This window comes from Streptomyces sp. NPDC059785, assembly GCF_042732375.1.
Classification (GTDB): domain Bacteria; phylum Actinomycetota; class Actinomycetes; order Streptomycetales; family Streptomycetaceae; genus Streptomyces.
This window is the reverse complement of the sequence record NZ_JBHWHV010000048.1, coordinates 1-57,372: the sequence shown is the minus strand read 5'-3', so window position 1 is coordinate 57,372 and position 57,372 is coordinate 1. Positions and strand designations below refer to the sequence as shown.

General features: G+C 74.2%; 48 protein-coding genes and 1 pseudogene (1 of these 49 only partly in view). 28 read left to right on the top strand and 21 right to left on the bottom strand.

The window, feature by feature from the left end; all coding sequences use genetic code 11:
- On the bottom strand, positions 1-168 hold the 5' portion of the coding sequence (locus tag ACFV6E_RS30535; RefSeq protein WP_385466008.1) for an NAD-dependent succinate-semialdehyde dehydrogenase. It extends 1,272 nt beyond the left edge of the window; 168 of the gene's 1,440 nt are visible here — the first part of the coding sequence; the start codon lies at positions 166-168; its stop codon lies off the left edge, out of view.
- A gap of 55 nt (positions 169-223) precedes the next feature.
- Entirely contained in the window at positions 224-1,483 is a 1,260-nt protein-coding gene (locus ACFV6E_RS30530) for an aspartate aminotransferase family protein (protein WP_385170525.1), read from the bottom strand.
- 236 nt (positions 1,484-1,719) lie between these two features.
- On the opposite strand from ACFV6E_RS30530, the gene ACFV6E_RS30525 reads away from it, so the two are divergent.
- The 4 genes from ACFV6E_RS30525 (at position 1,720) to ACFV6E_RS30510 (ending at position 6,277) form a co-directional block, all read left to right on the top strand.
- Positions 1,720-3,399 carry a PucR family transcriptional regulator gene (locus ACFV6E_RS30525; RefSeq protein ID WP_385466005.1) on the top strand — a complete coding sequence of 560 codons (1,680 nt, stop codon included), beginning with the start codon at positions 1,720-1,722 and terminating at the stop codon, positions 3,397-3,399.
- Positions 3,400-3,553: 154 nt separating this feature from the next.
- Positions 3,554-4,468 carry an SDR family oxidoreductase gene (locus ACFV6E_RS30520; protein ID WP_385170528.1) on the top strand — a complete coding sequence of 305 codons (915 nt, stop codon included), beginning with the start codon at positions 3,554-3,556 and terminating at the stop codon, positions 4,466-4,468.
- 64 nt (positions 4,469-4,532) lie between these two features.
- Entirely contained in the window at positions 4,533-5,357 is an 825-nt protein-coding gene (locus ACFV6E_RS30515) for an SDR family NAD(P)-dependent oxidoreductase (protein ID WP_385170530.1), read from the top strand.
- Between the two features lie 215 nt (positions 5,358-5,572).
- Entirely contained in the window at positions 5,573-6,277 is a 705-nt protein-coding gene (locus ACFV6E_RS30510) for a L,D-transpeptidase family protein (RefSeq protein WP_385170563.1), read from the top strand.
- A gap of 132 nt (positions 6,278-6,409) precedes the next feature.
- Here ACFV6E_RS30510 and ACFV6E_RS30505 read toward each other — a convergent pair whose 3' ends face one another.
- Together ACFV6E_RS30505 and ACFV6E_RS30500 are read right to left on the bottom strand one after the other, a co-directional pair.
- On the bottom strand, positions 6,410-7,273 hold the full coding sequence (locus ACFV6E_RS30505) for a sensor histidine kinase (RefSeq protein ID WP_385465973.1): 864 nt from the start codon (positions 7,271-7,273) through the stop codon (positions 6,410-6,412).
- Complete coding sequence (locus tag ACFV6E_RS30500; RefSeq protein ID WP_385170536.1) at positions 7,270-7,617, bottom strand: hypothetical protein; 348 nt, start codon at positions 7,615-7,617, stop codon at positions 7,270-7,272. Before ACFV6E_RS30500 ends, ACFV6E_RS30505 begins: the two co-directional genes overlap by 4 nt.
- 194 nt (positions 7,618-7,811) lie before the next feature.
- Between ACFV6E_RS30500 and ACFV6E_RS30495 the strand changes: the two genes are divergently transcribed.
- The 7 genes from ACFV6E_RS30495 (at position 7,812) to ACFV6E_RS30465 (ending at position 16,131) form a co-directional block, all read left to right on the top strand.
- Positions 7,812-10,811 carry a BTAD domain-containing putative transcriptional regulator gene (locus tag ACFV6E_RS30495; RefSeq protein ID WP_385465970.1) on the top strand — a complete coding sequence of 1,000 codons (3,000 nt, stop codon included), beginning with the start codon at positions 7,812-7,814 and terminating at the stop codon, positions 10,809-10,811.
- Between the two features lie 65 nt (positions 10,812-10,876).
- A complete protein-coding gene (locus ACFV6E_RS30490) occupies positions 10,877-11,137 on the top strand; it encodes a hypothetical protein (protein WP_385170541.1) in 261 nt (86 codons plus the stop codon).
- Positions 11,138-11,140: 3 nt separating this feature from the next.
- A complete protein-coding gene (locus tag ACFV6E_RS30485; protein ID WP_385465967.1) occupies positions 11,141-13,120 on the top strand; it encodes a RiPP maturation radical SAM C-methyltransferase in 1,980 nt (659 codons plus the stop codon).
- Between the two features lie 122 nt (positions 13,121-13,242).
- A complete protein-coding gene (locus tag ACFV6E_RS30480; RefSeq protein ID WP_385170546.1) occupies positions 13,243-14,700 on the top strand; it encodes a S8 family serine peptidase in 1,458 nt (485 codons plus the stop codon).
- A 13-nt stretch (positions 14,701-14,713) separates the two neighbouring features.
- Positions 14,714-15,058: a hypothetical protein gene (locus tag ACFV6E_RS30475; protein ID WP_385170549.1), complete on the top strand. Its 345-nt coding sequence runs from the start codon at positions 14,714-14,716 to the stop codon at positions 15,056-15,058.
- Between the two features lie 125 nt (positions 15,059-15,183).
- Entirely contained in the window at positions 15,184-15,846 is a 663-nt protein-coding gene (locus ACFV6E_RS30470) for a response regulator (protein WP_385465964.1), read from the top strand.
- Between the two features lie 102 nt (positions 15,847-15,948).
- Complete coding sequence (locus ACFV6E_RS30465; protein ID WP_385465961.1) at positions 15,949-16,131, top strand: hypothetical protein; 183 nt, start codon at positions 15,949-15,951, stop codon at positions 16,129-16,131.
- Between the two features lie 97 nt (positions 16,132-16,228).
- Here the strand turns inward: ACFV6E_RS30465 and ACFV6E_RS30460 are convergent, their stop codons facing one another.
- Entirely contained in the window at positions 16,229-17,599 is a 1,371-nt protein-coding gene (locus ACFV6E_RS30460; RefSeq protein WP_385465958.1) for a S1 family peptidase, read from the bottom strand.
- A 166-nt stretch (positions 17,600-17,765) separates the two neighbouring features.
- Between ACFV6E_RS30460 and ACFV6E_RS30455 the strand changes: the two genes are divergently transcribed.
- Positions 17,766-18,152, top strand: a complete 387-nt coding sequence (locus ACFV6E_RS30455) for a PPOX class F420-dependent oxidoreductase (RefSeq protein ID WP_385170556.1) — start codon at positions 17,766-17,768, stop codon at positions 18,150-18,152.
- Positions 18,153-18,180: 28 nt separating this feature from the next.
- Here the strand turns inward: ACFV6E_RS30455 and ACFV6E_RS30450 are convergent, their stop codons facing one another.
- From ACFV6E_RS30450 to ACFV6E_RS30435, 4 genes are all read right to left on the bottom strand, one after another.
- On the bottom strand, positions 18,181-20,229 hold the full coding sequence (locus tag ACFV6E_RS30450; protein WP_385465955.1) for a SpoIIE family protein phosphatase: 2,049 nt from the start codon (positions 20,227-20,229) through the stop codon (positions 18,181-18,183).
- Positions 20,230-20,484: 255 nt separating this feature from the next.
- Positions 20,485-22,050 (bottom strand): FAD-dependent oxidoreductase, encoded by a 1,566-nt coding sequence (locus tag ACFV6E_RS30445; RefSeq protein WP_385465952.1) that lies wholly within the window; start codon positions 22,048-22,050, stop codon positions 20,485-20,487.
- Positions 22,051-22,174: 124 nt separating this feature from the next.
- Complete coding sequence (locus tag ACFV6E_RS30440) at positions 22,175-22,906, bottom strand: methyltransferase domain-containing protein (protein WP_385465949.1); 732 nt, start codon at positions 22,904-22,906, stop codon at positions 22,175-22,177.
- Positions 22,907-22,995: 89 nt separating this feature from the next.
- The gene (locus tag ACFV6E_RS30435; protein WP_385465946.1) at positions 22,996-24,186 is read right to left on the bottom strand and encodes a lycopene cyclase family protein; all 1,191 of its coding nucleotides are present in this window, start codon (positions 24,184-24,186) and stop codon (positions 22,996-22,998) included.
- A gap of 551 nt (positions 24,187-24,737) precedes the next feature.
- Here ACFV6E_RS30435 and ACFV6E_RS30430 point away from each other — a divergent pair.
- The 5 genes from ACFV6E_RS30430 to ACFV6E_RS30410 all read left to right on the top strand — a co-directional run bounded on the left by ACFV6E_RS30430 (position 24,738) and on the right by ACFV6E_RS30410 (position 30,928).
- Positions 24,738-26,069, top strand: coding sequence for a polyprenyl synthetase family protein (locus tag ACFV6E_RS30430; protein ID WP_385465943.1), 1,332 nt, complete (start codon positions 24,738-24,740; stop codon positions 26,067-26,069).
- A 160-nt stretch (positions 26,070-26,229) separates the two neighbouring features.
- Complete coding sequence (gene crtI / locus ACFV6E_RS30425; RefSeq protein ID WP_385465940.1) at positions 26,230-27,780, top strand: phytoene desaturase family protein; 1,551 nt, start codon at positions 26,230-26,232, stop codon at positions 27,778-27,780.
- On the top strand, positions 27,777-28,859 hold the full coding sequence (locus ACFV6E_RS30420) for a phytoene/squalene synthase family protein (protein WP_385168035.1): 1,083 nt from the start codon (positions 27,777-27,779) through the stop codon (positions 28,857-28,859). The genes crtI and ACFV6E_RS30420 overlap by 4 nt, the downstream gene beginning before the upstream one ends.
- Positions 28,856-29,893 carry a DUF5914 domain-containing protein gene (locus tag ACFV6E_RS30415; protein WP_385168032.1) on the top strand — a complete coding sequence of 346 codons (1,038 nt, stop codon included), beginning with the start codon at positions 28,856-28,858 and terminating at the stop codon, positions 29,891-29,893. Before ACFV6E_RS30420 ends, ACFV6E_RS30415 begins: the two co-directional genes overlap by 4 nt.
- A gap of 546 nt (positions 29,894-30,439) precedes the next feature.
- Positions 30,440-30,928, top strand: a complete 489-nt coding sequence (locus ACFV6E_RS30410) for a peptidoglycan-binding protein (protein ID WP_385168029.1) — start codon at positions 30,440-30,442, stop codon at positions 30,926-30,928.
- A 16-nt stretch (positions 30,929-30,944) separates the two neighbouring features.
- On the opposite strand, the gene ACFV6E_RS30405 is transcribed toward ACFV6E_RS30410, so the two are convergent.
- Both ACFV6E_RS30405 and ACFV6E_RS30400 read right to left on the bottom strand, forming a co-directional pair.
- Entirely contained in the window at positions 30,945-32,351 is a 1,407-nt protein-coding gene (locus ACFV6E_RS30405) for a glycoside hydrolase family 43 protein (protein ID WP_385465937.1), read from the bottom strand.
- Positions 32,352-32,397: 46 nt separating this feature from the next.
- A complete protein-coding gene (locus tag ACFV6E_RS30400; protein WP_385465934.1) occupies positions 32,398-34,944 on the bottom strand; it encodes a beta-L-arabinofuranosidase domain-containing protein in 2,547 nt (848 codons plus the stop codon).
- 266 nt (positions 34,945-35,210) lie between these two features.
- On the opposite strand from ACFV6E_RS30400, the gene ACFV6E_RS30395 reads away from it, so the two are divergent.
- Positions 35,211-36,179: an aldo/keto reductase gene (locus tag ACFV6E_RS30395; protein ID WP_385465931.1), complete on the top strand. Its 969-nt coding sequence runs from the start codon at positions 35,211-35,213 to the stop codon at positions 36,177-36,179.
- An 89-nt stretch (positions 36,180-36,268) separates the two neighbouring features.
- On the opposite strand, the gene ACFV6E_RS30390 is transcribed toward ACFV6E_RS30395, so the two are convergent.
- Positions 36,269-36,949 carry a nucleoside/nucleotide kinase family protein gene (locus ACFV6E_RS30390; RefSeq protein ID WP_385465928.1) on the bottom strand — a complete coding sequence of 227 codons (681 nt, stop codon included), beginning with the start codon at positions 36,947-36,949 and terminating at the stop codon, positions 36,269-36,271.
- 137 nt (positions 36,950-37,086) lie between these two features.
- Between ACFV6E_RS30390 and ACFV6E_RS30385 the strand changes: the two genes are divergently transcribed.
- Genes ACFV6E_RS30385 through ACFV6E_RS30375 form a run of 3 tightly spaced genes read left to right on the top strand, consistent with a single transcriptional unit; the run spans position 37,087 to position 40,742 of the window.
- On the top strand, positions 37,087-37,836 hold the full coding sequence (locus ACFV6E_RS30385) for a beta-phosphoglucomutase family hydrolase (protein ID WP_385168018.1): 750 nt from the start codon (positions 37,087-37,089) through the stop codon (positions 37,834-37,836).
- Positions 37,833-40,199 carry a glycoside hydrolase family 65 protein gene (locus ACFV6E_RS30380; protein ID WP_385465925.1) on the top strand — a complete coding sequence of 789 codons (2,367 nt, stop codon included), beginning with the start codon at positions 37,833-37,835 and terminating at the stop codon, positions 40,197-40,199. Before ACFV6E_RS30385 ends, ACFV6E_RS30380 begins: the two co-directional genes overlap by 4 nt.
- Before the next feature lie 24 nt (positions 40,200-40,223).
- Entirely contained in the window at positions 40,224-40,742 is a 519-nt protein-coding gene (locus tag ACFV6E_RS30375) for an adenylate kinase (RefSeq protein WP_385168015.1), read from the top strand.
- Positions 40,743-40,757: 15 nt separating this feature from the next.
- Here the strand turns inward: ACFV6E_RS30375 and ACFV6E_RS30370 are convergent, their stop codons facing one another.
- The 5 genes from ACFV6E_RS30370 to ACFV6E_RS30350 all read right to left on the bottom strand — a co-directional run bounded on the left by ACFV6E_RS30370 (position 40,758) and on the right by ACFV6E_RS30350 (position 45,001).
- On the bottom strand, positions 40,758-42,449 hold the full coding sequence (locus ACFV6E_RS30370) for a CAP domain-containing protein (RefSeq protein WP_385465922.1): 1,692 nt from the start codon (positions 42,447-42,449) through the stop codon (positions 40,758-40,760).
- Positions 42,450-42,529: 80 nt separating this feature from the next.
- Positions 42,530-42,835, bottom strand: a complete 306-nt coding sequence (locus ACFV6E_RS30365; RefSeq protein WP_385168012.1) for a YkvA family protein — start codon at positions 42,833-42,835, stop codon at positions 42,530-42,532.
- Positions 42,836-42,850: 15 nt separating this feature from the next.
- On the bottom strand, positions 42,851-43,495 hold the full coding sequence (locus ACFV6E_RS30360; RefSeq protein WP_385465919.1) for an antibiotic biosynthesis monooxygenase: 645 nt from the start codon (positions 43,493-43,495) through the stop codon (positions 42,851-42,853).
- A 76-nt stretch (positions 43,496-43,571) separates the two neighbouring features.
- Entirely contained in the window at positions 43,572-43,952 is a 381-nt protein-coding gene (locus ACFV6E_RS30355; protein ID WP_385466002.1) for a hypothetical protein, read from the bottom strand.
- Positions 43,953-44,077: 125 nt separating this feature from the next.
- On the bottom strand, positions 44,078-45,001 hold the full coding sequence (locus ACFV6E_RS30350) for a MurR/RpiR family transcriptional regulator (RefSeq protein WP_385168009.1): 924 nt from the start codon (positions 44,999-45,001) through the stop codon (positions 44,078-44,080).
- Between the two features lie 166 nt (positions 45,002-45,167).
- On the opposite strand from ACFV6E_RS30350, the gene ACFV6E_RS30345 reads away from it, so the two are divergent.
- The 5 genes from ACFV6E_RS30345 to tgmB all read left to right on the top strand — a co-directional run bounded on the left by ACFV6E_RS30345 (position 45,168) and on the right by tgmB (position 49,270).
- Complete coding sequence (locus ACFV6E_RS30345; protein WP_385168007.1) at positions 45,168-45,566, top strand: hypothetical protein; 399 nt, start codon at positions 45,168-45,170, stop codon at positions 45,564-45,566.
- 16 nt (positions 45,567-45,582) lie between these two features.
- Positions 45,583-46,416, top strand: a complete 834-nt coding sequence (locus ACFV6E_RS30340; protein WP_385465916.1) for a DUF1206 domain-containing protein — start codon at positions 45,583-45,585, stop codon at positions 46,414-46,416.
- Between the two features lie 35 nt (positions 46,417-46,451).
- On the top strand, positions 46,452-47,435 hold the full coding sequence (locus tag ACFV6E_RS30335; protein WP_385168003.1) for an aldo/keto reductase: 984 nt from the start codon (positions 46,452-46,454) through the stop codon (positions 47,433-47,435).
- 665 nt (positions 47,436-48,100) lie between these two features.
- The gene (gene tgmA / locus ACFV6E_RS30330; RefSeq protein WP_385168001.1) at positions 48,101-48,292 is read left to right on the top strand and encodes a putative ATP-grasp-modified RiPP; all 192 of its coding nucleotides are present in this window, start codon (positions 48,101-48,103) and stop codon (positions 48,290-48,292) included.
- Between the two features lie 15 nt (positions 48,293-48,307).
- On the top strand, positions 48,308-49,270 hold the full coding sequence (gene tgmB / locus ACFV6E_RS30325) for an ATP-grasp ribosomal peptide maturase (RefSeq protein ID WP_385167999.1): 963 nt from the start codon (positions 48,308-48,310) through the stop codon (positions 49,268-49,270).
- Here tgmB and ACFV6E_RS30320 read toward each other — a convergent pair.
- From ACFV6E_RS30320 to ACFV6E_RS30305, 4 genes are all read right to left on the bottom strand, one after another.
- On the bottom strand, positions 49,237-50,871 hold the full coding sequence (locus ACFV6E_RS30320) for a serine/threonine-protein kinase (protein ID WP_385465913.1): 1,635 nt from the start codon (positions 50,869-50,871) through the stop codon (positions 49,237-49,239). The two genes, tgmB and ACFV6E_RS30320, sit on opposite strands and share 34 nt — an antisense overlap.
- Before the next feature lie 146 nt (positions 50,872-51,017).
- On the bottom strand, positions 51,018-52,265 hold the full coding sequence (locus ACFV6E_RS30315; protein ID WP_385167996.1) for an amidohydrolase: 1,248 nt from the start codon (positions 52,263-52,265) through the stop codon (positions 51,018-51,020).
- A 145-nt stretch (positions 52,266-52,410) separates the two neighbouring features.
- Positions 52,411-53,622: a 4-hydroxybenzoate 3-monooxygenase gene (locus tag ACFV6E_RS30310; RefSeq protein WP_385167994.1), complete on the bottom strand. Its 1,212-nt coding sequence runs from the start codon at positions 53,620-53,622 to the stop codon at positions 52,411-52,413.
- Positions 53,623-53,725: 103 nt separating this feature from the next.
- A complete protein-coding gene (locus tag ACFV6E_RS30305) occupies positions 53,726-54,697 on the bottom strand; it encodes an LLM class F420-dependent oxidoreductase (RefSeq protein ID WP_385167992.1) in 972 nt (323 codons plus the stop codon).
- A 227-nt stretch (positions 54,698-54,924) separates the two neighbouring features.
- On the opposite strand from ACFV6E_RS30305, the gene ACFV6E_RS30300 reads away from it, so the two are divergent.
- Both ACFV6E_RS30300 and ACFV6E_RS30295 read left to right on the top strand, forming a co-directional pair.
- Positions 54,925-56,382: a serine hydrolase domain-containing protein gene (locus ACFV6E_RS30300; RefSeq protein ID WP_385465910.1), complete on the top strand. Its 1,458-nt coding sequence runs from the start codon at positions 54,925-54,927 to the stop codon at positions 56,380-56,382.
- A gap of 117 nt (positions 56,383-56,499) precedes the next feature.
- A pseudogene (locus tag ACFV6E_RS30295) lies at positions 56,500-57,258 on the top strand (SDR family NAD(P)-dependent oxidoreductase); the annotation flags it as partial.
- Positions 57,259-57,372: the final 114 nt, after the last annotated feature.

The following is a 57,372-nucleotide window of genomic DNA, read 5'->3' as shown; positions in this document are numbered from 1 at the left end:
CTGGGCCGCGACGGCCGCCTCCTCGGCGAGCCGCGCGTCCTTCGGACCCGCGTCGGCGACCCGGGCGATGACCAGGCCGGTGGCCGGGTCGTCGACGGGGAACGTGGCGGCGTCGGCGGCGTCCCGCCAACTGCCGCCGATGAACAGCTGCTTGGGCACGTCGTTCAGAATGCTCACGGTGTGTCTCCCGGGTCGGCCGACTGGACGGGTGGGCGGAGGCCGGTCATCCGGTCGCGGTCCCCTTGGCGACGGCCGCGCTCCAGGCCCGCAGTCCCTCGTCCACCGCCTCCTCGTCGATCACCAGGGCCGGGATCATCCGCACCACCTGGTTCCAGGCCCCGCACAGCAGCAGGAGCAGGCCCTCGTCCACGGCGGCCCGCTGCACCCGGGCGGCGGTCTCCGGATCGGGCTCCCCGTCCTCGGTGACGAACTCGCTGCCGAGCATCAGCCCGAGGCCCCGTACGTCCCCGACGGCAGGCGTCCGCGCGGCGACCGCCTCCAGCCCGGCCCGCAGCCGCGCGCCCATCGCGTCGGCGTTCTCGACCAGCTTCTCGTCGCGTACGACGTCCAGCGTGGCGCAGGCCGCGGCGCAGGCCACCGCGTTGGCGCCGTACGTGCCGCCCTGCGAGCCCGGCCAGACCTTGCGCATCAGCTCCTCCGGGGCCGCGATGCCCGACAGCGGGAAGCCGCTGGCCAGCCCCTTGGCGGTGATCAGCACGTCCGGGGTGACGCCGAAGTGGTCGTGGCCCCAGAACCGGCCGGTGCGGCCCACGCCCGTCTGCACCTCGTCCAGGACCAGCAGGAAGCCGTGCCGGTCGGCGCGTTCGCGCAGGCCCTGGAGGAAGCCGGAGGTGGCGGGCACGTAGCCGCCCTCGCCGAGCACCGGCTCGACCACGACGGCGGCGGTGTCGGCGGGCGAGGAGATCGTCCGGAGCGTGTAGTCCAGCTCCTTGAGGGCGAAGCGGGTGGCGGTCTCCTCGTCCCAGCCGTACCGGAAGGCCGTCGGGAACGGGGTGACGACGACACCGCTCATCAGCGGCGAGAACCCGGAGCGGAACCGGGTGCCCGAGGTGGTCATGGCGGCGGCGGCCACCGTCCTGCCGTGGAAACCGCCGTGGCAGACCAGGACGTTGGGCCGGCCCGTGGCCTGCCGGGCGAGACGCAGCGCCGACTCCACCGCCTCGCTGCCGGAGTTGCTGAAGAACAGACTGTCCAGACCGGGCGGCAGCACCTCGCCGAGCCGTTCGACCAGGCGCCGCAGCGGCCGGTGCATGACGGTCGTGTACTGGCCGTGCACGAGCGTGGCCACCTGCTCCTGCGCGGCGGCCACCACCCGGGGGTGGCAGTGACCGGTGCTGGTGACTCCGATACCGGCGGTGAAGTCGAGGTACTCGCGGCCGTCCTCCCCGTAGAGATGGACGCCCTCGCCCCGGACCGCCACCACGGGGGTGGCCTGGCGGAGGTGCGGCGACAGTGCGGTCATGATCGTCTCCCGGCGCTGTGGGGTCGGTTCGCCCGCTGGCTCGCGTACGTGTTCCGAGCATCTCCGGGTGCGGGGGCCGGGATCCCGTACGGAGTGTCCGGCGGGGCACCGGGGGTTGGACGGTGTGTCAGGCCGGGCAGGGGAGCCCCGTGACCGAGGACGAGCCCGTACCGGAGGACCACCGCTCCCTGCCGCAGGATCACCTCGTACCGGAGGACAACCTCGTACCGGAGGACATCCTCGTACCGGAGGACCGTCCGGTGGCCGACGGCCGGCCGCTCACCGTCGCCGACGCGCTGCGGCTGCCCGTGCTGGCCGCCGGAGAACCGCGGGTCGTGGCCGGTCAGGCCCGGCTCGGCCGGCCGGTCCGCTGGGTGCACATCACGGAGCTGACCGACCCGGCCTCCTTCCTCAAGGGCGGCGAACTCGTCCTCACCACCGGCATGCCGCTGCCCGAGGAACCCGCCCGGATACGCCGCTACGTCGGCGAACTCGCCGATGTCGGCGCCGCGGCCCTGGTGATCGAGCTCGTCCGGCGCTACCACCGTCCGCCCGAAGCCCTCGTCCGCGCCTGCCGCGCCCGCGGGCTGCCGCTCGTCACCCTGTCCCGGGACGTCAACTTCCTGGAGGTCACCCAGGTCGTCCACACCCTGCTCCTCGGCCACCGGACCGAGGCGCTGCGCAGGAGCCGGCGGATCCACGAGGCGTTCACCGCGCTGACCCTGCGCGGCGCGGGCCCGGAGGACGTGGTGCGGGCCGCCGCCGAGCTGAGCGGCCGCACCGTCGTCCTGGAGGACCCGGCGCACCGGGCGCTGATCTGCGTACCGTCCGGCGGCACGGTCGAGGAGGCGCTCACCGGCTGGGAGCGCGACTCGCGGGCGACCCCGCCCGGCGACCGCACGGCCGTGCGCGGTCCCGGGAACTGGCTGGTGGCGCCCGTGGAGTTCCGGGGCGAACGGTGGGGGCGGGTCGTGCTGCTCCCGGCGCCCGGCGCGGCGGCCTTCACCGCCGAGCACGTGACGGTCCTGGAGCGCACGGCGATGACGCTCGCCGTCACCCGCCTCGCGCACCCCGTCCCCTGGGAACGCGACGCGCACCGCGGCGTGCTGCGGGACATCACCGGACGGCGGCACCGCTCTCCCGGAGAGATACGGGTGCGCGCCGCGGCCCTCGGCCTGCCGGTCGAGGGCTGCCGCTTCGTCGCCGTCCAGGTCGATCCCGGCGGGGGCGCGGCCGCGCGTGAGACGGCCGGGCCGACGGCCGTCGCGCGTGAGGACGCCGGGCGGGCCGCCGAGGCGCGGCTCGTCGAGGAGCTGGCGACCGCCGGTGCCCCCGCGCTCGTCGGCGAGCCGGCCCCGGGCCGCGTCGGGGTGCTGCTCGCGCTGCGGCCCGGCCAGCCGCCCTGGCGGGCCACCGTCGAACGGCTGGCCCGCGCCGCCCTGCGGCTCGACCCGTACACGGTGGTCGCCGTCGGCTCCCCGGTCGACGACCTCGCCGAGGCCGCCCGGTCCTTCCGGGAGGCGGCCCGTGCCGCGGAGGCGGTGCCGCCCGGTTCCGGCCCGCCCACGGCCGACCCGGACAGGTCGTTCCACGAGCTCGCCGACATCGGGCTGCGCCGGCTGCTGTACGCGATGCGCGAGGACACCCGCGTTCGGGACTACGCCGAACGCACGCTGGGCCGGCTCGCCGACCACGACCTCCGCCACCGCACCGAACTGCTCCCGGCCCTGCGCCACTACCTCGACGCAGGCGGCAACAAGACGGTCGCCGCACGCCGCGGCGGCCTGTCCCGCCAGACGCTGTACCAGCGGCTGCACGCCGTCGAGCGGCTGCTCGGCTGCGACCTGGACTCCGGCGAGCAGCGCACCGGCCTGCACGTGGCCCTGATGGCGTACGACGTCCTGCGGCCCGGCTGAGCGGCCCGCGTCCGGCACGGGCCGCGAAAGGCGACAGGAGATGTCCGGTTTCCGCGCCACTCTGTTCCTGCCCGTTCCCGCGCGCCGACGGTACGGCGGCGGGCGAACGGCGACGGGAAACAAGCGCAGGCACAGGCACACAGGGAGGCAGGGCATGACCGGAGCGCTGGACGGCAAGGTGGCGCTGGTGGCGGGGGCGACCAGGGGAGCGGGGCGCGGTATCGCCGTCGAGCTCGGCGCGGCGGGCGCCACCGTCTACGTGACCGGACGCAGCACGCGCGAGCGGCGTTCGGAGTACGGCCGCCCGGAGACCATCGAGGACACTGCGGACCTGGTGACCGCGGCGGGCGGCCGCGGCATCGCCGTACCCACCGACCACCTGGTCCCCGGACAGGTGCGCGCCCTGGTGGACCGGATCGCGGACGAACAGGGCCGGCTCGACGTCCTGGTCAACGACATCTGGGGCGGTGAGCTGCTCTTCGAGTGGGACACCCCGGTCTGGGAGCACGACCTCGACAACGGGCTGCGGCTGCTGCGGCTCGCCGTCGAGACGCACGCCGTCACCCACCACCACGCCCTGCCCCTGCTGCTGCGCCGGCCCGGCGGCCTCGTCGTGGAGATGACGGACGGGACCGACGAGTACAACCGGGAGAACTACCGCGTCTCCTTCTTCTACGACCTCGCCAAGTCCTCCGTCCTGCGCATGGCCTTCTCCCTCGGCCACGAACTCGGCCCGCGCGGGGCCACCGCCGTGGCCCTCACCCCCGGATGGATGCGCTCCGAGATCATGCTGGAGCAGTTCGGCGTGAGCGAGGACAACTGGCGCGACGCCCTGGAACGCGTCCCCCACTTCTGTATCTCGGAGAGCCCGTACTACGTCGGCCGCGCCGTCGTCGCCCTGGCCGCCGACCCCGCGCGGTCCCGCTGGAACGGCCGCTCGCTGTCCGGCGGCGGACTCGCCCGGGAGTACGGCTTCACCGACCGCGACGGCAGCCGCCCCGACGCCTGGCGCTACATGGTCGAGGTGCAGGACCCGGGCAGGCCGGCCGACGCCACCGGCTACCGCTGAGGGTCCGGCGCGTCCTGGGTGATCGCCGGGACGGTGCGGCGGTCCGTGTGACACGGTCGTCCGCATGACAGACACGACGAGGACCACGACGGCGGTACCGGCGGCGCGTTTCGAGGGGTACGGGGTTCTGGTCACCGGCGCGGCCCGCGGGATCGGCGCGGCGACCGCACGGCGGCTGGCGGCGGAGGGCGCCGGGGTCCTCGTCACGGACGTGGACCTGGCCGAGGCCGAGAGGACCGCCGGGGCCGTCCGGCGGGACGGGGCGCGGGCGGAGGCGTTCCACTGCGACGTCGCCGACTCCGCGTCCGTACGGGCGGCCGTCGCGCACGCCGTGGACGTGTTCGGCTCCCTGGACGTGCTGGTCAACAACGCGTACTCGTGCGCGCCCGACGCCCCGCTCTTCGAGGACGAACCGGACGACGTCTGGGCCCGCGACCTCGACCTCACCCTGAGCGGCGCCTACCGCTGCTGCCGCGCCGCACTGCCCCACCTGGTGGCCTCGGGGCGCGGCGCCGTCGTCAACATCGGCTCCGTCAACGGCCTCCAGGACTTCGGCAACCACGCCTACAGCGCCGCCAAGGCGGGACTCGTCTCGCTCACCCGCACCCTGGCGGGACACGCGGGCCCGCGCGGCGTGCGGGTCAACCTCGTGGCACCGGGCACCGTGCGCACCACCGCCTGGGAGGGCCGGGAGGACGACCTCGCGGCCCTGTCGGGGATCTATCCGCTCGGCCGGGTGGGCGAGCCCGAGGACATCGCCGCCGCCGTGGCGTTCCTGGCCTCGCGCGACGCCGCCTGGATCACCGGGACGACGCTGAGCGTGGACGGCGGGGTGCTCGCGGTCAACACCGGGTTCCGGCAGACGGTCCGGCGGCGGAAGGACGGTTGACGGTACGGCGGGTACCGCCGCCCGGTGCCGTTCCGGCGGGCGTCCAGGTCGCCCGCCCCCGCCAGTCAGCGCGTCGCACCCGCCCGGGCCGCCCCTGATGGCACCGTTTCACCGTTTCACCGCGTACGACGGGTGCCGAGGGAAAGGCCGCCATGAGAGCCGCAGGAAGACGGGAAGCCGCACGAAGACGGAGAGCCGCGCGAAGACAGGAAGCCCTGCGCAGACGGCGGGCCGCACGAAGACGGGGAGCCGTCGCTTTCGGGATCACGGGGCTCGTGGTGCCGCTGGCGCTCGCCCTGGGCGCGGTGCCTGCGCGGGCCGCACACTGCACGACGCACACCGGCCCGTACCAGAAGCGGGTGGAGAAGTTCCTCGGCCGCCCGGTCGACGGCAGGCAGTCACCCGCCGACTGCCAGGCGACCAGGGCCTTCCAGACCCGGCACGGCATCACGCCGGACATCGGCTACGCCGGACCCGTCACCTGGGGCGTCATGGACCTGATGACCAGACAGAAGGCCGTCGGCAAGCACCCGAACGACAAGCGCGAGTGCCCGGCCGACAGGGGGCGCGTCGCCTGCGTCGACCTGACCCGCCAGCTCTCCTGGATCCAGGACGGCGCCACCCTGGTCCACGGCCCCGTGCCGGTCCGCACCGGCCGCGACGGGTACGAGACCCGCACCGGCGCCAGGAAGATCTCCTGGCGCCACATCGACCACGTGTCGAGCATCTACCACACGGCCATGCCGTACAGCCAGTTCTTCGACGGCGGCGAGGCCTTCCACGCGGTGGACGTCAGCATGTGGAGTCCGCCCGGCTCGCACGGCTGCGTCAACCTGACCAGGACCGAGGCCCGGAGCTACTGGTCCCTTCTGAAGAACGGCGACGACGTCTTCGTCTTCGGCCGCAAGCCGGGCACCTGACCGGCCGTCCCCTGTGCGGTCGGCCAGGTGCCCGACGTACGCCACCGTGCCGCGCCCGGCCCCCGGGACGCCCGGGGCCCGGGCCCCGCACCGGCCGGGCGGAGGTCCCGGCGGGACCGGGACCGTCCGCGGTCAAGACGCTCCGTCAGGTCCGTCGAGTCCGTCAGGCCCGTCCGGTGCGAGGGGCAGCGTCGCGAGGACGGCGGTGCCGTGGCCGGGCGCCGAGCGGAGGGTGAGGCTGCCGCCCAGCGCCTCGGCACGGCGCCGCATGGAGGCGATCCCGATCCCGGCGGCCGGGCCCGGCGGCATCCCGCAGCCGTCGTCCGCGACGCTGATCAGCAGGGAGCCGCCCCGGCCGGCCAGCGCGACGCGGGCGTGCCGGGCCCCGGCGTGGCGGACGACGTTGGTCAGGGCCTCGGCCACGATGCGGTGGGCGGCGGCCTCCAGCTCCGGGGTGAGCACCGGCAGTCCGGAGACCGCGATCTCGACGTCCGTCCGCGGCGAGACGAGCAGGGCCTGCCGGTGCAGCGCCTCGACGAGTCCGCTGGGTTCCACGGCGGCCGGGGGCAGCCCTTCGATGAGCCGGCGGACCTCGGCGACGGCGCCGTGCACCTCGGTGCGCATCCGGTCCAGCAGCGCGCGCTCCGCGTCGAGGCCGCGCTCGCCGAGCAGCTCCGACAGGGCGCGTACGCACAGTCCGATCCCGGCCAGCGCGGGGCCGAGCCCGTCGTGCAGCTCGTCACGCAGCCGGACCCGCTCGGCCAGCACGGCCGGGGAGCACACCGTCGTACGGACCTTCACCGAGGTGCCCTCGCGTCCCCGTCCCTGGTACCGGCGCTCCGCGCCGAGCAGCATCGCGCACGCCGCGCCGGCGCCGTACGCCATCAGGGCGGTCCCGGCCTGTACCAGCAGGAGGCCGCAGACGGCCAGACAGACGGCCAGGGCGCCACGGGCCAGCAGCACTGTCCGGGCGCGCGCCCGGACAGCACCGGTCAACGGGCGGTCCCTTGCGAGGCACGCGGATAGGTGGCGCGGACCAGGCCCAGGGCCCACCGCATACGGGGAACGGCCGTCTCGGGGCGCTCGCCGTAGGCGCAGGCGAGCGTGCTCGCGCAGCCCCGGCTGCCGCCGTGCACGCGGATGGACCACCGGATCGCCGCCGCGATCTCGCCCGCCGTCGGCACGGAGCCGGTCGCCAGGCCGCTGCCGAACAGCGCCTCGGCACGGGTCGCGGTCAGCAGGTCGGGTACGCCGCTGGGCGCGGTGACGGGTACGCCGGTGGGTACGTCGTTCTTGAGGCTCTCGCTCACAGTGCTCTGACTCACAGTGCTCTCGCTCACGGTGTCCTCGTTCGTCGTCGCTGTGGAGGCCGGCGGGAGGCGTGGTGTCCCGGAAGGGGGTGCCGCCGCGCCGGGCGTACCGGCAGCGTGCGCGCGGTGGTTGCAGGAGCCGTTGCAGTGCCCGTTGCAGTCGCTAGCTTTGACTTCGGCCGGCAGCCGGTTGCCGGCCGCTCTGCTCTGGCTGGGGGCCGGTGATGAGCGGACGATCGCCCTCCGGGGAACTGCGTTTCCAGGTGCTCGGACCGCTGCGGGTGTGGCGCGCGGGCACGGAACTGAACCTGGGACAGACCCAGCAGCGCGTGGTGCTCGCGGTGCTGCTGCTGCACGCCGGCACCGCGCTGGGCCGGGACCGGCTGGTCGACGCGGTGTGGGGCGAGGCGGTGCCGGCCCGCGCGACGAACCTGCTGCAACGGCACGTATCGGGGCTGCGCCGGGTCCTCGAACCCGAACGCTCGCCCCGGTCGCCGTCCTGTCTGATCACCTGGACCGAGGCAGGCTATCTGCTGACGCCCGGCTCCTGCTTCCTCGATCTGCACGCCTTCGACCTGGCGGTGGAACGGGCGCACGCGGCCCGTACCGCCGGTGACACCGCCGCGACCAGGGAGGCGCTGGCCGGTGCGCTGGGGCTGTGGCACGGGCGGCTGTGCGAGGGGCTGACGAGCCCGTCGATCGACGCCGAGCGCGACCGCCTCGGCGAACGGCGGCTCAGCGTGCTGGAAGAGCGCATGGAGCTGGACCTGCTGCTCGGCGACCACTTCGACCTGGTGGGCGAGGTGCGCCGGCTGACCACGGAGCATCCGCTGCGGGAGGGGCTGCACGGGCTGCTGATGCTGGCCCTGCACCGCGGCGGCCGGCGCGGCGAGGCGCTGGCCGCGTACCAGCGGGCGCGCCGGCTGCTCCGTGACGAGCTGGGCATCGAGCCGGGCCGCCCGCTGCAACGCCTGCACGCCCGGATCCTGGACGCCGATCCGGACCTCGACGCACAGCCGGGCACCGGGCCCGTACCCGGTCCGGGCCTGTACGGACGGCCGGGCACCGAGCCCCCATCGGACGGCGCGCTCCGCCCTTCGGCGCGGCGTCCGGCGGCGCCCCGCCCCGCCGACGAGGGCCCCGGCCCCGTGGTCCCCGCCCAACTGCCGCACCCCGTCGCCGGTTTCGTCGGCCGGGCGGACGCGCTGGCCCGCCTCGACGCACTGGTGCCCATGGGCGGAACCGCCGGTGACGGCGGTAGGACCGGTGAGCGCGGCGGTGCCGTCGTCATCACGGCGATCGGGGGCACCGCCGGGGTCGGCAAGACCACCCTGGCCGTGCACTGGGCGCACCGCGTCCGCGACCGCTTCCCGGACGGGCAGCTCTACGTCAATCTGCGCGGCTTCGACCCCAGCGGCTGCGCGATGAAGCCGGGCGAGGCGATCCGCGGATTCCTGGACGCCCTCGGCGTCCCCTCGCAGCGGATCCCCGTCGACCCGCAGCAGCAGATCGGCCTGTACCGCAGCCTGCTGGCGAACCGGCGCATGCTGCTCGTGCTCGACAACGCCTACGACGCCGACCAGGTACGTCCGCTGCTGCCCGGCTCGCCCGACTGCTTCAGCGTCATCACGAGCCGCAACCGGCTCACCGGCCTGGTGGTCACCGAGGGCGCCCACCCGGTGCCCCTGGACCTGATGTCCACCGGCGAGGCGCGCCAGGTGCTGGGCCGCGGCATCGGACCGGACCGGCTGTCGGCCGAGCCCGACGCGCTGCGGGACATCATCTCCTCGTGCGCGCGGCTGCCGCTCGCCCTGGCCATCGTGGCCGCGCGGGCCGCCACCCGGCCGCAGTTCCCGCTCGCGGCACTGGCGAAGGAACTCCACGACGTGGGCGGCGCGCTGGGCCTGCTCGACGGGGGCGACGAGGCCACCAACGTACGGCGGGTGTTCTCCTGGTCCTACCAGCGGCTGACCGGTCCGGCCGCCCGCCTCTTCCGGCTGCTGGGGCTGCACCCGGGGCCCGACATCGGCACCCGCGCCGTGACCGGGCTCGCCGGACTCGCGCCGGCCGAGGCCCGTACCCTGCTCGCCGAACTGACCGACAGCCACCTGCTGTCGGAGCGCGCCCCCGACCGCTACTCCCTGCACGACCTGCTGCGCGCGTACGCCGCGGAGCTCGCCGCGCAGGCCGACCCGCCGGCGGACCGGCGGGCGGCGGTGCGCCGGACGCTCGACCACTACCTGCACAGCGCCTACCGGGCGAGCCTGCTCCTGAACCCGTACCGCGACGACCCCCTCACCCCCGAAGCCCCGCTGACCCCGGTGGAAAGCGAGCACTTCGCCGACCACCACGCCGCGCTGACCTGGTTCACCACCGAGCACTTCGTGCTGCTCGCCGTGCAGCAACTGGCCGTGAGCAGCCGGCTCGACACCCACGCCTGGCAGCTCGCGTGGGCCCTGACGCCGTACTTCGACCGGCGCGGGCACTGGCACGACTGGGCCGCCGTGCACGAGCGGGGCCTGGCCGCCGCGCGCCGGGAGGCGAGTATCCGTGGCCGGGCCGTGGGCCACGGCAGCCTGGGCCCTGCGTATCTGCGCCTCGGCCGCCATGAGGAGGTGGCTCCCCACCTGACGCTGGCACTCGACCTGTACAAAGCGCTCGGCGACCCGGTCGGCCAGGCCCATGCGCACCGGACGCTGGCCTGGCTGAGCGACCAGCAGGGACGGTACGAGGAGGGCCTGGCGCACGCCCGCTCGGCACTCGCGCTCTTCGAGACCGCCGGGCACCGCACCGGCCGGGCCCGGGCGCTCAACGCGCTCGGCTGGTTCTGCCTCCGCCTCGGCCGCTACGAGGAGGGCATCGGCCACTGCGAGCGGGCGCTGCGGCTGCAAGAGGCGACCGGTGACCGGTTCGACCAGGCGGACACGCTGGACAGCCTCGCCCTCGCCCACCACCGGCTGGGCCACGTCGGGCAGGCCGTCGACTGCTACCGCCGGGCCATCGAGCTGTACCGGGAGACGGGTGACCGCTACAACGAGGCGGACACGCTGTCCGCGCTCGGGGACGTGCACCACTCCGCCGGCGACGCCGGCTCGGCGACCGCGGCGTGGCGGCGCGCGGCGGCACTGCTGGAGGAACTGGGGCACAGCGAGGCCGCGCGGGTGCGGAGCAAGCTCGACGCCGCCGGATCCGGAGGGCCGGACGGGCCGCGGCCCGGCCCTTGACGCCCGGCCGGCCGCTCGTCAGACTCCGCCGCACACGAGCACCCCCTTGCCGTTTGGAGGTCGCGGTGGCGGAAGAAGAGCGGGAACCCCAGGTCTACGTCCAGTTCTTAGACGAGTCCGGCCGCGTGCTCTCCGGCACCAATGTCGCCGGGTTCCTGGGATCGCTGTACTTCCCGGGCAAGAGCGCCAAGCACGCCGTGGCGGCCTACAAGATCTCGTACGCCCTGCGGCCGCCTTCCCCCGGCGGCGGGGCGACGGCCTCTCCTGAAGGGGCGCAGAGTTCGCCCGGGCAGGGGAAGAACATGTCCGACCCCACCGCGGGTTAGGCCGTGCACCGGCGTCCGGACACCGTCGCGGCGCGGCACCCGGACGCCGGTGCGGCGCGGGGCCCGGACGCCGAAGCGGTGCGGGGCCCGGACGCCGAAGCGGTGCGGGGCCCGGACGCCGAAGCGGCGCGGCGCGCGTCCTGGCCGGTGGTGCTGGTGTGCATGCCCTTCATGGACGACCGCCGTCCCTCCCTCCAGCTCGGACTGCTGGCGGCGATCGCGGCCGCGCACGGCTTCCCGGCGCGTACCTTCCACGCCAACCTGGACTTCGCCGCGCGGATCGGCGTGGACCGCTACCGGCGCCTGGCGGACCGGTGCGGGCGGATGCTCGGCGACTGGCTGTTCTCGCCCGCGGCGTTCGGCCCCGCCGCACCCGACCCGCACGGCGAGTTCCTCGACCTGTACGCCGAGGAACTGGCGTACACCCAGGGCGAGTCCGTGACGGAGCTCAGGGAGCGGTTGCTGCGCATCCGCGACCACGACGTGCCCGCTTACCTCGACGCGCTGGTCACCGGGTACCCGTGGAGCGGCTTCCGGGTGGTGGGGCTGACGTCGACGTTCCAGCAGAACACCGCCTCCGTCGCGCTGGCCCGCCTCCTGAAGGCGGCGCACCCACGGCTGCTGACGCTCCTCGGGGGCGCCAACCTGGACGACGGCATGGGCCTGGAACTGCTGCGGACGGCCGACTGCGTCGACGCCGCCGTCATCGGTGAGGGCGACGAGGCGTTCCCCCGCCTGCTGCGCACGCTCGCCGAGGACGGCGACCTCGCCACCGTGCCCGGACTGGCGCACCGGGCCGGCGGACGGGTGGTGACCGGGCCGCCGGCCCGGCTCGTCCGCGACCTCGACAGCCTTCCGGTGCCGGACTACGACGAGTACTTCCGGCACGCCGAGGAGCTCGGGCTCCTCGCCCGCACCGCGCGCCGTCCCGTGGCCATACCGCTGGAGACGGCCCGCGGCTGCTGGTGGGGGATGAGACACCACTGCACCTTCTGCGGACTGAACGGGCAGACCATGGAGTTCCGCGCCAAGTCGGCCGAGCGGGTACTCGCCGAATTCGCGGAACAGACGCGCCGCTACCGCACCTTCCGTTTCGAGCCGGTGGACAACATCCTCGACACGCGTTATCTGCGCACACTGTTCCCGGCCCTCATCGAGAGCGACGCACAATACGAGATCTTCTACGAGGTCAAGGCGAATCTCACCAGACGGCAGCTCAAGACACTCGCGGACGCCGGTGTGACGCGGATCCAGCCCGGCATCGAGTCGCTCAGTTCCCCGGTGCTCGCGGCCATGCGCAAAGGTGTCACCGCCGCGCAGAACATCAACCTGCTGCGCTGGGCCGCGCATTACCGTATCGAGGTCGTCTGGAATCTGCTGTGGGGATTCCCCGGGGAAACCCCCGAGGACTGTGCGGCACAGACCGCCCTGCTGCCGCATCTGTGGCATCTGCGGCCTCCGGAGAGCGCCGCCCGTATCACGATGGAGCGCTTCAGCCCGCTTTTCGAGGACCGCGCCGGAATACTGCGGAACCTGCGGCCCGAGGCCAGTTACCGGAATGTCTATCCCGCCGGAGCCGACCTCGGGAAGATCGCCTACTTCTTCGACTGCGACATCGAGGGCGCGCTGCCGGAGAGCTGCTACGCGCCCCTGGTCAAGGCGGTGGACGAGTGGTGGAACGCCCGGCGGGACGACGGTTCGCCGCCCGTCCTCGAATACCGGCAGGCACCGCACTACGTCCACGTGTACGACGGCAGACGCACAGGGCAGGAGGGCACCTACGTCTTCGAGGACCTCGCCGCCGACGTCTATCTCGCCTGCTGCGAGCGTCCCGTCACACCGGCCGCCGTACGCGAACGCGTCGACCGGCGCCTGTCCACGGCACAAGTGCGGCGCGTTCTCGGGGAATTCGCGGAACGCGGACTGGTATTCACCGACGGACCGAGGACCGTGGCCCTCGCCGTCCCGGCGAGCCGCCCATGACGCGTCATCCGCGGTCTACGTCTTTTCGAGTATGGCCATGACCTGCCCGGTTCACTAGAAGAAGGACCAGAACCGCGACGGTGCCGGAAGCGGTCCCGCGACCGGCGGGGGAGGGAAATACAGTGGCCTACCGGATCGACAATCGTCTGCCCAGCATTGTCTATGCCCAGGCGTCACCGCGCTCCCGGGGAGACGTCTCGCTTTTCGCGGCGAGCAGCGTCGACGCGGACAACGCGGCGGATTTCGTCTCCGAGGACGAGGTGACCTCGCGGGCCGTGGACCTGCTGCGTGAAGCCGGATTCCGCATCATCACCCGGTCGCCCGCGACCCTCAACATCGCCGGTCCGCCCGGCCTCTACGAGGACTACTTCGGGACCAGACTGACCAGCGAGGTGCGCGAGGTGATCCAGCCCGGCGCGGTGCAGCAGCGCAGGACGAGCACCTACCTCGACAGCGTCTCCGCCGACATGCCGGGCCTGGTCCCCGTCGGCTCCTGCACGGCGCACGACGTCCTGGAGGGCGTGGCCCTCGAACAGCCCGCCACCACCATGTCGTACACCGCCCCGCCCGAGGTCGGCTACTGGCACCTCACCCTCGACCGGGTGGCCGAACTGCTGGACGCCGAGGGCGCGCACCGCAGGGGCATCACAGGCGAGGGCGTCCGGCTCACCATGGTGGACACGGGCTGGGAGTACCACCCGTACTTCAGGGACCGGCAGCTGGCGGGCAGCGTCATCCGCGGCCCGGAGACCATCAAGCCGGACGTGGACGAGGACGGGCACGGCACCGGCGAGTCCGCGAACGCCTTCGCGGTGGCGCCCGGCATCGACTTCACCATGGTCAAGGCCAACTTCACCAATCTGACCGGCGCCTTCAACGAGGCGCTGAACCAGCCGGTGAAACCGCAGATCATCAGCAACAGCTGGGGCTACCAGGCGGTGTATCCGCCGCTGGACGCCATCCACCGGGTGCTGGAGGTGTCGGTCTCGCTGGCGGTCGCCGAGGGCATCGTGGTGGTGTGCGCGGCGGGCAACGGCCACCACGCCTACCCCGCGCAGCACCGCGAGGTCATCGCGGCCGGCGGGGTGTACCTGGACGAACACCTGGAACCGGAGGCGTCGAACTACGCGAGCGGCTTCATGAGCGCGATCAACCCGGGCCGGATCGTGCCGGACGTGTGCGGTCTGGTGGGCAAGCTGCCGAGCGCGGCGTACATCATGCTGCCCGTGCCGCCCGGCTCGGAGATCGACCGGCACTGCGCGGCGTTCCCGTACCCCGACGGCGACGACACCTCGCCGTACGACGGCTGGGCGGCGCTGAGCGGGACCTCGGCCGCGGCGCCGCAACTGGCCGGCGCCTGCGCGCTGCTGCTCCAGGCCCGCCCCGACCTGAAGCCGGCCGAGATCCGCGACGTGTTGCAGCGCAGCGCCCGCGACGTGGTCAGGGGCAGCAGCAACCCGCTCACCGGCGGCAGGGCGAAGAAGCACCCCGACGACGCGACGGGCTACGGACTGGTCCGGGTGGGCAAGGCACTGGACCTGATCGCGAAGGACGACGGCGCGAGCGAGCCCGGCTACTGACGCAGGCGGGGAGGTGAGCGCGCCGAGCACGACCGGCACGTACACGTTCTCCGGCAGCGGCTCGCCGCGCCAGTGCCGCACCAGCACCATGTCGGTGGCCAGTACGGCGGCGGGGGAACAGCAGGTTCATCGTGAGCAGGCCACGCAGCGCGGCGGCACGGTGGACGGCGGCCGGGTCGCCGGGGTACCGGCGGCCCCGGTACCCGAGGCGGCCGAGCCCCAGCCAGGTCGTCAGCAGGTACAGCAGCCAGTGGGCGGCGATGCCGGGGTGGGCGCGCACTCGGGGCCGGTCCCGCGGGCGATCCGGCCGTCGTGGGACCCCGCGCCGGGCGGCCCGAGCCGCCCGTCCCGCCGGTGACGGGCCGTCCGCCGGGCCCACCCGGGACACCGGCCGTGGCGCCCGGGACACCCCCTGCGGGAGGCTGACCGGACGCGCGGCACACCGCCGGGCTCGCGCCCGGCCCGTCCGACCGGGGAGGAGCCGTGGCCGATGCCCCCGCCGTCCGGGTCGTCGTCGCCGATGACCACCCGATGTACCGATACGGCCTGGTGGCCGCGCTGGGGACGGGCGGCGAGGTGGAGGTGGTCGGCGAGGCCGCGTCCGGCGACGAGCTGCTCGCGGTGGCCGACCGGACCTCGCCCGACGTCGTCCTGACCGACCTGACCATGCCGGGGCTCGACGGCGTGGGCGCCACCCGTGCCCTGCTGGCCCGGCACCCCGGTCTGGGCGTGCTGGTGGTGACGATGCACGAGGACGACCAGGCGCTGTTCGCCGCGCTGCGCGCCGGGGCCCGCGGCTATCTGCTCAAGGACGCCGACCGGGAGGAGATCGTCCGGGCGATCCTCGCGCTGGCCGGGGGCGACGCCGTGTACGGCGGAGCCGTGGCCCGCCGGATCGTGGACTTCTTCACCGGCGCCCACCGCGACTACGCGGCGCGGGTCTTCCCCGAACTGACCGAGCGTGAACGGGAGGTGCTCGACCTGGTGGCCCTCGGCTGCGGCAACCACCAGATCGCCCGGCGGCTGACCCTGGCGGAGAAGACGGTCCGCAACCATGTCTCGGCCATCCTGTACAAGCTCCAGGTGTCCGACCGCGCCGCCGCCGTCGCCAGGGCCCGCGACGCGGGCCTGGGCGAACGGGAGTGAATGGCCGCCTCGGTCCCAATTGCCCGGGGAAGTGATCAGCTTCACGGTCCCAATTGCCCTAAGAGGCGTCATTACTCACATCGTCTTCACGCTCAGCCCCGTATGCTTCACAGCATGTCCACTCCTGAACCGAACTCCCCGCGCACCGCGGCCGAGGTCAACGAGGAGATCCGGGCTCTGTGGTTCCGGGCGGGCGGGACGCTGTCCATGGACGAGCGGCGGGAGTACCAGCGGCTCGTCCTCGAATGGGCGGTGGCTTCGCCGAGCCCCGAGCGGGCCGCCTGAGCGCCTGGCTCTCCGTCGGCATCTGCGACCGGATCGCCACCCGCCGGGCCATGCTCCGGCGGGTGTTCTGTTTCTCTCCCGGGCGGCGGCGCGGCGGCTACCCCCAGCTCTGCGAGTAGTGGCGCCGGTACCGGCTGCGGTCCTGTTCCGAGCGGATGTACCGGGTGGCGACCAGGGCGATGATGCTGCCCGCGACCACCAGCAGCCCCGGTCCGATGTTCGCGGGATCCGTGAGCCGCGAGACGAGGGATGCGTCGGTCCCGACCGGCTGCACCGTGCCCGGGGCGGCGGAGCCCGGCGCGAGCGCCGCGCCCTGCGTGGCGGAGGGCGTCGCGGAGGGCGCGGCGCTCGCGCCGGCCGAGGCCCGGTCCTGCCCGGCGAGCCGCACCCGGAGCGCGCTGAGCGCCTTGGTGACCGGCTGGAAGAACGTGGTGCCGCCCGACGTGCAGTCGCCGTTGCCGCCCGACGTCACGCCGAGGGCGACACCTTCCGAGAACAACGGGCCGCCGCTGTCGCCGGGTTCCGCGCACACGGTGGTCTCGATCAGTCCGGTGACGGTCCCCTCGGGATAGTTGACCGTCGCGTTGAGCGCGGTGACCTCGCCGTCGCGCAGCCCGCTGGTGCTGCCGCTGCGGAACACCCGCTGTCCGACGGCCGGATCACCGGCGGAGGTGATCCGCACCCCGCGGCCGTTGCCGATGGCGACGACCTCGCTGTCGGTGTCCGACTGTCCGTCCGCGTACCGTACGAGCGAGAAGTCGCTGCCGGGGAACGAGCCCTTCACCGTCTGCCCCACCTGCTGCGCGCCGCTGGTGTCGGCGAACCAGGTGGAGCCCGCCGGACCGCAGTGCCCGGCGGTCAGGATGAAGTCGTCGGTGCCGTCGGTCACATTGAACCCCGCCGAACAGCGCCCGCCGTTCGACAGGATCGGCTGCGCCCCGTTGAGCCGGGTGGTGAAGGTGCCGCCGGTCCGCTCCATGCGCACGGAGTCGCCGATGCCGTCGGCCAGATCCGTCATGCGGTTCCAGTCCGCGGACGTCACGGTGGTGTCGGCGTGCACCACCACCTCGTTGTGCGCGTAGTCCACGGCCCAGGCCGTGCCGGTCACCCGGGGCGCCGAACTCAGCTGTTTCGTCGCCGATTTGAGGTCGTCCATGCTGTGGTCCACGACCTTCGCCCGCGCCCCCGCCCGCTTCACCTCGGCCGCCGTCTTCGCGTCGGTGACGGCGACCACCGGGCGGCCGTCGGCGTCGATCCAGCTTCCGGCGGTACGGGAGGTGCCGAGCCGTTCCACGAGGGCCGAGCCCGTACCGGCGGCCGTGCCCGCCGCGCTCAGCGGAGTGGCGGCCGTACCGCCGTCCGGTTCGCTCGCCACGGCGTGCGTGACCATGAGGGCCCCGCAGAGCAGCCCGCCGACGGCAGCCAGCCGGACTCCCCTTCGGACGATCCGTCGTCGTGCGTGCCTCATGGCTGGCTCCCGGATACCGATCACGCGCGGCGCCACCGCCGCCGGAGCGCCGGTCGAGCGCCCTCCCTCCATACGTGCGCCCGGGCCGCGGTGTTCACCAGCCGGCGCCGGTGGGCCCCGGCGTCCGGCCGGTGTGCGGCACCGGCCGGACACCTAGACTCACGGCATGGACGAATCCCCGCTGGACACGCTCGCGGCAGGCAAGTACCTGCTGATCACCAGCTACCGCAAGGACGGTACGGGGGTGGCGACGCCCGTCTGGGTGGTCCGGGACGGCGACACCCTCGGCGCGTGGACGCCCGCCGGTTCGTGGAAGGTGAAGCGGATCCGCAACCGCGCCGACATCCTCGCCGGCCCCTGCGACGTGCGCGGCAATCCCACCGGGGCCCAACTGCCCGCCACCGCCGAGATCGTCGACGCGGCGACGACCGACCGCTACCGGCGCCTCCTCGGCCGCAAGTACGGCCTCGTCGGCCGGCTCACCCTGCTCGGCAGCAAACTGCGCCGCGGGGAGAACGGCACCGTCGGCATCCGCGTCACGCTGACGGCCTGACTCCCGGACGCCCCCGGAACCCGCCGGGTCAGGCGCGGCTGCGGACCAGCAGCAGCGCCACGTCGTCGTCGGGCTCCGGACGCAGCGCGCCGAGCAGCATGTCGGCGGTCGCCTCCAGGGGCCGCCGCTCGGTGCCGCCCAGCAGCCGCGTCAGCGTCCGCAGCCCGGTGTCGATCGGGTCGTCCCGGTTCTCCACCAGCCCGTCGGTGTACAGGGTGAGCAGCGAGCCCGGCGCCATGGGGTGCTCCGCGGTGGCGAAGTCCACGCCGCCGACGCCGAGCGGTGCGCCGCCCGGCACGTCGAGGAGGAGCGCCTCGCCGTCGGGACGGGTCAGCACCGGCGGCAGATGCCCGGCGCTGGACAGTGCGCAACTGCCCCGGCCCCGGTCGTGCACGGCGTACACGCAGGTGGCGATGGTGTCGCCGAGCGTGCCCGCGATGTCGTCGAGATGGCGCAGCAGCTCCGCGGGCGGCAGGTCGAGCCGGGCCAGCGCGCGCGTCGCGGCGCTCAACTGCCCCATCACGGCGGCGGCCTGGACGCCCTTGCCCATCACGTCGCCGACGATCAGCCCGGTCCGGCCGGGGCCGAGGGAGAACACGTCGTACCAGTCGCCGCCCACCTCGCTGAGCGCCGGGAGATAGCGGGCGGCGATGTCGAGTCCCTCGTGCCCGTCGGGCGCGACGGGCAGCAGGCCCCGCTGGAGGGTCAGCGCGGCGGTGCGTTCCCGGCCGTACAGGCGGGCGTTGTCGATGCAGATGGCCGCCCGCGCCGCGAGTTCGCAGGCCAGGATCCGGTCCTGCGCGCCGAAGGGGCTGTCGTTGACGGTCCGGTACAGGCTGAGGGTGCCGAGCACCTCGCCGCGGGCCAGCAGCGGCACCGCGAGATAGGAGTGGACGCCCGCCGCGTGCAGGGTCTTCGCGGCGTGCGTGTCCCGGGCGATGGAGCGCATCATCGCCGGGTCGACCCGCTCGACGAGCACCGGGCGGCCCTCGCGGATGCACCGGGTGATCAGCCGCGAGGAGTTGTAGGTGGCCAGCTCGCCCACCGGGTCGGCGGCGTGGATGGCGTCGGTCAGATACCCGGCGGCGACGGCGAGCGCCCGGAACTCGGCCGCGGAGTCGGCCGCGACGGCGGCGGTGGTGCCCCGGCTGACCACCGACTCCAGGACGTCGACGGCCGCCAGGTCGGCGAGGTGCGGCACCGCCACGTCGGCCAGTTCCCGCGCGGTCTGCTTCAGGTCCAGGGTGGTGCCGATGCGCACGCCCGCGTCGGCGATCACCGACAGGCGTTCGCGGGCCTCGGAGACCTCGTTGGCCGCCCGCTGCCGTTCGGTCACGTCGACCATGACCATCGCAAGGCCCAGCACCCGCCCGTCGGCGTCCTCGACGCAGTGGTACGACTCCGAGAACGCGCGGTCCCCGGTGCCCGCCGCCGTCCGCCCGGCGGTCTGCTGGTCGAGCAGCGGCCTGCCGCCGGCCAGTACGTGCCGCATCCGCGACTCGATCGTCCCGGAGTCCAGGCCGGGCAGCACGTCGCGGACCCGGCGTCCCAGGGCCTCCTCCTCGGACAGGCCGACGATCTCCTGGAGGGACGGGTTCAGACCGGCCCACTTCAGGTCGGTGTCGAGGATGCCGATCCCCACCGGCGTCTGCCGCACCAGGCTGTGCGACAGCGCCAGGTCCCGTTCCACGCGCCGCACGGTCGTCGCGTCCGCCGCGAGACCGAGCAGATGCACCTGCCCCGTGCCATCGCGCAGCCGCATGGTGCGGAACTCCACCTGTACCGGCGTGCCGTCGCGGTGCAGCAGCGGGAAGACGCCCGCCCACCGGGCACCCGCCCGCACCTGGGCGAAGAGGTCCCGGGCCTGCTGCCGGTGCTCGGGCGCCACCAGCAGCCGGTCCGCGCGCCGCGCCAGCGCCTCGTCCGCCCGGTGCCCGAGCAACTGCTCGGCCTCCGGGCTCCACAGCACGATGTGCCCCTCCCCGTCGAGGACCACGGCCGAGACCTGGAGCAGGTCGAGCAGCCCGCCGGGCGCCGCGGCACGCCCGGCGTCCGCCCCTGATCCGTACGCGTCCATGCCGGCCGCCCCTTCCGGCGCGGCTCCGCCATCGCCAAAGATCCACTGCGCGGATCCTCCGATTACGGCACAGCATCCCCGGCGGGGCAAACCGGCACGAATCATTCGCCCCGGCATCGACGGCGCATCGCTGGCGCTCCCGCTCGCGACGGCCGCGGTCCCGGTACGAGTGCGGCCCCGGTGCGGTCCCGGCCCGGGTACGGCCCCGGCCGCGGTCCCGGTACGGTGCCGGTTGCGGTACGGGGCCCCGGCCCGTCACGTCCGCCGCTCGCCCGTACCCGCGGCCAGCGCCCGCAGCAGGGCCGAGCGGCCCCGGTCCGGTACGGTCCACAGCGTCTGCCCGGCCACGCCCCACCGCTCCAGCAGGGCGTTCGCCGCGAGGAAGCCGGAGGTCGCCGCGCGCTCCATGAGCGCCACGGGCAGCTCCGTACGGACCAGGTCGCCCGCCACCACCAGCCCCGGGTCCGGGGTCCGCACCGTGGGCCGGCCGGCGTACCCGCCGACCGGGAAGAGCGGGCAGTCGGCGCGCCACTCGTGCCGCACGTCGAGCACCCCGGCCGACCGGGTCTCCGGATAGACCTGCCGGAGCTGCTCGACGAGCCGCTTCTCCTCCACGTCCCGTACGCGGTCGGCGGGCACGGCGTAGGCGTGCAGCTCCAGCACGGAGCCGCCGGTGCGCGCGGCCCAGCGGGCGGCCTCGCCCTCCCACCCGGACAGCACGCTGACGTTGTCCAGGGTGCCGAAGCCGCTGGTGCCGAGGAACCCGGGGCGCCGCCGCGCCACCGGCCGGTCGAGCCACAGCCGGGAGACCAGGAACGGCGGAGCGGTGCGCAGCCCCGCCACGCCCTCCCGCCAGCGGGCGTCCCCCAGTCCGGGCGAGCGGGCCACGACCGCCCGCAGCCCGTCGGTGTCCAGGGCGAGGACGACGGTGTCGTGGTGCCGCCCGCCTCCGGAGTGCGCGACGCGGTAACCGCCCCCGGACACGGGGGTCACGCTCTCGACGGGCGTGCCGGTGCGTACCTCCGTGCCGTGGCTCCGGAGATACCGCGCCAGCGGCTCCCACAGCGCGTCCGGGAACGGCTCGTCCGGCACGTCGAAGAGCAGCCCCTCGGACGACCCCAGGAAGTAGATGTGGAACATCAGGACCATCTCGGCGGCCGACAGCTCACGGGGATCGGCGAAGAAGCTGCGGGAGAAGACCTCGAAGGCGAGATGGTGGGCCGCCTCGGGGAAGCGGATCGACGCGAGGAAGTCGTGCGCGCTCACCCCGTCCAGCCGCTCGTAGACCTCGGGGACGCGCACGTCGAGCAGGGGCAGCGCCGCGACCGGGTTCATCCGCAGCAGGTCACGGGCGCCGAAGGTGGGGCTCAGCGCGACGAAGCCCAGGGCGCTCCACGGCGGTGTGCGCGGCACATGACGGAAGCTGTCCCGCAGGCCGCCGCTGTGCCGCAGCGGATAGTCGGGCAGGGCGGTGAGCATGCCGAGCCCCGGATCGGCCCGGCGCAGCAGCCCCCGCAGGTTGTAGTACTGCCGGAAGAACGCGTGGAAACCGCGGCTCATCGTCGCCCGCGAACCGTCGGACAGGGTCACGGGCCACCCGGCGAGACGGCCGCCGAGCCCGTCCTCCCGCTCGTAGAGCGTCACCCGCACCCCGCGTTCGGCGAGCGCCGTCGCGGCGGCGAGCCCGGCGATCCCCCCGCCGATCACCGCCGTGGACGGCGGCTCACCCCCCACCCGCGCGTGCCCCGGCCGGGGCACCAGCACCCGGGCCCGCCGATCCCGCCCACGCCGCGGGACCCCGCTCGCGTCGCGCCGCCTCATGGCGCACCGCCTGCCGCGGCGGCCGGACAGCGACCGGCGGCCGTGGGCGGCGGTCCGCCCGTCGGGCGGTGCGGCAGCACCCGGGCGCGGTCGCGCCGGGGGACCCTGCTCTCGTCGCGCCGGCTCATACCGCACCCCCTGCCGCGAGGGCCGGGCGGCGGGCGAGGACCGTGTGGACGATGCCCGTCTGCCAGCCGGGCAGGGGGAGTACGCGTACCCGGTCGAACCCGGCGCGGCGTACCCGGTCGCCGAACGCCGGTGCCGTGTCGAAGCCGACGACGCTGCGCCACAGATGGCGGTAGAGCCGGCCGTCTCCCGCGGCGGTGCCGGCCGGCAGGACGATGCCGCCGCAGACCGCCGTCCACACGGCGCGGTGCGCGGGCAGCCCGCTGAGCGTGTACTCGTGGACCGCGAGCCGGCCGCCCGGCGCGAGCAGCCCGCGCACGGCGGCCAGGATCCGGTCGGGGTCGGCCACGTTGCGGAACAGATAGGCGGCGAGGACGGCGTCGAAGGGCCCCTCGACCCCGGCCTCGGCCAGCCGTTCCGCCGGGGCGCGCCGGAAGGTCACCCGGTCCGGCCAGCGTTTCGCCGCGGCCCGCTCCAGCATCCCCGCCGACGCGTCCACCGCGACGATCTCCGCCCGCGGCAGCGCCGCCACGAGGGCGGCCGTGGACGCGCCCGTGCCGCAGCCGAGGTCCAGCACGCGGCGGCCCGCCCCGCCGTCCGGCAGACCGAGCCGGCGGGCCGAGCGCCGGAGCTGGGAGTGGTAACCCGGATTGCACGCCACCAGCCGGTCGTAGGTGCGGGAGGCGTGGTCGAACGCGGTGGCCAGTTCCGCGTCGCGCAGCAGAGGCATGGAGTCTCCTCGGTCGGTGCAAGGGCATTGGGTACCCCGGCACTCGGCTCGGGGGTATCCGGACACTCGGTCGGTGGTCGGGACGGCGCTCAGGGGTCCTCGAACGGCCGGCGCGGCAGCCGGGGCAGCTCGGCGGCCGTCCGCAGCATCGGCAGCACGGGCGTACGCAGCCCGACCGCGATGTCCTCGTACAGCAGGGTGCGGCCGTCGAGGAAACGCAGCAGCCGCTCGGCGGGTACGCGCGCGAACAGCCGCGAGAAGAAGTCGGCACCGTCGACCCGCCCGGTGGCCAGCGCCCGCAGCAGCACCGCGTCCATGGCCCGCGACCGGGCGGAGTGCGCGGGCGGCGGGACCGGTCTGCGGCCCGCCCCGAACGCGGCCGCGACGGCCCGCGCCTGCCGCTGGACGGCCGCGAAGGTGTACCCCGTCGACGGCCGGGTGGCACCGCCCGCCGTACCGATCCGGAACACCGCGGGCCCGCTCTGCCGGGCGAACGGCGCGTCCGTCATCGGGATCACCCCCGACTCCTCGGCGGTCACCCGCAGCCGCCCGAGGCCCAGTACGTCCCGCGTGTAGTGGCGCAGGGCCGCGTCGTACTGCTCCTGGGTCAGCGGCGCGGGCGAGAACTCGGTGTACTCGACCAGCGCGGTGTGGCGGCCGGTGGGCAGCACGTAACCGAAGGACAGCCCGCGCGGCGGCTGCGGCGTACGGAAGTCCATCAGGTCCACCACCCCGGGGTCGAACACCGGCCGCTCGGCGCGGACGAACCAGCCGTGGAAGTGCTGGAACAGCGTGGTACGGGCGGCGGGCAGGGCACCGAGCGGCCGGGAGTCGAAGACCCAGCGGGCCCGCACGTCCAGGGGCACGCCCGCCGGTGTCGCCGCGCGGACCCGGGCGCCGCCCGGCACGCCCTCGACGGTGTCGACGACGGCCTCCGTCCGGCGTACCGTCCCGCGGGCCGCGAGGTCCCGGTGGACCAGCTCCTCGAAGTCGTCCGAGCCGAGCATCTTGTAGCGCAGCGGGGCGATCCGGCTCTCGACGGGCCGGCCCCGCGCCGGGCGGACCCGGAGGCGCTGCCAGGACGCGGTGAGGGCGGGGTCGTAGGGGCCGGGGCCCGCCTCCCAGAAGCACCAGGTCCGCCGGGCGGGACGCAGTGGGCCGGGCGGCGCGGTGAGGAGGAGGACCGACGGGGTGCGGCGGCCCGCGGTACCGGAGGAGAGCCGGTGCGCCAGGGACAGGCCCGCGGCGCCCGCCCCGATGATGGCGACGTCCGCGTCCACCGGGCCCTCGCCTCCCCGTCCTCCCCGTCCTCCGCGTCCTCCGCCCACGTCCGACCGCTCCTCGATGAGTGTCACTCCTCAGATGTGTGCCGCGCCTCGGTGTGTGCCCCACCGTGGTGTGTGCCGAGCCTCTGTGTGTCTCGTCGCGTCCCGTCGTACGGTCCGGCCGGTGACGGCGTGTCCGGGCGTCCGGCGGCGGCGCACGCCGGTGCGTCCGACGGGAAGCATTCCGTTTCCGGCGCCCCGCCGGATGCGCGCCGCACCGGGCCGGGCGGCTCTTTCTGCGTCCGGGCGGCCAGGTGGACGCGGTCGCCTCACCCGTCCAGTGCCGAATCCGGCGGCGCTCGTGTGTCGCGGCGGTACCGGACTCCGGCCGCATTACGTTCACCGCTCGCGGCCCGCGCCCTTCGGGCGGACGCACCCCGGACCAGGTGGCGGACGCACTCCCGACGAGGTGGCGGACGGGAAACGGCCGCCCGCCGCATCCGTCACCGCAGCCCCGGCCGAATCACTTCCGACCACCCGCGTCCGCCACGACGAGAGGAATCGGGATGCGCCACCCCAGGGCCGGGGACCACGCCACGGCCGGGCAGGACCCCGCCCCCGGACACCGTGCGGTCCCGGACGGGCACCCGGCGGACGTCCCGGACGACGCCCCGGTGTTCGCCGGTGCCGCCGCCGAAGAGATCGACGCGGACGTCCCGGGCGCCGTCGGACACGTACTGGAGACGGTGCTGCGCGACCGCGTCGAGCGGGCCCGCGCGCTCGACCCCGTCTTCGGCGCGGACATCGCCGAACGCGTCGCCCGGCTGACCCTGCACGGCGGCAAGCGGATGCGCCCCCAGTTGCTGTGGTGGGCCCTGCGCGGCTGCGGCGGCGGCCTGGAACCCGACCAGAGGGAATCCGCCCTGCGCCTCGCCGCGGCCCTCGAACTCCTCCAGACCTGCGCCCTCGTCCAGGACGACGTGATGGACGCGTCCGCGCTGCGTCGCGGCCGGCCCGCCCTGCACGTGGAACTCGGCGCGCAGTACCCGGCCCAGGGCCCGCGGACCTCCAGGTCGCTCGGCCGGGCGGGCGCGATCCTCGCCGGGGACCTGGCCCTGGCCTGGGCGGACGACGTGTTCGCGGCCCAACAGGCGGACGCCGGGCCCAAGGCGGCCCCGGCGGTGCGGGAGATCTGGCGGGAGATGCGCACCGAGATGGTCGCGGGCCAGTACCTGGACGTACTGGACCAGGCGACGTCGGCCCGTTCCGCGGCCCGGGCGATCCGCGCCGCCTGCCTCAAGAGCGCGCGCTACTCGGTGGAGCGCCCGCTCGCGCTCGGCGCCGCGCTGGCCGGAGCGGGGGCCCGGACCACCGAGGCGCTCGGGGCCGCGGGCCGGTGCGCCGGTATCGCCTTCCAGCTCCACGACGACCTCCTCGGCGCCTTCGGCGACCCCCGGCTGACGGGCAAGCCGTCCGGCGACGACCTGCGCGAGGGCAAGCGCACCTACCTCGTGGCCGTGGCCCGGGCCCGCGCCGAGGAGCACCGCGACCGGGCGAGCCTGGAGGTACTGGACCACCGCATCGGCGCGGGCCGGCTGTCGCAGGCCGAACTCGCCGAGGTACGGGACGTACTGGTCGCGACCGGCGCCCGCGCGGCGGTCGAGAAGCGGATCGAGCGGCTGGTACGCCGCGGCACGGACCACCTGGCCGACGCCGCCCTCGCCCCGGGACCGGCCCACCGCCTGCGCCGGCTCCTGAACGCCGCGGCGGGCCTGACGGACACCTGGCCGGCACCGGGCGGTGGCGGCGAGGGCCCGTCGCAGCACCCGGCCGGGAACGACGAGCCGCCGCCCACCGCCTGCCTGAGCGGCACGGCGGGCCCGGGAGAGGTGCGATGAGCAAGATGAGCGAGTTGCTTGCCGGGCAGGACGACGACCGAATGGCCGGCGTGGGTCCGGAGGGTGCCCGGCCGGCGCCCGGCCGTGGCGGTGGGAGCGCGCCGGAGCACCCGGGCGGGGCCGGTGCGCCTCGCCCCGTCGGTTCGGGAGGGCGGCTGTGATGAGCAGGGCGATCAGGACCGTTACCGGGCGTACCGATCATGTCGTGGTGGTGGGTGCGGGGCTCGCCGGGCTGTCGGCGGCGCTGCATCTGCTGGGGGCCGGGCGGCGGGTGACCGTCGTCGAGCGCGCGGCCGTACCCGGCGGCCGGGCGGGCCGGCTCGACCGGGCGGGCTACCGCTTCGACACCGGGCCCACCGTGTTCACCATGCCGGACCTCGCCGACGAGGCGTTCGCCGCCGTCGGCGACAGCCTCCGCGACCGCGTCGAACTGATCCCGCTGCATCCCGCCTACCGGGCGTGCTTCGCCGACGGCGGCGAGCTCGCCGTCCACACCGGCGCCGAGGCGATGGAGGCGGAGGTCGAGCGCTTCGCGGGACCCGCCGAGGCCGCCGGGTACCGGCGCCTGCGCGGCTGGCTGGAGCGGCTGCACCGGGTCCAGATGCGCCGCTTCATCGACGCCAACTTCGACTCGCCGCTCCAGCTCCTCACCCCCGACCTGGCCAGACTGGCCGCGCTCGGGGGCTTCGGCCGGCTCGACGCCCGTATCGGGCACTTCCTGCGGGACGAGCGGCTGCGCCGCGTCTTCTCCTTCCAGTCGCTGTACGCCGGGGTGCCACCGGCCAGGGCGCTCGCCGCGTACGCCGTCATCGCCTACATGGACACCGTGGCGGGGGTGTTCTTCCCGCGCGGCGGCATGCACGCCCTGCCGCGGGCCATGGCGGACGCCGCCGCCGACGCGGGCGCGGACTTCCGGTACGGGCACGACGTGACCCGGCTCGAACGGTCCGGGTCGCGGATCACCGCCGTCGTCACCTCGCACGGCCGCATCCCCTGCGACGCGGTCGTGCTCACCCCCGACCTGCCCGTCAGCTACCGGCTGCTCGGCCGCCGTCCGCGCCGCCCGCTGCGGCTGCGGCACGCGCCGTCCGCCGTCGTCCTGCACGCGGGCACCGACCGGACCTGGCCCCGGCTCGGCCACCACACGCTGTCCTTCGGCCACGCCTGGAAGGGCACCTTCGACGAACTGACCAGGACCGGGAGCCTGATGACCGACCCCTCCCTGTTGATCACCCGCCCCACCGCGACCGACCCCGCGCTCGCCCCCGAAGGGAAACACCTCCACTACATCCTCGCGCCCTGCCCCAACACCGACATCGGCCCCACCGCCGCCGCCTGGAGCGACCTCGCGCCCCGCTACCGCGACACCGTCCTCGCCGAACTGGACCGCCGGGGGCTCGCCGGGATCGCCGCGGCCGTCGAGGAGGAGTGCCTGGTCACCCCGGCCGACTGGCACGGGCAGGGGCACGCCGCGGGTACGCCCTTCTCGGCGGCCCACACCTTCGCGCAGACCGGCCCGTTCCGGCCGCGCAACCTCGTCCGGGGCACCGACAACGCGGTCCTCGCGGGCTGCGGCACCACCCCGGGCGTCGGCGTCCCGACCGTCCTGATCTCCGGCAAGCTGGCCGCCGCCCGGGTCACCGGACCACCGTCGCGACCGGGGCCGCGGCCCCGTACCCGTACCGGCTCCGCCGGAGGCGGCCGCCCATGACCGACCGCGAACTCGACGCCGCCGGCATCCACGCACCGCACCTGCGCGCCGCCTACGCCCGCTGCCGCGCGCTCAACGCCGAGCACGGCCGCACCTACTTCCTCGCCACCCGGCTGCTCCCGGTGGAGCGGCGCCCGGCCGTGCACGCCCTGTACGGGTTCGCCCGCTGGGCCGACGACATCGTGGACAGCCTCGACGGACACCACACCCTGAGCGAGCGCACCACCGCCCTGCTGCGCCTGGAGAAGCGCCTGGAACGCGGGCTGCGCCGGGGCGGGCGGACCGCCGGACCGGCCGACGGAGCGGGCGCCGGGCAGGCCGCCGAGACGAGTGCCGGACCGGGCCCCGGGCGGGTCGACGAACCGGTGGTCCTGGCGCTCGCCGACACCGCCGCCCGCTACCGCATCGACCACCGGCACTTCACCGACTTCATGGCCTCCATGCGCAGCGACCTGCACGTCACCGGCTACGCCAGCTACCAGGATCTGCGCGGCTACATGCACGGTTCCGCCGCGGTGATCGGCTTGCAGATGCTGCCGGTCCTCGGGACGGTCGTACCGCGCGAGGAGGCCGCCCCGCACGCGGCGGCCCTCGGCGTCGCCTTCCAGCTCACCAACTTCCTGCGGGACGTGGGCGAGGACCTCGACCGGGGCCGGGTGTACCTGCCCGCGGACCTGCTCGCCGCCCACGGCGTCGACCGGGAGCTGCTGCGCCACAGCCGGGCCACGGGCCGCCGCGACCGCCGTATCACGGCCGCCCTGCGCGCCGCCGAGGACCTGACCCGCGGCGTCTACCGCGATGCCGCCCCCGGCCTGGCGATGCTCGACCCCGTCGCCCGCCCCTGTATCCGCACCGCGTTCGTCCTCTACGGGGCCATCCTCGACGCCGTGGCCGACGACGGGTACTCCGTGCTGCACCGCCGCGCCGTGGTGCCCCGGCGCAGGCGCGCCGCCGTCGCCCTCGACGGCCTGGTACGGGTGGCGGCGGCCCGCGCGCGGGCCCGCGGGCACGACCGGCCCCCGCCGTGCGCGCTGTCCGACGGCCGCCCCCGGCCGTCCCGGCGGAAGGAGACGGTGTGACCGGCGACGGCCGCGCCCGGTCCGGACGGCTGCCGCTGCGGCTGCGCCGCCGCCCGGTCGTCTGGGAGAAACAGCGGCCCACCTGGCGCGACGCCCGCCCAGGGGTCATCGCCGACGCCCTGAAGCGGGCCCTCGCCCGCCCCTCGGGCAACTGGTACGTCGTCGGCGCCGCCCGCGCCCTCGGCCGTGACCGTCCGCTGGCCCGTACCGTCGCGGGCCACGAGGTCGTCGTCTGGCGGAACGCGCGCGGCGAGGTGGTCGCCGGACCGGGGATCTGCCCGCACCTGGGCGCCCCGCTGGCCGAGAGCCCCGTCCGCTGCGGCACCCTGGTCTGCCACTGGCACGGACTCGCCCTGGACGGCGGCCCGTTCGCGGGCTGGGAGCCGCTGCCCGCGTACGACGACGGGGTGCTCGTGTGGGTGCGACTCGACGCGGCCGGGGGCGAGGAGCCGCTGCCCGCCCCGGTGGTGCCGGCCCGGCCGCGTCCGGCGACCGCGGTCGACGCCGTGTACAGCGGCGTCGGCGGCTGCGAACCGGAGGACGTGGTGGCCAACCGCCTCGACCCCTGGCACGGCGCCTGGTACCACCCCTACTCCTTCGTGGACCTGACGGTGGTGAGCAGCCCGGGGGGCGGCGGCGCGGACGGAGGCGGGGACGGCGGCGCGGACGGTGACGGGTTCGCCGTGGATGTCTCCTTCAAGCTCGCCGGGCGGCTCGTCGTGCCGGTGCGCGCGGTGTTCACCGCCCCTGAACCGCGCACTGTCGTCATGCACATCACCGACGGGGAGGGCCAAGGCTCGGTGGTCGAGACACACGCCACCCCACTGGCCCCGGACGCGCACGGGCGCCCGCTCACCGCCGTCACCGAGGCGGTCGTCGCCGCCTCCGACCGGCCCGGCTTCGCCCTCGCCCGCCGGGCCGCGCCCGCCCTGCGGCCCCTGATGCGGGCCGCCGCGGGGCGCCTGTGGCGGGACGACCTGGCATACGCCGAGCGCCGCTGGCAGCTTCGCGACAGCGGGCGCTTCCCGGGGTGAACCCGGCCGACGGTGTTTGCGTATCTCCTTGTGCGGACGGCGGAGAGGGGCCGTGCGGAGGTGCGGAGGGAGAGCAGCGTGTCGACACCGTCCGAACCCGGCCTGTCACCGGAGCCGGAACGACCGGCGCTCGAGCCCACCCACGTCGAGCCCCGCCGCCGCTCCGAAACCCTGGCGGAACTACTCAGACGCGTAAGGGAGAAGGAGGGCCTGACCGGAAGCCCGGCCCCGGAAACCGGCCCGGACCTCAGCCGCGATCCCGGTGCCGGCCCGCGCCCCGACCCCGGGGCCGATCTCGGTTCCGGGACTGACTCCGGCCGGCGCTCGGAGCCGGTCCCGCCGCCGGATTCGCTCCCGCTCCCACCCGCACCCCCGCCGTCGGACACCAGCCGGTACGAGAGCTTCGGCCGGGGTGAGGCCGTCGGGCGGGGGCAGGATCCTGGGTCCGATCCCTACCGGCGTTGGGAGTCCATCGGGTTGCGGGCCGTCGTGCCGTTGCCGCCCGGGCGGGACGGGACGGAGGACGAGACGCAGGAGTTGCCGCCCGTGCCCGCGGGGCCGCCGCTGCCCGCGCGTCCGCCGCATCCTCCGGTGACGGGCACGGGCGGTCACCGGCGCGCGAGGCGCCGGCCGGTCAACCCCTGGCAGCGCCGCGCCGCCGTCGCCGTGGCCGTGGTCGCCTCCGGTCTGACCGGCTTCACCGCCGGTCTGCTGCTGGCCGGTGAGGACCCGGCCCGCGCGGCCCAGAAGACCGCCCCGGACACGTCCTCCGAGGAGCCGTCAGGGGATGTGGATCCGGACGGCGCGGGCACCCTGCGCGAGGGCGACACCGGCCCGGAGGTGACGGAGCTTCAGGAACGCCTGCGGCGGGTCCCGGACGTGTACGTGAACGGTTCCACCGCGGGCACCTACGACGCCGCCCTCACCGCCGCCGTCGCCCGGTTCCAGCAGTGGTACGGCATCCGCGGCGACGAGACCGGGGTCTACGGCGACGACACCCGCCGCGACCTGGAGTCCCGCACCGCGGACCCGTAGGAGCACCGCGCCGCCGTCAGGCCCAGGCGGTGACCGCGGCGAACGAGCTGTCCTGGCGGAACAGGTCGGTGCCGTCCGCCGCGTCCACGCGCAGCTGGTAGTCGTAGTGGCGCAGATAGCGGCCCGGGTAGTTGTACGACTCCAGCCGGACCGAGCCGCTGGACGCGCCGGCCCGCAGCACGAACGTGGCGTCCGCCGCGAACGTGGACGTCCCGTCGTGCGCGTCGAAGCGCGCCCGGAAGTCGTAGTGCCGCAGGTAGTTCCCGGCGGCGTTCCGGAAGGAGCAGCCGCCGGAGTCGGCGAGTCCGGCGACGATCGTGAAGGTGGCCGCCTGCTTCTCGGCGGTGGTGCTGGCGGAGCCGACCACGGGCAGGTTGACCAGCGCGGACTGTTCCTGCCAGTAGCGGGTGGTGTAGTTGGCCGAGCGGAAGGAGCGGGTGACACCGGTCGGCAGCGTGGGCCCGCCGGTGACCGTCTCCTTCAGCACGGTGAAGTGCCGGACGGTCCCGGAGACGGCGGGCAGCTTCGCCGGGGCGCTCCAGGTGGCGAAGGTGTCGTAGCTGTCGCTGTAGTAGTAACTCCCGTCGCCGTAGCCGTCGAAGAAGATCCGCCACGCGCCGTTGTCGAGCTGCACCAGCGCCGGGCCCTCCCGGGTCCCGCCCCAGCCGGCCCAGTCACCCGTCCCGCGGAAGGTGTACGGACCGGTGAGCGCGGCGGCGGTGGCGTACTCGATGTACTTGGTCGTCTCGTTCTTGGTGAACGCGTGGTACGTGGAGCCGGCGCGGACCACGAAGGTGTCGATGTGGTTGGCGCCGATGCCGCTCAGCGCGACCGGCGCCGACCACGAGGTCAGCGCCGAGTCGGCCGCCTTGAGCCGGTACGGCGTGAACGTCCACTCGTCCGCCGTGGTCGAGCAGGACACGAGCACGTTCACGCTGCCGTCGCCGTCGACGAACCACTCGGGCGCCCACGCGCGCGAGAGATTCGTGATCGGGACCGTGTAGTCGTACAGGAACGTCCAGTTGACGAGGTCGGTGCTGCGGGCGAAGCCGATGGTGGTGCTGGTGTCCTGCCAGGTGTGGGTGGTGTAGGTGAGGTAGTAGCGGCCGTCCGTGTGCTTGAGGACGGAGGCGTCGCGGACCCGGTTCGCGGGCGGCGTGTACGCGGCCGCCTTGATCAGCCGGAAGTCGGTGGCGTCGTCGGACTGGTAGACGCTGACGCCGGCGTCGCTGCTGTCGAGGAACGGGACGACGGTGTACCGGGTGGCGTAGCCGCGGGCCGGTGCCGCCGCGGTGGCGGTGGTGAGCAGTCCGGGCGCCGCGCCCAGGGCGAGCGCGCTCGCGGGCAGCGCGGCCAGGGCGCGCAGGACCGTGCGGCGGGTGGCGGGGCCCGGTTGCCCGGTACTCGGCGGGGGAGGGGTCATGGGCGGCTCTCCTCGGTGGGGGTGGGGCGGGTCGGCCGGGGTGGGCTCAGAGCAGCGCGGCGATCTCGGCGGCGCTCAGCGCCCTGCCGTACACGCGGAAGTCGTCGACCGCGCCCTTCAGGCAGGGGTCGGCGCCGTACTGGGACCTGCCGACGTAGCCGGCCCGGATGTGGTTGCCGAAGCGGCGCGGTTCCACGGTGACGGCGGTGTTGCGGCCCGCCTCCCGCCCGTCCACGTAGAGGACGGCCGTGCCGTCGCCGCCGGTCACCGCGGTGTGGACCCAGCGGTCTGTGGGCAGCGGATCGGTGTCGATACGCTGCTCGGCGCCCGCGCCCGCGGCGGTGATCGCGTACCGCAGGGTGCCGTCGCCGCTGAGCGGGGTCAGGAACATGTTGGCGGTGACGCCGGTGCCGACGTCGAAGATCCGGCTCCAGGCGCCGGGCTGCCCGTCGAGCCGCACCCAGGCCGCCACCGTGTACGCGGCGGCGCCCGCGAGCAGGTCGTCGGCGAGGCGTACGTGACCGCTCGCGCCGTCGAGCGCCACCGCGCCGCCGGTCCGGCCGTCGGTCGTCCACGTGGCGCCGCCCGCGAGGCTCGCGTCCTCGCCGTTGCCGGTGGCGTCGGCGGCCGTCGTCCCGGACGTCTCGTCGAAGCGGTGCCAGGCGGCGAACTCCGGTGGCGGGGGCGGCGCTTCACCGGTCAGCCAGTACACGTGGTAGTGCTGGTGGTGCACGCGGGCGACGGGCAGCAGGGTGACGCCGGTGTCGTCGGCGCGGGCCCCGAACCGCAGCGGCCGGGCCGCCTCCTGCCGTACCGAGCCGGTGTCCAGCCGCGGCAGCCAGCCGTCCGCCCGGTCCCCGTACGCCCCGGCCAGCACGATCGGACCGTGCAGAACGGCCTGTACGTCGGGGTCGTCCGGGGTGGCCTCGATCCGGGTGCGCATGGGCAGGGTCACCTCGACGCGGTCACCGGCGCGCCAGTCGCGCTCCAGGGTCAGCCAGGAGCCGGGCGCGGGACGGTCGGGCAGCGCCCGGCCGTTGATCTTCGCGCGGACGCCCTCGGCCCAGGCGGGCACGCGGACCAGCAGCGTGTGCGCGGCCCGTCCGGCCGCCACCGTCAGCGTGGTCGCGGCCCGGTCGGGGAAGTCCGTCGTCTGCCGCCAGGTGATGCCCTTCTCCCGCCAGCCGACCTCGGCGGGCACGAACAGGTTGACCAGCAGCCGGTCGTCGTCGTGCGTGAAGACGGTGTCGGCGAACTTCGCGTGCGTCTCCATGCCGGTGCCGTGGTCGCAGGAGAAGTTGTCGTAGTCGGTGGAGTAGGCGTCGGGGTCGGAGCCCATGAACGAGGGCTGGCGCTTGACGGAGCCGGGCGCGAGACCCGTGTAGTAGATGTTGAAGCCGTGCGCGGAGTCCGGGTCCTGCTCGCCGAGCATCTGGTTGAACAGGGCCCGCTCGTAGTGGTCCAGGAGATCGGTGCGGTCCGGGGCGTGGAAGTGCAGCAGCCGGGTCAGCTTGAGCATGTTGTAGCTGTTGCAGTTCTCGCAGGTGCTCTCGGACAACTGCCCGGCGACGACGTCGGGTTCCTGGAAGCCCTCGCCGTTGCTGTTGCCGCCGATGACATAGGTGTGGTGGTCGGTGACGATCCGCCAGAAGTTCTCGGCGACGGTGCGGTAGCGGTCGGCGCGGCCCTCCTCCCACAGCCGCAGCGCGCCGACCATCTTGGGGATCTGGGTGTTGGCGTGCAGCCCGGCCAGCCGGTCCTCGTTACGGGCCAGCGGATCGAAGACCCGCTCGTGCGTGAAGCGTTCGGCGACGTCGAGCCAGCGGGTGTCGCCGGTGACGGCGTGCAGATCGGCGAGCACGTCGTTCATCCCGCCGAACTCGGTCTCCAGCACCCGCTGCATCTGCTCGTGACTCAGCTTCGCGGTGCGCCGGTCCACCCACTCGCCCTGGCGGAGCACGACCTGAAGGGCCTGCTCGCTGCCCGACAGCCGGTACTGGTCGACCAGACCGGCCATGATCTTGTGGATCGTGTAGTACGGCGCCCAGACGCCGGTCCCGGCCTCGAGCCGGTCGAAGAAGCTCTCCGGGAACGCGGACAGATAGCCCGTGCCGAAGCCCGCCGCGGGCGCCGCCGCCTGGCACTCGGCCAGCGCGGCCACGAGCCTTCGCCCCTTGTCGCGCAGGGCCCGCTCACCGGTGCCCGCGTGGGTCAGCGCCAGCCCGGACAGCAGATGGCCGGTGGAGTGCCCGCGCAGTTCGACCTCGGGTCCTTCCCAGCCGCCGCACGGCTCGGCGCTGCTCGGCAGGCCGACGTTGAGCCGGAAGGTGTGCAGCAGCCGGTCGGGGTCGACGAAGCGGAGGTAGGCGGTGTTGCGCCGCTGGTTGGCCCGGAACGGGCTGTCCAGCAGGGTGACGGCGCCCAGCGGGAAGGGCCGCACCGCGGCGCTCGCGGCCCCGGCGGCCGCACGGCCGTGCGCGGTCCCGGTGGCCGGGCTCGCGGCCGTGGCGGAGGCCGGACCCGTCACAGCCGCTGCCGCAGCGGTGCCGGTGGCGGCGGCCAGGAAGAGACGTCTGTCGAGGGGTGGGTTCACGAAATCCTCCGCATGCCGGGGCCCGGGGCCGGTGGCGTCCCTCCACCGGCCCCGAGCCTGTTCGATATCCCGGACGTCGTGCGACATGCTGTGCGGGAGACCACGCTAGGGATCCCGCCGGTGATGTCAACAGCGCGCACAGGGACGGAAGTCCACTTCCCGTGCCGGTGGGACACCGGTGCGAGGTCTGCCGTGGCCGGATGTCTCCCCGGTACCGTCGGCCGGGGGTGAGGCACGCCCCGACCTCCGGAAAGGCAGGAGTGACCATGCAGTACGTGAAGCTCGGATCAACGGGCCTGGACGTGTCCCGGATCTGCGTGGGATGCATGAGTTTCGGCATCCCGGACCGCGGTGTCCACGAGTGGACCCTCGGCGAGGAGGCGTCACGCGCGCTGATCCGGCAGGCCCTGGAGGCCGGGATCAACTTCTTCGACACGGCGAACGTCTACTCCGACGGCACGAGCGAGGAGATCACCGGCCGGGCGCTGGCCGATTTCGCCCGCCGCGACGAGGTCGTCCTCGCCACCAAGGTCAACGGTGCGATGCGGCAGGGTCCCAACGCGCACGGTCTGTCCCGCAAGGCGATCATGACGGAGATCGACAACAGCCTGCGCCGCCTCGGCACCGACCACGTCGACCTCTACCAGATCCACCGCTTCGACCCGAACACCCCGGTCGAGGAGACGATGGAGGCGCTGCACGACGTGGTCAAGGCGGGCAAGGCCCGCTACATCGGAGCCAGTTCGATGTACGCGTGGCAGTTCTCCAAGATGCAGTACACCGCCCGGCTGAACGGCTGGACCCGGTTCGTCTCCATGCAGAACCACTACAACCTCCTCTACCGCGAGGAGGAGCGCGAGATGCTGCCGCTCTGCGAGGACCTCGGCGTCGGGGTGCTGCCGTGGAGCCCGCTGGCCCGGGGCCGGCTGACCCGGGACTGGGACACCGGCACGGAGCGCAGCCGGACCGACGAGTTCGGCAAGAAGCTGTACCAGGAGGGCGGCCGCGCGATCGTGGACGCCGTCGCCCGGATCGCCGGCGAGCACGGGGTGCCGCGGGCCCGGGTCGCCCTCGCCTGGCTGCTGCGGCGCGACAGCGTCAGCGCCCCCGTCATCGGCGCCACGAAGCCCGGACACCTGACCGACGCGGTCGCCGCCCTCGGTGTGGACCTGACCGACAAGGACGCGGCGGAACTGGAGCGCCCGTACACGTCGCGCGATATCAGCGGGCACTGATCGCGCGGTCCGGCGGCGCCGCTGACCGTACCGGCCTGCGGGGCGCCGCTGACCGTGCCGGCCTGCGGGCCGTTGCCGGTGGGCGGTGCTCAACCGACGCGCGGGCCGCCCTCCGTGCGCGCTTCCGCGGCGGTGTGCGGTGCGAGTGAACCCGATACCACCAGGTCCGCGTGATCGCGGGTCGTGGCGATCAGGTCGGCGTTGCGCTGGTCCGTACCGTGTGCCCAGGCCACGGCCGTCTCGTGGTCCTTGCCGAACCGTTCGTGGCGGGCGACGAGCCGCCCGACGCGCTCCGCCTCGTCCAGCTCGCAGAACCACACCTCGTCCAGGTACGTCCGCACCCGGGCCCAGTCCCCGTCCCGCACCAGCAGGTAGTTCCCCTCGGTGACCACCAGCCGGGCGGTACGGGGGACCGGTACGGCCCCCGCGATCGGCTGCTCCAGGACCCGTTCGAAGCCCGGCGCGTACACGACGTCGTCCTCGTCCTCCCGCAGCCGGCGCAGCAGCGCCGCGTACCCCGCCGCGTCGAACGTGTCGGGCGCGCCCTTGCGCTGTCTGCGGCCCAGCCGGTCCAGCTCGACGTCCGCGAGATGGAACCCGTCCATGGGCACCTGCGCCGCCCAGGGCTCGCCGTCCCCGTTCAGCGCCCGGACCAGGTGCCCGGCGAGCGTGCTCTTGCCGGCGCCCGGGCCGCCGGCGATGCCCAGCAGGGCCCGCCGGCCCGGACGGACGAGCGCCGCCGCCCGCTTCAGCAGATCGTCGAAGGTCATGGACCGAGCATGCCGCACGCAGGCCGAAGCCCGTCGCCCGGTTGCCGCCGGTCACCCCGGTCGGCGTCGCCGCACGGCGACCCGCCGTGTGGTGCGCGCCACTTGATGGCCGGCCGTGAGCGGGGAACATTTCCCCCATGACAGAGCTCGGTCTACCAAAAGCAATCCAGGCCTGCCTCTTCGACCTCGACGGCGTCATCACCAAGACCGCCGTGGTCCACGCGGCCGCGTGGAAGCGTACCTTCGACGCCTTCCTGCGCCGGCGTGACGGCGCGGGCTTCCGCCCCTTCGACAAGGTCGCCGACTACGACGAGTACGTCGACGGACGCCCCCGCGCGGACGGCGTCCGCTCCTTCCTCGCCTCGCGCTCCATCGAGCTGCCCGAGGGCAAGCCCGACGACCCGCCGGACCGCGACACCGTGCACGGCCTCGGCAACCGCAAGAACGACCTGCTGCTGGAACTCGTCCGCACCGACGGGGTCGAGGCGTACGACGGCACGCTGCGCTACATCGAGGCCGTCCGGTCGCACGGCCTGCGCACCGCCGTCGTCTCCTCCAGCGCCAACTGCCGCGACGTCCTGCGGGCGGTCGGCGCCGAGGACCTCTTCGACGTCCGCATCGACGGCGTCGTCGCCGCCGAACGGCGACTGCCCGGCAAGCCGCGCCCGGACACCTTCCTCGCCGCCGCCCGTGACCTCGGCGTCGACGCCCCGGCCGCCGCCGTCTTCGAGGACGCCCTGGCCGGGATGGACGCGGGCCGCTCAGGACACTTCGGGTACGTCGTCGGGGTCGACCGCGTCGGCCAGGCGGACGCCCTGCGCGCCCACGGCGCCGACGTCGTCGTGAGCGACCTGTCCGAACTGCCGGAGCGGGGGGAGCGCCGGTGATCACCCACACCTCGTACGCCGTCGAGCCCTGGGTGCTGCGCGAGCACGTGCTGCATCTCGGCGTACTGCCGCAGAGCGAGTCGGTGTTCGCGCTGTCCAACGGGCACGTCGGCTGGCGCGGCAACCTGGACGAGGGCGAGCCGCACGGGCTGCCCGGCTCCTATCTCAACGGCGTCCACGAGACCCACCCGCTGCCCTACGCCGAGGCGGGCTACGGCTATCCGGAGTCCGGACAGACCGTCATCAACATCACCAACGGCAAGGTGATCCGGCTGCTCGTGGACGACGAGCCGTTCGATCTGCGCTACGGCACGCTGCGCTCCCACGAGCGCGTGCTCGACCTGCGGACCGGGCTGCTCACCCGGACCTGCGAGTGGACGTCACCGGCCGGCACGACCGTCCGGATCCGCTCCACCCGCCTGGTCTCCTTCACCCAGCGGGCGATCGCCGCCGTCGCCTACGAGGTGAAGGCGGTGGGCCGCGAGACCCGGATCGTCGTCCAGTCGGAGCTGGTCGCCAACGAACAGCTCCCGGAGCACGAGGGCGACCCGCGGGCGGCGACGGCCCTGAAGTCACCGCTGGCACCGGAGGAGCACTTCGCCTCCGGCAGCAGGCTGCGTCTGGTGCACCGCACCCGGCGCAGCGGCCAGCGGGTCGGCGCCGCCGCCGACCACACCGTCACCGGACCCGACGGGACCACCCTGGACAGCGAGAGCAACGACGACCTCGCCCGGCTCACCGTCGCCTCCGTGCTCGCGCCCGGACAGACGCTGCGCGTGGAGAAGTTCGTCTCCTACGGCTGGTCGGGCGTGCGGTCGCTGCCCGCCGTCAGCGACCAGGTCGACGCGGCCCTCGCGGCCGCCGTCCGGGTGGGCTGGCAGGGCCTCGCCGACGAACAGCGCGCCTACCTGGACGACTTCTGGGCCCGCGCCGACGTCGAGGTGGACGGCGACGAGGAGATACAGCAGGCGGTCCGCTTCGCCCTCTTCCACGTGCTCCAGGCCGGCGCCCGCGCCGAGCAGCGCGCCATACCGGCCAAGGGACTCACCGGCTCCGGCTACGACGGACACGCGTTCTGGGACACCGAGACCTTCGTCCTGCCGCTGCTCATGTACACCTCACCCAAGGCGGTGGCCGAGGCGCTGCGCTGGCGGCAGAAGACCCTGCCCGCCGCCCGGGAGCGCGCCGTCCAGCTCGGCCTGCGCGGCGCCGCGTTCCCCTGGCGGACCATCACCGGCTCGGAGGGCTCGGCGTACTGGCCGGCCGGCACCGCCGCGTTCCACGTCAACGCCGACATCGCCGACGCCGTGGTCCGCTACACCGCCGCCACCGGCGACTGGCGCTTCGAACGCGACACCGGTGTGGAGCTCCTGGTGGAGACCGCCCGGCTGTGGCGGTCCCTCGGCCACCACGACCACCGGGGCGGCTTCCACATCGACGGGGTGACCGGGCCCGACGAGTACAGCGCCATAGCCGACGACAACACGTACACCAACCTGATGGCCCGGACGAACCTGCTGGCCGCCGCCGACGCGGTCGAGCGGCACCCCCGGCAGGCCGCCGCGCTCGGCGTGGACGACGAGGAGAGCGCGGCCTGGCGCGACGCCGCCGAGGCCATGCACGTCCCCTACAACGACGAACTGGGCGTCCACGAACAGCACGCCGGGTTCACCCGCTACCAGCCCTGGGACTTCGCCCGCACCGGCCCGGACCAGTACCCGCTGATGCTGCACTTCCCCTACTTCGACCTCTACCGCAAGCAGGTCGTCAAACAGGCGGACCTGGTCCTGGCCATGTACAAGTGCGGCCACTGGTTCGACGAGGAGACCAAGGCCCGCAACTTCGCGTACTACGAACCGCTCACCGTCCGCGACTCCTCGCTGTCCGCCTGCGTCCAGGCGGTCGTCGCCGCCGAGACCGGCCATCCGCACCTCGCCTACGACTACCTCCTCGAGGCGGCGCTGATGGACCTGGAGGACCTGGAGCACAACACCCGCGACGGACTGCACATCGCCTCGCTCGCCGGTACCTGGACGGCACTGGTCGCCGGGTTCGGCGGGCTGCGTCACCACGGGGAGAGCATCGAGTTCGCCCCCCGGCTGCCGGAGCGGTTCAGCCGGCTCGCCTTCAGCCTCCAGGTGCTCGGCCGCTGCCTGCGCGTGGAGATCAAACCGGCCACCGCCGGCTACACCCTGCTCAGCGGCGACCCGCTGACCGTCCACCACTACGGCGAACCGCTCACGGTGGACGCCGACAAACCGCACCTGCGCGACATCCCGCGGGCCCGGCAGCGCACGGCCCCCGACCAGCCGCCGCACCGCCGCCCCAACGCCCGGGTCCCGGGCCCCGCCGACCGGAGGTGACGGGCCCGTGCCTATGCTTCCCGGATGCGCAGCGTCCTCGTCGTCGGTATCAGCGGAGCGGGGAAGTCGACCCTGGCCGGTGCCCTCGCGCGGCGGCTCGGGCTGCCGCACCACGAGATGGACGCGCTGTACTTCACCGGCCCCGGCTGGGCCGTGAACGAGGACTTCGCAGCGGAGGTCGGGCGCCTCACCGGCGCGCCGGGCTGGATCATCGACTCGCTCGGCTACCCCGAGGTGCGGGACCTGCTGTGGGAGCGCGCCGACACCGTGCTCTGGCTGGACTACCCGCGACGCGTCGTCATGCCCCGGATCCTGCGCCGGTCGCTGCGCCGGACCCTGCTGCGCGAGCGGGTCTTCGGCGGTAACCGGGAGACCCTGGCCGACTGGTTCCGCCCGCACCATCCCGCCCGGTGGGCCTGGTCCCAGCACGCGGCCCGGCGCGCCGAGATCCACCGGCGCGCCCACGACCCGCGCTTCGCCCCGCTGACGGTCCTGCGCTTTCGCACACCGGCCGAGACCGAGGCGTGGCTGCGCCGGCGGTAGACCCCGGCGCGGACGTCAGCCGCCGAAGAGCTGGGTCCAGTACGTGCCCGCCGGGCCGCCGCCCGCGAAGCCGACGCCTATGTGCGTGAACGCGGGCTTCAGGATGTTGGCCCGGTGCCCTGGGCTGTCCATCCAGCCGCGGACGACCTCGGCGGGGGAGCGCTGGCCGCACGCGATGTTCTCCCCGACCGAACGGTGCGTGGACCCGGCCGCGGCCGCCCGGTGCCAGGGCTCGCGGCCGTCGGGCGAGGTGTGCGAGTAGAAGGCGCGGGCGATCATGTCGGCGCTGTGCGCCTGCGCCGCCGTGGTGAGCCGGGCGTCGGCGGTCAGCGGGGGCAGGCCCGCCGCCGCCCGCTCCGCGTTGGTGAGCGCGACGACGTCCGCGGCCGTCCGCGCCAGTCCCTCGGCGGTGAGGGGCGCGGCCCACAGCGCCGTCCAGAAGACATCGCCCGAGCGCGGGTCGGGGGCGTGCCCCAGACCGGCGTGGCGGAACACCGGATCGCACAGCGTGCGCCGGGGCCGCTCCTCGGTCAGGCAGTACCGCACGAACTCGGCGGGGGTGCGCGGCCCCGACACCAGGTGCTCGCCCACCGTCAGATACGCGTATCCGCTCGCGGTGACCCGCTGGTGGACGGAGACACCGTCGGGCCCCTCCGCGGCCAGCCGCCCGGCGGCGGCCATCGCGGCGGCGTGCGCCCCGGCCGCCGCCGTCAGCCGGGCGTCCAGGAGAACCGGCGGCGCCCCGGCCGCCGCCCGCGCGGAGTTCACCTCGGCGGCGAAGCCGTCGGGATCACCGCCCCCGGACGCCGCACGGGCGGAGCCCGGTGACGGCGGCGCACCCGCGGACGGCACGGATACCGGCCCGCCCCCGAACGGCCCGGAGGCCGCACCGCCCGCGTGACGTCCGGAGGCCGCACCACCCGCTGTCGGTCCGGAGGCCGCACCGCCCGCGTAGCGCCCGGAGGCCGGGCCACCTGCTGTCGGTCCGGAGGCCGCACCGCCCGCGTAGCGCCCGGAGGCCGGGCCTCCCGCGGACGGCCCGGAGGCCGCACCGCCCGCGTGACGTCCGGAGGCCGCACCGCCCGCTGTCGGTCCGGAGGCCGCACCGCCCGCTGTCGGTCCGGAGGCCGCACCGCCCCCGTAGAGCCCGGATGTCACACCCCCCGCCATCGGCCCAGCGGCCGCACCTCCCCCCGTCCGCCCCGACGCCCCGCCTCCCGACGTCGGCTCCTCCGTCACCTCGATGCCGAAGTCGCGGGCCACGCCCGCGAGTCCGTCCGCGTAGCCCTGGCCCAGGGCGCGCAGTTTCCAGCCCGTGCCGCGCCGGTAGACCTCGGCGAGCAGCAGTACGGTCTCGCGCTGCGGGCGGGGCGGGGCGAACCGGGCGAGGGCCCGTCCGCCGGGACCCGTCACGGTCAGGACGGGCGCGGGCAGCCGGCCGAGCGGGGTGCCGGGGTCGGCCGGGCTGACGACCAGGGTGACCCGGCCGGCGCCCGGCCGCAGCGCGGACGGATCGACGCTCAGCCCGTCGCCGCGCAGCCGGACACCGGGCGCGGCGGGCTGGTTGTAGAAGACGAAGTCGCCGTCGCCGCGCACCTTCCCGCCGTCGTCGGTGACGAGCGCGGAGACGTCGAAGGGGCCCGGCACCCGGAAGGTCAGGGTGCCGGACGGAAGGGGCGTGTTGCCCCCGGGAACCAGCTCGTTCATCGCGCCGCCCGTCGCCGTACAGGGTCCTTGCCGCCCCGGACCGCGGTGGCCGGCGGACCGGCCCCCGGCGCCACGGGCCGTCAGTCGGACAACGCGCGGTCCTTGTGCCGGGGTTCCCCGGACGGCACGCCGGTGCGCAGCGACCTGAGGGCGAGCAGCAGGACCCCGATGTCGTCCAGGTAGACGGGGTCGGGCAGCAGATCGGCCGGCAGCACCAGATAGGCGATGGCGCCCCAGAAGACCCAGCGGGACCCGGCCGGGAGTCCGGCCCGGCGCAGGTCGCGCCGGGTGCGCACGAGCCGGACCAGTACGGCGAGCGCCCCCGCGAGTACGGCCACCGCGAGGATCGCGGCGATCACGACCAGCGTCCATGCCGTGGAGTCCATGTCGGTGTCCTAGTCCTAGTCGTCGTGACCGTGCTCGTGGTCGTCCTGTCCGTGCCGGGTCCCGGTCGCTCGCTTACCCGCGCCGGAGCCGATCAGGCCGTCCGGCGGCGGGTAGAGCCAGAGCCGGAGCAGACGGCTGAGCGACGGCATGATCACGTACGTCAGCAGCGGCAGCAGGAGCACCGGGAAGACGAGGGAGCGCAGCGGCAGCGGCCACGCGGCCGTGCGCGGGGTCACCAGCCACTGGATCAGCAGCACGCACGGGAAGGCGCCGAGGAACGTGGTGAGGACCATCTTCCAGCGGGCGGGCGCCCGTACCGAGGTGCCCGGCAGGCTGAACCAGGTCTCCATGCCCGTGGTCGACTGGCGTTCGCTGCTGACCTCCCTGGCGATGCCCTCGATCTTCGCGTGCCACTCGGCGCGCTCGGGGGAGCGGAGCCACTCGGTGAGCCGCCCCGGGTCGGCGAAGCGCAGTACCACGTGGAAGCGGTGGCTGTCCTCGGGCCGCAGCCACGAGACGCCCTCGTTCCCGGTGAACTGCCGCGCGCAGCGGGTGATCCCGTGCGTCCACTCCTCGAACTCGCCCTCGTGGCCCGGGCGCACCTGCCAGGTGAGGACGGTCGTGATGGGCTCGCCCCGCTGCTCGTCCGTGGTGCTCATGACCACATCGTGTGCCACACCCGGCACACTTCATGCTCCGACGCGCGCCCGCCGCCCGTACGCCGGGGCGGCCCGGTCAGTGGGAGCGGGCGGCGGCCCCGTCGGCGAGGGCCTGGCTCACCGCCCTGATGCTGCGGGCGATGTACTGGAGCTGCGCGACCTCGGCGGCGTACATCTTGATGGTGTGCTCGATGACGGACTCGGACAGGCCGAGGGCGGGCAGCTCCGCCCGGGCGGTCCTGAGCGCCGTCCGCGCCACCCGTACCTCGTGCTCGACCTGTATCTGCGCGTGCCGGGCGAGCAGCACGGGGTGGCGGATCAGCGCGGGGTAGCTGGCGTAGCGGGCCGGCACCAGTTCGCGCAGCCACTTGGCCGCCGACCTCTCCCAGTCGTAGCTGCCCGGGTTCTTGACCTGGCACGGCCAGTCAGAGCTGATGGGCGAGTAAGTCAGGGCCATGTCCATCGCTTCCGGGTGTGTCTCTCGGTTCACCGTCATGACCCCGGCGGTGAAGTCGCGGTCACGATCCGCAACGAGTATTTATATATGCCGCTGAATAATCAAGAACATGAAAACTTTCACCCTCAGTCCCTGAGGAAGAACTGCTGCTCCTCCGCGACCTGCTCGTACTCCTCGAGGCGGGCCTGGGTGCGCTCGGGGTCGGCGTCCGTCATCGCCTGGAGCAGCGCGGCGGACATCAGCACGGGCGCGGCGTAGGAGTCGAAGACCAGCCGGGAGCCGGTCCCGGTGGCGAAGACGACATCGGCCTCGTCGGCGAGCGGGCCGAGCGCCAGGTCGGTCACCAGCGCCACCCGCAGCCCGGCGCCGCGCGCCACCCGCACCGCGGCCAGCGTCTCCTGCGCGTGCCGGGGCATGTCGAAGGCCAGCACCCAGTCCCCGCCCGCCGCCCGCGACTGGAGCAGCGCGTCGGAGGCCACGCTGCCGCCCCGGGTGACCAGCCGCACGTCGGGGTGGATACGCCGCGCGGCGTAGGCGAAGTACTCGGCGAGCGAGGCGGAGATCCGCAGGCCCAGCACCGTCAGCGGCGCCGACGCGGACAGCGCGCGTCCGACGGCGATGATCCGGTCGGGGTCGGCGAAGTCCCGCCGCAGGTTCTCCAGGTTGTCGATCTCGGCGTCGACGGCGGCCTGGAGCTCGTTGCTGCGCAGTTGCGCGGCGGTGCCGGGGGTGCTGCCGAGCGTGGCGAGCGCGATGGCCTGGAGTCTCTCGCGCAGCGCCGGGTAGCCGCTGAAGCCGACCGCCGCCGCGAAGCGGGTCACCGACGGCTGGCTGACGCCCACCCGCTCGGCGAGGTCGGTGATGGACAGGAACGCGGCCTCGGTGATGTTCTCGATCAGGTACTGGGCGATGCGCCGCTGACCGGGTGAGAGCCGGGGGCCGTCGAAGAGCTCCCGGAGCTGGGAGGGCGGGGCCGCGCCCGCCTCCGGGGCCGTCTTTCCCGAGGTGATCGCAGATGCCTGCGCACGGGCCTGCTGCGGCGATGGCACCGAGGCGCCTCCTTCACGTCCCACAGGGCTCAACATAGCCCACGGCCGTGCTGACCAGGGGCGTATCGCGGGCGGTGGCCACGGGCGGCCGTTTCACCACCGGTCGCGGGGTACCCGGCAGGCAACCAACGGCTCGCCTGTGCGCAGGTGAGAGTGAGGAGTGTCCATGACTACGTCTCCGCTGTCCGCGTCGCAGGTCCAGGTGGTGCTCAGCGACTGCTCCGCGGCCGACGCCGGGAGCCTGTTCGCCGTGCTGTGCAGCCGCTTCTCCTCGGACCGGTGCGCCGAGGACGAACCCCACGAGGCCAAGGAGGACCGGCCCACGGTGTGGACCGGGACCTTCGACACGGCCGGTGAGCAGAAGAGCGATCCGGTCCCGTCCGCCGGGCTCTCGCGGGCGGTGACGGCCGACCTCCAGGGCTCGCCGCTGGCCGTGCACCATGTCCGGGAGATCCTGACGCGGGCGTTCACGGTGCACGAGCTGGGCGAGGACGCGGGCGACCAGGAAGTCGAGCTTCAACTGCGTCTGGAGGGGAAGCCGGTTCACCAGACACAGTCCGCGTGAACCTGGGGGTGGCCGTATGAACACGGGGGTGGCGATGCGCGGGGGCCGGCTCAGGGCCCGTCGTGCGGCGAGGGGATCGGCGGTCGAGGCCGCCGCGAGGGCCGGACTGACCGCGCGGGGCGTGATCTACCTGCTGGTCGGTGTCCTGGCGTTGCAGATCGCCTTCGGCGAGAGCCGCCGGGAGGCCGACCGCAGTGGCGCCCTCCAGGAGATATCGGACAAGCCCTTCGGCGCGGTCGTGCTGTGGGCGCTGGGCCTGGGCCTGGTGGGCATGGCGCTGTGGCGGCTGTCCGAAGCTGTCTTCGGCGCGGCCGGTAAGAACGGCCGCTCCTGGCGCAAGCGGCTGACGGCGGCGGCCCGCTGCGTCTTCTACGCGTTCACGGCCTACTCCGTGCTGTCCTTCGCGGCGGGCGCGGGCGGCGGCGAGTCCAGCGACAGCCAGTCCCGCGACATCACCGCGAAGGCGCTCCAGGCCCCCGCGGGGCAGTGGCTCGTGGGCGCGGCCGGAGCGGGCATCGTGCTCGGCGGCGTGTGGATCGCAGGACGGGCCGCGCTGCGCAAGTACCGCGACAAGATGAAGACGGGCGAGATGTCCCGGCCGGTGCGGCGCGCGGTCGACGTCACGGGCGTGGGCGGCGGCGTGGCCCGCGGGGTGCTGTTCGCGGTGGCCGGGGCCTTCGCGGTACAGGCGGCCGTGGATTACGAGCCCGGCAAGGCCAAGGGCATGGACGACACCCTGCGGTCGTTCTCCGAGACCCCGGCGGGGCCCTGGCTGCTGGTGCTGATCGCGGCGGGCCTGGTGTTGTTCGGGCTGTTCTCCTTCGCGATGGCGCGCTGGCGCAGGGTGTGACCGGGGGCGGTCCGCGAGGATGTCAGACTGACGCCATGAACGAGCGTGAATTCGGCAGGTCAGGGCAGCGGGCGTCGGTCGTCGGGCTCGGCACCTGGCAGTTGGGTGCGGACTGGGGCGACGTCGGGGAACGGGACGCGCTGGCCGTACTGGAGGCGGCGGCCGAGTCGGGGGTGACGTTCTTCGACACGGCCGACGTGTACGGCGACGGCCGCAGCGAGCAGACCATCGCCACCTTCCTGCGCGGCAGGCCCGATCTGGACGTGACGGTCGCGACCAAGATGGGCCGCCGGGCCGACCAGCTCCCGGAGAACTACGTCCTGGACAACTTCCGCGCCTGGAACGACCGTTCCCGCCGCAACCTGGGCGTGGACCGGATCGACCTGGTGCAGCTCCACTGCCCGCCGACCCCGGTGTACTCCTCCGGCGAGGTCTACGACGCCCTGGACACCCTGGTCGAGGAGGAGCGCGTCGCCGCCTACGGCGTGAGCGTCGAGACCTGCGACGAGGCGCTGACGGCGATCGCCCGGCCGAACGTGGCCAGCGTCCAGATCATCCTCAACCCCTTCCGCATGAAGCCGCTGCGCGAGGTCCTGCCGGCGGCGGCCGAGGCCGGGGTCGGCGTCATCGCGCGCGTACCGCTCGCCTCGGGGCTGCTGTCGGGCAAGTACACCAAGGACACGGTCTTCGGCGAGAACGACCACCGGACGTTCAACCGGCACGGCGAGGCGTTCGACCAGGGGGAGACCTTCTCCGGCGTCGACTTCGCCACCGGCGTCGAGGCGGCGGCCGAGTTCTCCGCACTCGCCCCCGAGGGCTTCACCCCCGCCCAACTGGCTTTGCGCTGGATCGTCCAGCAGCCGGGCGTCACCACGGTGATCCCGGGCGCCCGCTCGCCGGAGCAGGCCCGCGCCAACGCGGCGGCCGCGACGCTGCCCGACCTGTCCCGGCAGACCCTGGACGCGATCCAGGACCTCTACGACCGCAGGATCAAGGAACAGGTCGAGACCCGCTGGTAGTCCCGCCGGGCCCGGTCCGCCCGCGACGCCCCGCAGTCGTCCGCTCACGACAATTTCCGCCCGGCCGGTGGAGCAATCCCCGGCCTGAGGAAAAGGAGTGGACACTGCGGGGCACTTCTGTATTCCGGATCTGCGGTCCGCGCTTCGATGACAATGCGGCGACCGCTCTTGGCTCTCCGTCATCCCGGTTATGGCGCTGCGTAACTCCGGTCTCGGCTCTGCGTAACGGCAATCCTGGCGTTGCGTAACGCCGCTCTCCGCTTTCCGTGACTTCTTCCCTGACTGTGTGTCATTCCGATCTCTGCAATGCGTAACTCCGCGCCCCCTTCTCTCTGTTGGAGGGGGAGCCGTGCGGCGCACCGTTCATCGCGCCTTCATCATCCGGATGCGTCGCCCTGCCAACGGACCCGGTGCACACGCGCGTTGACTGCGCAACATCCGGCTCTGTGAAAACACTCATGTCGTTTTCATGGACTCGTTACTCCGGAAGGGAACCTTCCTCCATATCAACTGCGTTCTTGACACGAAGGGCGTTGCAGCGGCCGTTTTCGGGGGACTTGCTGTGATGGCCTTCACTCTGATGTGTCAGAAAGTAATGAATTGCTTACAAGGGCCACACGTACCGGTGTGCGTAAGGGCATTGTCAGACCCACGGGAGGTTCCTCGTGCGACCATTCACGCTCGACTACGCCTTGACCACGGGGCAAACGGCCGCGTTGCCTCCGTATCACTTCGATGCCGCCTTGCAGCTCAATGTGCTGCCGGACGGCCGGCCGGCCGTGAGCGACCGTGCCCTGCTGCTCGCCGCGGGGACCACGACGTCCACAGCCGGTTCCGCGACCCACTTCGACGACTGACGGACCGTACGCACGATGACGGTTCTCGTCCTCACCGCCGAGCAGGACGTCACCGCCGACATGGTGGTGGCGGAACTGAACTCGCGCGGCGTTCCCGTGGTGCGCCTGGACCCCGCGGACATCCCCGGCAAAGCGGTGCTCTCGGCCGACTACGCCCACGGTGACTTCGACGGCCATCTGTCCGTCAACGGTCACGTGCTGAGCATGGCCGGGCTGCGCTCCGTCTGGGTGCGGCGGCCGGGCGTGCCCGCGGCCCACGCGGCACAGCCGTCGCCGTGGCTGACCGCGGAGACCCGCCAGGCGCTCTTCGGAATGCTCTACTCCGCCGCCACCCGGTGGATGAACCATCCCGGCAGCGCCGAGCAGGCCCGCCACAAGCCGTGGCAGCTCAGGGTCGCCCACCTCAGCGGCTTCGCCGTGCCGCCGACCGTCGTCACGACCGCTCCGCGGGTGGCGGAGCAGTTCGTCCAGGAGCACCGGCAGGTGGTGGTCAAGTCGGCGTCGGGGCCACCGCCCGGCGAGCCCGCGGTGGCCCTGCCGACCACGCTGATCGGCCCCGGCACCGACTTCGGCGGCGTCGCCGCGGGACCCGCACTGCTCCAGCGGTACATCCCCAAGCGCGCCGACATCCGGCTCACCTGCGTCGGCTCCCGGCTGTTCGCCGCGCGCAAGACCGCCGCACCGGGCCAGATCGACGGACGGTACGGCGAGACGGGCCACCACTGGGAGGCGGTCCGGGCCCCCGACCGCATCGCCGGGTCGGTCCAGCAGTACATGTCCTTCACCCAACTGGCCTACGCCGCCTTCGACTTCGCCGAGGACGACGACGGCCTGTGGTGGTTCCTGGAGTGCAACCAGGGCGGGCAGTTCGGCTTCGTCGAACTGGAGACGGGCCAGCCCATCGCCGAGGCGGTGGCGCTCTGGCTCGCCCACCGCGGGCCCGGTCATCCGGTGCCCGCCTCGAACGAGCGCAGGTAGACGTCCAGGGCGCGCCGGTTGCGGGCGTCGTCCCACTCGTCGGCGGGGGTGGTCCAGCGGAAGGAGAACCCCCGCCCGGGGCCGACGAGGAAACCGCGCCCGAGGGTCTGATCGCGGACCCCGCCGGGCCCGGTGGCCAGCCACTCCATGTCGGCCGCCGGGAGACCGCGGTAGGCGACGGAGCGGATCTCGCCCACCCGCTCGTAACGGTCCGACGCCCGGCGCAGTGACGGCTCCAGCTCCTGCCAGACCTGTACGGGGTCGGGCCCCAGCCGCTCGCTGTAGGTGATGGCCAGCCTGCGCGGGTCGCCGGAGGCGCCGAAGGTGACGCGGTAGGAGACGTCGGGGGACCCGTCGCGCTCGACCGGCCCCCACCCGTCGGGCAGCGCGACCGAGAAGCCCTCGAGCGCCGCGTAGACATGGAACCCGGACGGCAGCCCCTGGCCACCGGAGGACGACGCGGAGGGGGCGGGCGAGGACGCGGAGGGCGAGGGCGAGCGGGAGGGCGCGGGCGAGGGGGTGGCGGACAGGGACGCGGACGCGGCCGGTCCGCGGGACGGCCTGAGCGGCACCGGGGCCGAGGCGGAGGCGCCGTCGTCCGAGTCCGGGGTGGTCAGTGCGAGCACGGCGAGCGACGCCCCGACCACGGCGAGCGCCGTCCCGAGCAGCGCGGGTCGGCCCACCGTCCGTCTGCCCCACACCCGGCCCCTGCGCCGGGCCGCGGCGTACGCGTCGCGCAGCGGCGCCGCGTGCCTCGCCCCCGCCGGGTCCTCGCGCAGGATGCGGCCGAGGGCCGCCCGTACCACCGGCTCGGTCAGCCGCTCCCGCGGGTCGCGGCGCAACAGGCCCTGTACGGCCGGGCCGAGCGGTCCTGCGTTCGCCGGGGCCGGGACGGGCGACCGACCGACCGCGCGCAGGGTCTCCGGGACCGTCCCCCAGTCCTCGACCGGCGGCCGGCCCTCGACCATCGTGTAGAGGATCGCGCCGAGCGCCCACAGATCGGTCTCGGGACCGGCGGCCTCCCCGCGGGCCTGCTCCGGCGAGGCGTACGAGGGGGCTGTCGCGCGCGGGGACGAACCGGTGGCGCGCAGCCCGAAGCCGGCCACCACCACCTCGCCGTCCGGGCGCAGGAACACCTGGCCGGGGCTGAGGTCGCCATGGGTGATCCCCTCGCGGTGGGCGGCCGCGAGCACGTCGAGCAGGCCGAGCCCGATCCGCGCCGCCCGCACCGGGTCGACCGGGCCGAGCCGCAGCAGATCGCTCAGCGGAGCGCCCTCGATCCGCTCCAGCACCGTCCACAGCGCCCCGTCGTCCTCGACGACGTCGACGACCGTGGTGACCCGTCCGGGGCAGAGCCGGCCCATCGCCTCGGAGCGGCGCATGATCCGCCCCGCGGCCCGGCGCGGACTCTCGCCCGGGGCGCGCACCGTCGCCGCCCGCGACTCGACCAGCGAGACCGGCCGCTGGTACGGCACGTCCTGGCCGAGCCAGCAGGCCCGGCCCTCCTCCCGGTGCACCACCCGCTGCGGCCAGTACCGCCCGGCGACCAACACCTGTGCGGCGTGCTGCCCTTCGGCTGTGGCGCGTTGCCCTTCGGCCATCTCATCCCTCGCTGCTGCGCACCGGTGACTCGCGGTCCCCCGCATATACGGCGAGCGTGACGACAGATGTTCAACGTCTACGCGAATTGCGCCGCGGTTTTTCTCCGGTGCCGCCCGCGCCGGGCGGGGCGCTCGCGCCGGGCCGGTCAGGAGGGCGCGGTCAGCCAGGCGCGGGCCGCGGCGACGAGGGCGCCGACGCCGGTGGTGAGGGTGGGCTCGATGACGGGGGCGAAGTGCGGGGAGTGGTTGGACGGCAGCCCGCGGGCGACCCGCGCCAGCGCGTCGTGGTCCCCGGCGCCGGCGAACGTCTGGGGGTCGGCGCCGCCGAGGAGCCAGTAGACGCAGGGGCAGTCCGCGGCGGTGGCGAGGACGCCGACGTCCTCGCTGCCGGTGACGGGGCCCGGGTCGACGACGAGCCCGGGGCCGAGCGCGTCGGCGAGGGCCCGCTCGACCCGGGAGGCGGCCCCGGGGTCGTTGACCACGGCGGGGAAGGACTCGGTGACGGTGATCTCGGGGTCGCACGGCGCGCCCGAGGCCGCGGCCTCCGCCCGGACCACGCGGGCGACGGCGGCCAGCACGCCGTCGCGTACGGCCGGGTCGAAGGTGCGGACGCTGAGCCGGAGTTCGGCCCGGTCCGGGATGATGTTCCCGCGGGTGCCCGCGTGCAGGGCGCCGACCGTCACGACGGCCGTCGCGTGGCCGGCCACCTCGCGGGAGACGATGCCCTGGAGCCGCATGACGGTGGCCGCCGCCATGAGGACCGGATCGACGGTCGCCTCCGGCCGCGAGCCGTGTCCGCCGCGGCCGTGCAGTACGACGGTCAGCGAGTCGGAGGCGGCGAAGGCGGGGCCCCGGCGCAGCCCGAGGAATCCGGCGGGCAGCGGGGAGACGTGCTGGCCGAGGACGACGGCGGGACGGTCGAACCGGTCGTACAGGCCGTCGTCGACCATGGCAGCGGCGCCGTTGCCGTTCTCCTCGGCGGGCTGGAAGACCAGCAGCAGGGTGCCCCGCCAGCCGGACCGGTCCGCCGCCAGTGCGGCGGCGGCGCCCAGCAGGCAGGTGACGTGCACGTCGTGGCCGCAGGCGTGCATCAGGGGGACCTCCGAGCCGTCCCGGTCGGTGCCGGTGGCGGTGCTCGCGTAGGGCAGGCCGGTCCGCTCCCGTACGGGCAGGGCGTCCATGTCGGCGCGCAGCAGGACGGTGGGCCCGTCGCCGTTGCGCAGCACGCCCACGACTCCGGTCCGCCCGACCCCGGTGGTGGTCTCGTACCCCAGCGCGCGGAGCCGGTCGGCGACGATCCCGGCCGTGCGGGTCTCCTGGAAGCCGAGTTCGGGGTGGGCGTGGAGGTCGCGGTAGACGGACGCCAGGTCCGTCGCGGTGTCGGCTGCCGCCATGGTGTGTTCTCCGCCTTCGCACTCGGGCCCGGGACCTGCCCGGACGAATGGTCCGTCTCGCTGCGTTCCTTCATGATCTACCACTGATCGCGAGGAAAGCCGGGTTCGCGTGCGCGGCCCGGTGGCCCGGCGGAGCGCTCGGGACCTACTCGGGCAGCGCCCCTATGTACGACTCGGCGAAGGCGGCGCCCGCGCCGGGGGAGCCGAGGAGCCGGCGCAGCCGGGCCGTCGCCGCGCCCGCGCGGAACGGGTCGCCGGACGAGGGCCCGTGCAGCATCTCGCCGAACCACTGGGAGAACTCCTGGTACTCCCACACCCGGCGCAGACAGGCCGCCGAGTAGCCGCGCAGCCCGCTCTCGTCGCCCTTGTGCCGCTCGGCGACGATCGCGTCGGCCAGCAGCAGGGCGTCGTGCAGCGCCAGGTTCATGCCCTTGGCGGCGATCGGCGCCACCAGGTGCGCCGAGTCGCCCGCCAGGTACAGCCGCCCGTACGACATCGGCTCGACGACGTAGTTGTGCATGTCGAGCACCCGCTTCTCGATCAGCGGGCCCTCGGTGAGCGGCGGGGCCCCGGTGACGGCCAGCCGGGCGCGCAGCTCGCTCCAGACGCGTTCGTGCGGCCAGTTCTCCGGGTCGTCGCCGCGCGGGCATTGCAGGTAGTACCGGGTGACCTGCGGGCTGCGCGCCATGTGGGCGGCGAAGCCGCGGGCGTGTATGCCGAACACCACGCAGTCCGAGGACGGCGGCGCCTCGGCGAGCAGCGCCAGCCAGCCGACGCCGTAGTCGAACCGGGCGACGGGCGCGTGCCCGGCAGGCAGGTAGTCGCGGGTGACCCCGCGAGCCCCGTCGCAGCCCGCGACGAGGTCGCACGCGATCCGCCGCCGCTGCCCGGTGTCCGGATCCGTGTACGACACCGCGGGCTCCGCGCCGTCGACGCCGTGCAGGGTCACGTCGCGCACGCCGAAGCGGACGTCGCCGCGCTTGACGTCCGCGTACTCCCGTACGAGGTCCGTGACCAGCAGCGGCTGCGGGTAGACGAAGTGCCGGTCCCCGGTGAGCGCGGCGTACTCGAACCGATGCCGCTCGCCGGCGAACCGGAACTCGCACTCGTGGTGCGCCTCGGCCCGCGCCACCAGCCGGTCGGCGAGCCCGCGCCCGTGCAGCGCGCGCACCGCCCACTCCTCGAGGAAGCCCGCGCGCGGCCGCCGCTCGATGAACGTACGGCTCTCGGTCTCCAGGACCACGCAGTCGACGGCGGCCGAGCGCAGCACGTTGGCGAGGGTGAGGCCCGCCGGTCCCGCGCCGACGACGACCACGGGCACACGCTCGGCGGGGCTGGGTGCGGGGGTGGCGGTCACCGCACCATTATGTCCGTGACCGCTCAAGTGGCCACCTTCCGGGCCGAGTTGATCCAAGCGGCCGTGCAGGTCCGGACGCCGGGCGCCGCCGGTCCCCGGGGGTTCAGGCGAAAGCCTTGCGCAGGGCGGGCAGCAGGGTCTTCTCGGACCAGTCGAGGAACGGGTACTGGGCGTCGCCGCCGATCTGCACCAGGGCGACCTCGGTGAACCCGGCCTCCGCGTACGGCCGTACGGCCTCGACGAAGGCGTCCGGGTCGTCGCCGCAGGGGATCGCCTCCGCGACGTCCTCGGGCCTGACGAACTGGGTGGCACCGGCGAAGGAGTTCGGGTGCGGCAGCTCGGAGTTGACCTTCCAGCCGTTGCCGAACCAGCGGAACTGGTCGTGCGCGCGGCGGACGGCGGCCTCGCGGTCCGTGTCGTAGCAGACGGGCAGCTGGCCGACGCGCGGCTTGCCCTGACCGCCGTGCCGGTCGAAGGACTCCAGCAGCTCCGGCTTGGGTTCGGTGGCGATGACGAGGTCGGCGAGCCGGCCCGCCAGCGAGCAGGACTGTTCGCCGGAGACCGCGATGCCGATGGGCGGCGGCTGGTCGGGGAGGTCCCACAGCTTGGCCGACTCCACGTCGAAGTGCGTCCCGCGGTGATTGACGTGGCCGCCCCCGAACAGGCCCCGGATGATGTCGACGGCCTCCTCCAGCATCTCGTGCCGGACGTCCGCCGTCGGCCAACCGCCGCCCACCACATGCTCGTTGAGGTTCTCACCGGCGCCGAGCCCCAGCCGGAACCGGCCCTCCGAGAGCAGCTGCACCGTCGCCGCCTTCTGCGCCACCACGGCCGGGTGGTAGCGGAAGGTCGGGCAGGTGACGTACGTCATCAGCGGGATCCGCGAGGTGGCGTGCGCGGCGGCGCCCAGCACACTCCACGCGTACGGCGAATGGCCCTGCGACTGGAGCCAGGGGAAGTAGTGGTCCGACATCACCGAGAAGTCGAAGCCGGTCTGCTCCGCCCGCACCACATGGTCGACCAGGTCACGCGGACCGGCCTGCTCCGTCATCATCGTGTATCCGATTTGCACCATACGGACACGGGTCCCCGATCCGATCTTCCGGAAACCGTGGTGATCGCCCGTACGGTCCCCTCCGACCGGCCGTGCCGGGCCGGAGGGCTCCCCGCACGGCTGCTCGGCGGGCGGCCGTGACACGGGGAACGCGGAGAGGGAAAGATGGCGCATGCACGTGAGACCGGTGCCGCGGTCGAGTCGCCGGCCCGCCGGTCCCGCTCCCGAGCCGCCCCGGAGGCCGCCCCATGAGTGCCCGCCCGTTGCCCGTCAGCACACCCGCCGCGCAGGGCGTGGACGCCTCGGGCGTCCACGCGTTCCTCGACGCGGTCGAGGCCGCCCCGGACATCGAGCCGCACAGCCTCATGATCCTGCGGCACGGCCGGCTCGTCGCCTCCGGCTGGTGGGCGCCGTACACGGAGGGGCGCGCGCACCTGCTCTACTCACTGAGCAAGTCCTTCACCTCCACGGCCGCCGGATTCGCCGTCGCGGAAGGGCTGCTGGACCTCGACGCGCCCGTCCTGTCGTATTTCCCCGAGTTCGCCGACGACATCGTCGACCCGCGCAGCCGGGCGATGCTCGTGCGGCACGTCGCGGCCATGGCCAGCGGACATCTCGCGGAGACCTTCGACACGGCGATCCGCAACGACCGCGAGCGGCCCGTGCGCGGCTTCCTGCTGATCCCGCCGGACCGCGACCCGGGCACCGTCTTCGCCTACAACCAGCCCGCCACCTACTCGCTCGCCGCGATCGTCCAGCGCCGCAGCGGGCAGGCCCTGACCGACTATCTGCGCCCGCGGCTGTTCGACCCGCTCGGCATCGGCGAGGTCGCCTGGCACCAGCACCCGCGCGGCAGCGACCTCGGCTTCAGCGGTCTGCACGCCACCACGGACGCGGTGGCCCGGCTGGGACAGCTGTATCTGCGGAAGGGGGTGTGGGAGGGGCGGCAACTGCTGTCGTCCGAGTGGGTCGCCGAGGCCACCCGCCCCCACATCGCCACGTCGGACGGTCCGGTGGCGGCCTGGGGACCCGACGCGCGGCGCGGTTACGGCTTCCAGTTCTGGATGTCCCGGCACGGCTATCGCGGCGACGGCGCCTACGGCCAGCTCTGTCTTGTCCTGCCGGAGCAGGACGCGGTGATCGCCCTCACGTCCGCCACCGGACAGTCGCAGGAACTGCTGAACCTGGTCTGGCGCCATCTGCTCCCCGCGTTCACCGCCGCGCCGCTCGGCGGCGAGGGCGACGACGGCCTGCGGCGGCGGCTGGCGGAGCTGGCGCTGCCGCCGCTGACGGCGCCGGCCGGGCCGCCCGCGGACGCCGCCGCGTGGCGGGGCGCCCGCTTCACCCCGGCGGCGGACCCCGGCCCGGACGCGCCGCGGCGGCTCGCGGAGGTGGGGCTCGCGGCCGGCGCGGAGGGCTGGACGCTGACGCTGCACGAGAAGGACACGCGTTTCGACCTGCCGTTCGGCCCGTCCGGCTGGACCACCGCCGAGGGCACCGTCCCGATGGCCGTGACCGCGGGCTGGACCGACGCCGGCACCCTGCGCGCCGACATCGTCTTCCTGGAGACACCGCACCGGCTCTCCGTGACCTGCTCGCTCGCCGCCGGTACGTTCACGGCGCGCTGGCACACCACACCCCTGCGCGGCAGCACGCTCGGCTCCCTGTATGCGCCGTTCCCCGGCCGGGTGCCCTCGTCCGTGTGACGGCGGTCCGTGTGACGGCGGCAGGTATGGCGGGCCGGCGGCCGGGTAGTCGCCGATGATCGAAAAGGGGTGACGCGAAGTGACCCGGACCCGCCGTCACGGCAGTGGAGTGTGCTGATGGAGCTGAACCTCGAAGGACGGACCGCGCTCGTCACCGGTTCGACACAAGGGATCGGGGCGGCGATCGCGCTGGGCCTGGCCCGCGCCGGCGCCCGCGTCGGCGTCAACGGCCGCAGCCGGTCCCGGGTGGAGGAGGCGGTCGCCCACCTCGCCGTGGACGACCCGCGGGCGCAATTCGTCCCGGTGGTCGCCGACCTCGCCACCGAGGAGGGCACCGAGCAGGCCGTCGCGGCCCTGCCCGACGTGGACATTCTCGTCAACAACCTGGGCATCTTCGGCGCCCAACCGGCGCTGGAGATCACCGACGACGAATGGCGCCGCTACTTCGAGGTGAACGTCCTCGCTGCGGTGCGCCTGACCCGCGCCTACCTGCCGGGCATGAAGGAGCGCGGCTGGGGCCGGATCCAGTACATCGCGAGCGACTCCGCGGTGGTGATCCCGGCCGAGATGATCCATTACGGCGTCTCCAAGACGGCGCTGCTCGCGGTGGGCCGCGGCTTCGCCAAGGAGGCCGCGGGCACGGGCGTCACGGTCAACTCCGTCATCGCGGGCCCCACGCACACGGGCGGCGTGGAGGACTTCGTCTACGAGCTGGTCGACCGCGAGCTGCCCTGGGACGAGGCGCAGCGCGTCTTCATGCGCGAGCACCGGCCGCAGTCGCTGCTCCAGCGGCTGATCGAGCCCGAGGAGATCGCCAACCTCGTCGTCTACCTCAGCTCGGACCAGGCGTCGGCGACGACCGGGGGCGCGGTCCGCACCATGTGGTGCAGACCGCGCTCACCGGTCGAGCCGATGTACATGCCAGGGCGCTTGCGCACCGCATCCAGGCCTTCGAGGACCTGGATGTTGCTGGCGGTGTACTGGTTGTTC

What these genes read in the sequence shown, in the direction of transcription:
- ACFV6E_RS30530 (WP_385170525.1), bottom strand. Translation starts at nt 1,483, where the DNA reads ATGACCGCACTGTCGCCGCACCTCCGCCAGGCCACCCCCGTGGTGGCG.
- ACFV6E_RS30520 (WP_385170528.1), top strand. Translation starts at nt 3,554, where the DNA reads ATGACCGGAGCGCTGGACGGCAAGGTGGCGCTGGTGGCGGGGGCGACC.
- ACFV6E_RS30515 (WP_385170530.1), top strand. Translation starts at nt 4,533, where the DNA reads ATGACAGACACGACGAGGACCACGACGGCGGTACCGGCGGCGCGTTTC.
- ACFV6E_RS30495 (WP_385465970.1), top strand. Translation starts at nt 7,812, where the DNA reads ATGAGCGGACGATCGCCCTCCGGGGAACTGCGTTTCCAGGTGCTCGGA.
- ACFV6E_RS30465 (WP_385465961.1), top strand. Translation starts at nt 15,949, where the DNA reads ATGCTTCACAGCATGTCCACTCCTGAACCGAACTCCCCGCGCACCGCG.
- ACFV6E_RS30460 (WP_385465958.1), bottom strand. Translation starts at nt 17,599, where the DNA reads ATGAGGCACGCACGACGACGGATCGTCCGAAGGGGAGTCCGGCTGGCT.
- ACFV6E_RS30455 (WP_385170556.1), top strand. Translation starts at nt 17,766, where the DNA reads ATGGACGAATCCCCGCTGGACACGCTCGCGGCAGGCAAGTACCTGCTG.
- ACFV6E_RS30450 (WP_385465955.1), bottom strand. Translation starts at nt 20,229, where the DNA reads ATGGACGCGTACGGATCAGGGGCGGACGCCGGGCGTGCCGCGGCGCCC.
- ACFV6E_RS30445 (WP_385465952.1), bottom strand. Translation starts at nt 22,050, where the DNA reads ATGAGGCGGCGCGACGCGAGCGGGGTCCCGCGGCGTGGGCGGGATCGG.
- ACFV6E_RS30440 (WP_385465949.1), bottom strand. Translation starts at nt 22,906, where the DNA reads ATGCCTCTGCTGCGCGACGCGGAACTGGCCACCGCGTTCGACCACGCC.
- ACFV6E_RS30430 (WP_385465943.1), top strand. Translation starts at nt 24,738, where the DNA reads ATGCGCCACCCCAGGGCCGGGGACCACGCCACGGCCGGGCAGGACCCC.
- crtI (WP_385465940.1), top strand. Translation starts at nt 26,230, where the DNA reads ATGAGCAGGGCGATCAGGACCGTTACCGGGCGTACCGATCATGTCGTG.
- ACFV6E_RS30420 (WP_385168035.1), top strand. Translation starts at nt 27,777, where the DNA reads ATGACCGACCGCGAACTCGACGCCGCCGGCATCCACGCACCGCACCTG.
- ACFV6E_RS30405 (WP_385465937.1), bottom strand. Translation starts at nt 32,351, where the DNA reads ATGACCCCTCCCCCGCCGAGTACCGGGCAACCGGGCCCCGCCACCCGC.
- ACFV6E_RS30395 (WP_385465931.1), top strand. Translation starts at nt 35,211, where the DNA reads ATGCAGTACGTGAAGCTCGGATCAACGGGCCTGGACGTGTCCCGGATC.
- ACFV6E_RS30390 (WP_385465928.1), bottom strand. Translation starts at nt 36,949, where the DNA reads ATGACCTTCGACGATCTGCTGAAGCGGGCGGCGGCGCTCGTCCGTCCG.
- ACFV6E_RS30385 (WP_385168018.1), top strand. Translation starts at nt 37,087, where the DNA reads ATGACAGAGCTCGGTCTACCAAAAGCAATCCAGGCCTGCCTCTTCGAC.
- ACFV6E_RS30375 (WP_385168015.1), top strand. Translation starts at nt 40,224, where the DNA reads ATGCGCAGCGTCCTCGTCGTCGGTATCAGCGGAGCGGGGAAGTCGACC.
- ACFV6E_RS30370 (WP_385465922.1), bottom strand. Translation starts at nt 42,449, where the DNA reads ATGAACGAGCTGGTTCCCGGGGGCAACACGCCCCTTCCGTCCGGCACC.
- ACFV6E_RS30365 (WP_385168012.1), bottom strand. Translation starts at nt 42,835, where the DNA reads ATGGACTCCACGGCATGGACGCTGGTCGTGATCGCCGCGATCCTCGCG.
- ACFV6E_RS30360 (WP_385465919.1), bottom strand. Translation starts at nt 43,495, where the DNA reads ATGAGCACCACGGACGAGCAGCGGGGCGAGCCCATCACGACCGTCCTC.
- ACFV6E_RS30355 (WP_385466002.1), bottom strand. Translation starts at nt 43,952, where the DNA reads ATGGCCCTGACTTACTCGCCCATCAGCTCTGACTGGCCGTGCCAGGTC.
- ACFV6E_RS30345 (WP_385168007.1), top strand. Translation starts at nt 45,168, where the DNA reads ATGACTACGTCTCCGCTGTCCGCGTCGCAGGTCCAGGTGGTGCTCAGC.
- ACFV6E_RS30340 (WP_385465916.1), top strand. Translation starts at nt 45,583, where the DNA reads ATGAACACGGGGGTGGCGATGCGCGGGGGCCGGCTCAGGGCCCGTCGT.
- ACFV6E_RS30335 (WP_385168003.1), top strand. Translation starts at nt 46,452, where the DNA reads ATGAACGAGCGTGAATTCGGCAGGTCAGGGCAGCGGGCGTCGGTCGTC.
- tgmB (WP_385167999.1), top strand. Translation starts at nt 48,308, where the DNA reads ATGACGGTTCTCGTCCTCACCGCCGAGCAGGACGTCACCGCCGACATG.
- ACFV6E_RS30320 (WP_385465913.1), bottom strand. Translation starts at nt 50,871, where the DNA reads ATGGCCGAAGGGCAACGCGCCACAGCCGAAGGGCAGCACGCCGCACAG.
- ACFV6E_RS30315 (WP_385167996.1), bottom strand. Translation starts at nt 52,265, where the DNA reads ATGGCGGCAGCCGACACCGCGACGGACCTGGCGTCCGTCTACCGCGAC.
- ACFV6E_RS30305 (WP_385167992.1), bottom strand. Translation starts at nt 54,697, where the DNA reads ATGGTGCAAATCGGATACACGATGATGACGGAGCAGGCCGGTCCGCGT.
- ACFV6E_RS30300 (WP_385465910.1), top strand. Translation starts at nt 54,925, where the DNA reads ATGAGTGCCCGCCCGTTGCCCGTCAGCACACCCGCCGCGCAGGGCGTG.